Raw genomic sequence first — 57,671 nt, 5'->3', positions numbered from 1 at the left:
AAATCTGTTCGGGGCACTTTCGGATTTCACCACCGACATCAATGTTCGCAATCCCGATCTGGTCAATCTGTATTCCCAGCGTGTGGAATACGGAAGTGTCGAATTGCCGGTGGTGTCCGGCTTGCAAGGCAGCGACCTGTTCATTGTCGATGATACCAGCGTCGAGATGACGGTACGTGGTGACTCCGGCTCCGACCGTTTCTTTATCGGCAGCGTTCGCGAAACGGCCATGGTGGGTGGATTCGAAGTCGTCGAAGACATCACCAATGGCGTTTCCTATCCCGCATCCTTCTACGGAGGAAGCGGCAGCGACTATTTCGAAGTCAATCACAACGTCGCACCGATCAATCTGTATGGCGAAGACGGCGACGACACCTTCTTTCTTTACGCTCATCTTCAGCGTGTTGATGCGGATGAAAGCCAACCGGTGGCACTGGGACAGATCGTCGTCAACTCGGCCGAAGGCGAACGAGACATCCTGTCATACGTTGAAAACGCCCCGGTGAAGATCAACGGTGGTGCGGGGATCGACACGCTGGTCATCGTCGGAACACCGGCGGGCGACAAGTTCATCGTCTATGTCGAAATGGTGGAACAGGTCGTCGATGGGATTGCCCAAATGGTGCCCGTCCAGCGGATCTACGGCGCGGGCTTGATCCTGGAAGAGGTGGTGAATGTCGAACGGCTGATCCTGTTGACCGGCGCCGGTGATGATGAGATCTACGTCAATTCAACACTGCCGGAATTGGATCTGCAAATCAATCCGGGCAGCGGCGATGACGTGGTCCATGTCGGTGGTGACTCACAGACCCTGGATGTGGTCATTCCCGAATCGACACGTACCGAGGTCGAGACGATCGCCCAACCCGATATCGTCACAACCTCTCGCGTTCTGGTACGTCCGGCTTATAGCTACAGCAAGATCGTCGGCTACGCGATTCCCATCTTCAAGCTGTTCCCCATCTATCGCCGAATCCATGTACCGGCGAAGTACCGGACCATCACCACGCGGACACCGCAACCGCCCCTTCTGGTGCCTCGGGAAGTCGTCGTTCCACGCCGAGTCATCCAAGAAACGATGCCGGCCAGTTATCTGCTTTCGCCGATCCAAGGCACGCTTACGATCGACGGTCAAAGTGGTGCGGGACTGGGCACTACGTCACTGGTGATCAACAACAGCGGCGTGACCGAAACACTTCGTCAACAACAAGGGTCATTGGCTTACGGGGCGTTCGATTCGATCGAACTACGCGACCTGTCACTGCGGACCGATGTCGATTATCTGTTGCCCGTCATTCCCGACGCGGTGTCGACCACCATCTTTGCCAACGTGGTCAAGAACCAGATCCGTAATCGTGACCGTTTACGAGAACCCGGGTTGATCGACGACATGATGCGTCCGGACAACCGTGATGGCTTGACCGTTGTCACACTCACCCCGGGGACTCCGGTGCATGCGTTCGCATCGTACGCGGCTCTGCAGGCTTTCGCCGCAGAACAGAACTTTTCGGTCGAGTTGGATCCCGACGGGAATGCCCGAACCATCGGCGACCCACGTCTGGGCAGCGATTCGCTCGCATTCGAACTGGAAACCGAATTCAGCCTGACCGGCCAGATCAGCAACATCCGACTTGTGTTGACCGAATCCCGTAGCTTCTCCGTTCCCAATCGATTCGTCGAATCCATCCGCGTTCTGGACACGACCCAGTACAACACGCTGGTCAGATTCGGCTTGGATTTCCCGCTTCGATTTGCCGGTATCGACGACGTTCAATTCATTGCATCGGACGTTCGTGAGAATCTGCAGGTGTATGCCTCGCCCGAAAACCTGACATTGGAACTTGGTGCAGGTGCCGAGGAAATCAATGTCTATGAAGTCAAACGATCCTTGACGGTTCACGGTGGGGACGACGAAGCCGAAGTGCGTCTGTATCTGCAGGATGTCGATGCGGACATCACCGACGGACGGATATGGCGAACCGCCGGGCCCGGGCGTGATGCCTCCATCAGCTGGCGACAAGACGCGACCGGGGATACCGCCACCAGCGAGCATACCGTCACGCTGGATGACATCTTCTTTACCGTGTTCGCTTTGGGCGACGGTGACACCGACCTGACTCTTGGCAGCGATGTTCAGCACGATGCGCCGGCGATGCGGTTGATTGCCGGTACCGGCGATGGCGACGACACGCTTGTGATCGAATCTTGGGCCGGATGGGACGCCAGTTTTTCTAGCTTCAAAGGTGACGACCTTGCGACGCTGTTGGTGGGCGAATTCGGCGACATCCCGCCGGTCCATCCGCCACGTCTGACACTGGCACGTCTGGTGGTCGATGATTCCATGGCGCAGTCGCCGACCCAATGGATTGTCGATGCCGGGGGAACCTTAAGCGTCACCAAACCGCTGGCATCCGGCGACTTGGTCTCGGCGGAGATTGTCGAAACCCTGGATGTCGATCATGTCGAACTGCGAACGGGTTCGATGCACGACAGCCTGACCGTTGACACAGCGTCCGCAACATCTATCGACGGATCAAAGTTCTTTGTCGCAAGTGGCACCGGCGTTGTGACCGGGCCGGTGCAAACAAGGTCTCGCGGCTTTGCCCGGCACATGGGCTTTGATCAATTCACCATGGAATCACCACGTCACGTGGAAGATGGTTTTGAACTGATCAGCGAAAACGAAATGTTGCAACCGGCTGAACAGTCCAGCCGTGCGGTTTCGCTAAGCGGTGAAGTCACGCTGGCACCACTGGTCGATACCGGGTTCGCCCTGTTCAGCATTGACGTATTACGCGCGTCAACCGCCGGTGCGTTTCGCTTGATCGGAGACACGCTGAACGGCGAAATCGTCGAACAAGCTTTCTCGATCGTTGCCGGATCGGGGGTGCTTCGAATCGATTTGGACGATCGCTTTCGGACGCTTCGTCGCTTGACAATGGTGATCGATTCGCCGGCGCCCGTCATGCTGGACAATCTTTCGCTGTTGGCGTATCCGGCAAGTGCGGGCCAACCGCTGGGCCCGGAACTTCCACCGGAAGCCTCCGCCGGTCTCGTTGAAATCGACACGCAGACGCTGACCATCAATGGCGTCGCCAGCGGTGGCCAGTTCAACGGGACGACGTTCACGGCGGACTGGATCTCGGACGGAAGCATTGCGGAGTTCCGATTTGCCGGTGACCTTCACTTGCCCGATGAGTCTCGGGTCACCGTGGTCGGTGATCGTTCGCGGGGCGTTCGATTCTTCGTCGCCGCAGACGCCATCATTGGTGACGATGTCGTGTTCGATTTTGCCGCTGATGGTCAAACGCCCGGACCAGGCGGCGGTGCCGGGGGCCTCGGCGGACAGGGTGGTGATGGCGGCGATGGCGGTCTGGGTGGCCTTCGGGGAACCCGGGGTTCAGGCGGCACCGGCGGCCGAGTGCTTTCGTGTTCGTTCTTCGATTGTTCGACGTCAGCGCCGACACGCGGCGATAGTGGCGGACGTGGCCAGTCAGGCGGTTTCGGAACTGTTGGCCGGCCCGGAACCTCCGGCGGTGATGGTGGGGTGGGGATCAACAACGTGGCCACGGAAAACGGTGGCGACATCGGTTTGCCCGGAACGCTGGGACAAGGTGGCGTCGGCGGATACAACGCAACGGGCGGACATTCCGGTGATCCTTCGAACAACGCTTCGGGCGGAAACGGCGGCGCCGGCTATCGCGTCGGCCCCGGGCGGCCCGGCTTACCCGGCAGCAACGGCGGCGCCGGTTCGGTTGCCGATCCGGGCAGCTTTTCGCCGAGCAATCCGTTCGAAATTTCCGGAGGCCAAGGTGGCGGTGGTGGAGCCGGTGGGGCTGGCGGAAGCGGTGGCGGCGGCGGCGGTGGTGGTGCCGGGGGCAGCGGCGGAGGTGGCGGCGGTGCCTATGTGAGATTCCAGTCACCATTTGGACCACTCGTTTCGCTGTCCGGTGGCAACGGTGGCTATGGCGGTATCGGAGGCACCGGAGGCGATGGTGGTGACGGAGGTCGAGGCGGCGACGGAGGCAACGGCGGCGGTGGTGGCGGTGGATTTGAAATCACCAGCGTCGGTCGCATCCGATTCGCGGGTGATCGATCCGACGATAGCAACGACACCACAGCCATGGTGGACGTCTCCGGCGGTGATGCCGCCCCGGCCGACCCATCGCGTCTGGACGAAGGTCGAACCGATGGCGGTAACGTCAAATCGTATCCGTCACCCGGTCTGTCGGGATCATCCGGTCAAAAAGGCAGCGGTCGCACCGCGGGTCGGGGCGGCCAAGGAAGCGACGGAATGCCGGGTGCCGTGGGTGCGGACGGCGGCGAAGGAGGCTTGGGTGCCGCCGGCGCCGGTGGTGCCGCGGGCAGTGTCAAGTTTGTCGCAAACGTGATCTCCGGCACCAGTGGCCTGCAGGTCGACGCCCGCGGCGGAAGCGGCGTTGATCAGCAAAGCCAAGCCGGAGACAACGGTCGCCTGATCATCGGTGCTCATGCCGGACTGGAAGCAATCGCCGGCGGTGCAAGTCCGCTGGTCGAATCCAGCGGCGACGTGTTGACGATGCCGGAAAGTCGGTTGCCGGCTTCGCTGCTGAACCAGAACCCCTTTGTTGACGGTTCGCCCCACGTACCACGCCTGACCGACTTGATCGGTGGTGCCGACGCGTATGGCGTCTTGGACCAAGTGACGTCGGCTGACTTGCCCGACGTCGATACGTCCGGCAACCCCGACGCGGTGGTTGCCGTGATGCGCTTGGACTCGCTAGACACTGACAATGATGCGTCGACCAGTGAAGTCTATGCGGGTTACGACATGCTGGTATTCGCTAACCTGACGTCGTTGCCGATTGATGCACCGGAGATAGGAGTGATCGTTGACGATGAAGCTCCAACCTTTTCGCGTCAACTTTCAACGGGGGGCGTCGCCGTCAATCAACAGTTTGGCGGCACTCCGGGAACTGGAACCGGTGGCGGACATGCATTGACCGCCTTGGATGGCGGACAGGTTTGGGCAATGTTGATTCCCGAAACGCCCATTCGTGTGACCGCCAGTGTCGCCGGACAATACACCCGCATCGACGATCTGGAACTGCCCAGCGGCGGTGTCGCCTACCTGCGTGGCGCCGTGGATTCGCCAGACTCTGTCATTGCAGGGTTCGATGCGATCGCGGCCAGCACCGACGGTCAAAACATCTACGCGATCAATACGGCGGAAGGTCGCTTGACCGTTTTCAACGCCGATCAAACTGAACGCCAGCAAATGGTCAACGGTCAAGACGGCGTGACGGGAATCGCAGCGCCCAGTGATGTCCAGATCAGTAACGCGGGCGATGTCGTCATGGTCGGTGATTTCACCAATGGCACCGTGACGATTTTCGATCGCGACACATCAGGAAATCTGACTTGGGCACAAACCGTATCAGCCGACATAGGCCGCGGGCCGAACCGCATCCTGAACGTGAACGGGCGAAACTTCTGGGTGGCCGGCCCGACAAGCATCAACAAATTCGAACCGCTTCCCGATGGTCAGGTTCGTGCGATCGGAATCCCGGTGAATTTGGGCAACTACGATCAAATCGCTCAAGGGGATTGGGTCAGTGCGTTGTACTGGACAAGGTCCCAGGATGGTGCCCTGGAAAGCCTGACCGATGGCTTGGGCTATGACCGTATCGCCGACGTGAACGTATCGATCGATGTCCGGCAGAACAACATGGACGAACTGGACGTCTTCTTGTCCGCACCCGACGGAACAATGGTGCAGCTATACGCCGACGTCGGTGGGTCGATCGATTCAGCGCCGTTGACGTTGGACGATGAAGCCGTCACAAGCATTGCTAACTACAACGGGGCAGGTGTCTATCGACCAATCGAATCTTTGTCCAAATTCGATGCCACCGAGTTCGGCGGAACTTGGACGCTGACTTTGATCGATGACGAAAGTGTGTTCTTCATCAATGACACTTCGACATTCCGGTCGTGGACCTTGGAAATCGAAACCGAACGCGGCCGGCGGATCGAAGCCACCAATAGCGTGGCCGGGACCTTCGATCAAGGTTTCCCTATCACTCGTTCGGTAACGGTCACGGACTTTAACCGCCCCGCACCCATTTCGGGTCCAAAATCGATCGCCGTCAGCCCTGAACGAGCTTTCGTCTACGTCGTCGCAACGTACGAGAATCGTGTCGACGTTTATCGTCGCGACACCGAAAACGACTGGTTGGAATTCACCCAGTCCATCGACCTTTCATCCCAGGACTATCCGTCGCAGCTTCATCCCTCACAGATGCGGATCACGCGCGACGGACGACACGCTGTCTTCAGCAGCACTGACTACGGAACCATTTCGGTCTATCAGCGTGACCCGGCATCCGGTGACCTGACGTTCCTTCAATCGATCGAGCAGGACCTTTTCCAAGGCGCCGCTTTCGACTTTCCGCAGGACATTGAATTGCTGGGCGGCAATCAAATGGTGGCCGCGACTCGAAACGGACTGACATGGTGGGATCTGGAAACTGGCAATCCGCTGCCACAGCGTCGCGAGCTGATCGAATTCGACGGCGTGGAATCCGCCCGAGTCAACGTTGCTCCCGCTGATCTCCAAATCGACATGCTTCCCGATGCCCCCGCAGGCATGGGTTGGAACGCGATCGAACGGAGCGACCACGTCCTGCTTCAACTGGTCGACCTTGTTGACGTCATGAAAGTGTCGGTGGGTGAATCACCACAACGATCGATCGTTAGTGATCTGACCGTGCAATTCGACGGGGCCGTCGACATTGACGACGACGCCTTTTCCGTGATCCGACATGGTGACGATTCCAGATCAGTACAGACGACGTTCGTCAGTACCGTCGACGCCAACGGCGACACCGTGGTCACCCTCTCGTTCAGCGGTGACTTGGTCCGAGCCAGTGGATCGCTGATCGACGGCAACTATGAATTGCGAGTGGACCCGAGCAAAGTCCGTCGCGCGGGAACTTCCACCTGGCTGGACGGAGATGGAGACGGCGTTGACGGCGGCGAATTTGTCTTCGGCGCCCAGGCGGCCGACCTGCTCTTCTCCATGTTCGGCGACATCGATGGTGATCGTGATGTCGACAACCGCGATTTTGCCGCGTTCGCCAGAACCTATCGTCGCACTCAAACGATGGCCGGTTACGACGCCAACTTTGACGTCGATCAGAACGGCGCCGTTGACAATCGCGACTTTGTGCAGTTCGCACGACGCTATCGAACGATCCTCGACACTCCTTAACACCACCTCCTGCTTTGGATTTCGTATGACTCCGTTACGCTTCATTCAGGTTGGCCTGTCTTTGGCCGTCAGCCTGCTCTCCCTCGGCTCTGCCAATGCCGATTTCGTGCTAGGGCTTTCACTCGCCGGGCAGTCCACGCCAACCGAAACCGTTCGAGTACAGATCGGTCAACCAATCCCTGTCGAACTCATCCTGCGACAAACCGGTGCGGAAACACGCCTCGGGACTGATGGATTATTCTCGTTCGCTACTCGACTGAGACACAACAGCGACGTCATTTCTGTGTCAGCCATTACGAGCAACGCAGACTCATTCGGCGAAACATTCACAAGGACAATGCGAGAGTCTGCAAACAGTTTCATCCTCGCAGGCGACCGTTTAGCGTTTGCCGGCGGTGCCAAAGGCGATGCAGTCAAACTGGGTTCTTTCATTGTCACTCTAAATCGCCCCGGAACCGCCGCCCTGCAGCTTGAAGATTTTGATCCTTTCTTAGAGGACTTTGCGCTCGAAAACCTAGACTTTTCATTCTCATTGGATGACGCGATCTTTGAAGGCAACCCCATCGGTGGTCCAAACAGTCTCCCTCAGGTCACTCTGCAAGTGACCTCGGTCCCCGAACCCGGCTCCGCTCTGTTCTTGGCACTTGGAATCGTGGCCTCCATACGGCGAATTCGTCGCATCCAAAAACCGCCTCCTGTAACCTATGAGGGTGCCTCGACGAACTAAGACCTCCGTCCCCTTAACTTTGCCTGTGGGAAACCGACCAGGGCGTCAGGAGCCCAGAGAATTGAAACGTCGCGCCAAACAATACAAGCTCATGCAAAAACCCCCGTGATCCGAACCGAAACCGTTACGCCACGGCAGCTTAGGTCCTAAGTTCGTGCCATTCACCCCCGTCCCCTTTAGCTTTCCCCGGACGTGCCAACCGCAGGCGTTACCGAAACAAAGACGCCTGACCCCTTTGTCTTGTCGAAGCATCGTTGTTGCCAAGACGATTCGACGAACTTGGAAACCTTTGCGTTTTACTTCGTAACTCACGTGCCGAACCAGAATGAATGGGTCGCACTCGCGGTATTCTTGCTTTGACATCCAGACCGGACGGCGAGCAGGTTTTTGATAGGCAACAATTTGATCGTAGCTGCCTTGTTTGAAGCCGCGACGAAAGTCGATCTGCCGATTGTGGTGAGATCGCATCACGACGTCGTAGCCACCCTTGATCGCCTGGTAGATGTTTTCAAAAGTCGCGTAATAGCGATCAGCCAACAGGATATCTCCCGGAAAAAGCAGCTTATTGATTGCCTGAAACAGACTGTTCTCACCGGATTGTTTCCCCCGGTACGGCCCCATTGCAATGTCCAACGCAGCTCCAGTGGAAAGGCAGAACAGCATCACGCAACGCATGACAGGGAAGCCGCATCCCTTCTTCTGGCTCCGTTGCTGAGGGTACTCTTTTTGGTTCTCCAGCGTATCGGGCATCGTCAACGTAAAGCCGTCGGCAACCTTAACGTCGTGCCCCTTCCACCGCCATCGACCGGCCGCGTGTTGCTGACACCTTTGGCCGCTTCGTTTGGCAAGTTCTTGGACAACATCCTCTGGTAATCGCTGTCTTGCTTGACAGTATGCTGTGGTGTTGGTAACCGCCCTTTCCTTTCGACGACTGACCCGCCAAGCGTTCAGCCGATGGACCGCGTCACGACAAGAATGGTCCGGTGAAAGCGTCTGCCCGAGAAACATCCACAACGTGATGACGGGTGTGTAAATCCGATCGCGAAAACAGTGCCCGAATTCCGCGCACACTTCACGCACTTCGACCGCAGGCAGGAACCGTTCAAAGACGAGAGACTGCTCGGGATCAGACTCCAACTTGCTTGCCAAACGGGACAATGAACTGATAGCCTTGTGTGACACGGCGGGGCCTTTTGTTTTGTGTGATGGGTTTAGACGTTCATCACATTACAACAAGGCTCCGTCGTGTTTTGTGCCGCTGGCAGCGAATCCCTCGGCACAGTAAATGCAGATCACGTTCGCTAGCACTACCGGTCGTGCTAGCGAAACCCAAAATTAACTACCTGTCGTGCAATGCCCTTTAACGACGCGGCATTCACGCCTGACCCCTTTGTCGTGTTGACCCCTTTGTCGTGTTCGCAATCCCCGCCGCTCCCGCGGCACGATCCTGGGAGATGACGCGGAGCGTCGAACACTGCGTGACCACGCAGAGAGTGGTCACGAGGTGGGCGCGTGGGCATCGCTACGAAGTTCGCCCAATGTGACAACCCAAAATCGACAAAAATGGCGTTGCCATGGTATGACGGATCATTGGTAATCGTCCCCGACGTCATCATCACCACCTTGCTGACACTCACCAAAGCACGGTGTCGACTCGAATTCCCCGTCAGGATGCGAGAAGGTGGGGACCGTCGACGACTGACAGTAAGCAAGGCGAATCATGGGGTTATTTGGGTCTGTCTGGTTGGTTTCCTCGCAACCCGCTTTGCAAACACGAAACTTGACACACTGCACCGTCTCAACGGGCGCAATGCCGTTATATGTTCCGTCATCGTTATCAACCATGCAGTCGTAGGTTTCGTCGTCTTGGACGACACCCTCAATATGATCCCCAGGGCAATCATAGTTCAAAACATAAAATCCGTTCTGAACCTTCCTGTTCGCGCCCTCCATCACATGTTCATACAAACAAGGCGTCGCATTGCACGCGAACAGAAATTCAAGTCCGATCTGATCCTCGCACGTCGCACCGGCATCGATAAAGCAGTTTTGCCCAATGGCCCAAGGACCGCAGGCAGCCGCCCACACGCAGCATAGCATCTTCAAATTCAACTTCAACATAACAAATCTTTCCTTCAGTAGAGGAACAAAAAACAGCTACTTCGAATTGATACGGCCCATTACGTCGGCAACGTGATTGGCCAGGGTAAGATGATTGAATGGTTCGAAAGGCTCGGCAGGGTTGCACTGGGACCACTGCAAGGAAACGACGTGCGATCCAGACGTTCCTGAATAACGAAAATCTTTGGGCACCCATCGGCCATTGAATAGCTCTAGGTCACATTCGTATTTAGTAACCACCTGCGTCCCATTTTCTCGGAAACTTCCGTCTTTCTTTTTCACATAACGCGTTCGCTCGTAGAGCCCGGCGATCGGCCAGTAGTCTCGATTCGTATCGATTGCCAGCACGTATCCTCCTGCATTGAAAAACTCGACCGCATTGTTTTTCAGGGAATCAACTCCCCCGTTCAGTTTGGTCTTCTTCAACACATCGATCCCCGCTTCTGATGAAAGCGTTTTAATGGACGGATAAGTCAGGTACGGCAGGATGGCGAGATCCAGGTCATCTTTTCGCAGGAAGTTCCCATAGAACGAAAACCCCAAGCCGCGAACGGCGAATGGTACCGAGTATGAAAAGCCGCTGGGTTCCCCATTTCGAACGAGACGAACACGCGGCATCTCAGGGCTGCAAATCCAGAGGCCCTGGTCGGTTTTCACAACACCGCCGGGCTGCCAGCGACGCGATCCCTCCGATGCCGTTTCTTTGTTTCCCCTCAGTGCTTTCGCTTCCACCGGGCTTGGTTTTTCAATTCGTTGAAACAGGTGTGCGAAAGCGTCTGTCCTTTCGTCAACACTTAATTCGCCTGTTTGTCGCCAAGTGATCGAGTCTTCGCCAGCCTCTGTGTAGTTCATTTGGTACTTGAAGCTCACGGAGATCAACTTCCCCCGCTGCTCCATCGCATGAAACAGAATGTTTTCGAAGTCCCGGTTTGCCGAAACTTTGATCGGCCGATCTTGAGCCACAACGGTTCCCGAGGTAGTCAGCATCGACAAAGCCACGGCAACCGAAGAAGCTCGCCAAAAGAAACGGCACCACCTTCGTGCAACGCTTGTTTTCACAACTTTACTTGGTGTTTCTCGGCAGGAGGGCATTTGCTTTTTTAGGTTCATTGCCAGGATTGCTTGAGTGAGAGGACGAACGTGCATTAATTAGAGCTTGGGCACTTACGTGCGAGGGACAAGAATCAATCCTCGGCATACCGCGCGAGAGGAAACTCATATGTGGATTCTCTGTTTGCTCCCGTCGAGACCCGGAACAGGGCGTTGGCCAAAGCGTCGTTCAAACCACCCGGAAGCTCGGAACGATACAAACGGGAGTTCAGCCGCACTGCCTTTATCGCCTTTTTCCGCCCTGCCGACCTGTCAACGAAATCGATCTCTGTTTTCGGGGCGGCAGACTGAGGTTTCGAAAAGCGACTATAGATTTTAAGGACACCTCCTTGCCTTATTGCCGTGATATCAACCTCAACAGCTGCAACGGCGACCATCGGAACGCTCGCTATGGCTTTATCACGTTGCTTGTCCTTTAAATGGATCGAGAAATGTCGGGGTAATTGTATTGAGCGTTTGCCACCACTCGTCAGCGTAACAACCACTTCTCGAACAAAGGATTCACCTTCGCGTCTGACATCCTTTACAGTTAGGGCGATATCCGTTCGTGAGGTCGCCGCCACGATGGACGACAAGTCGTCACGTACATCGCTACGCAGCACGATCACCCTGGTCAAAGTTCCCCTGTCGGTCGCATCGACTTCCCATGCATCTCGCTCAAACTCGACAACGACGCGTGGCTTGGATAGGTAGGTAAGCAGGACGGTCGTTTCCTCGCTCGAAGTTTCGTCGGTGTCACGGTAGACGAACTGAATGCTCTCGCGGTGAGTCCCAGCTTTCGTTGATGGCGTGACCTTAAACTCAAGACGCGTGTTTCCGGGATCTAGCGACAACGCATCCTTCGTGACCGCAACACATCCGCACGAAACCAACACTTCTTTCAACGGACGAGCGATCGTTTCCGTGTTCGAAAGCGTGATGCCGAGGGAAACTGGCTCCGCAGGATCAAGTTTGCCTAAGTCGATTTGGTGAAAACGGGCCTGCGAGTCAACTTGGTGGACCTGAGTGGCGTTCAGGGCGGTGGGGCGTCGAGTCGCGCTGGGAGCGTCTTCCTGAGCCTGAGCTTTTAGGGGTGTTGCAGCGAGCACAATAATGGCTACGAGGATTGACAGCTTTGCATCGGTTGCTGCGGTGTTTTTTGTTTGCACGGTAACTTCCTTCCCTCGGAACTGGCTTGGAACGTCCAGAATTATGCACACACCTGCCGAATCACCTCGGGGTGCTTTCCGGGTGCTTCTTCGGCTTTTCGTTTTGTACCTTGTTTGGCTGTTCTTGAGGTTCGAGGATCCATCCGATGAAGTGAGGACTCTCGATCGTCTCGAATCGAATAAGCTTGACGATGCGACAACGATTCAACGACCGAACGGTTTCATAGAGTTGGTCGACGCGATCGACAAATCCTTCGTCGGGCAGTGGATTCTCAATTTGCTTCGACCATTGTTGCGATTGAAAAGCACGCAGCACACACTTTTGCGTTTCGGCTGGTTGCCTGTAACGTTTCACCAGGACGCCCGCGAAAGTCAAGCGATTTCCCTCATCGTCCCAGACTGGCTTTGCAAACGGGTGCATTGAAGAACCAGGCCTTGCGATCTCGCCAGTGAGCGTAACGAGCCCGCTGAGTATCCGTCGACCCTCGACGCTCAAAGCGAAGCAACTTGACTCGGAGAACGACATCGAACCATCGAAGGAAAAACGTCGCTGCGAAGCGTTGTCAGATACGATCTCCAACGCGTGTTCGATCCAGTTTGAAGAAACTAGTTTGCTCAACTGGTCAGATGAAAAGCCCTGCTCATGCAACTGATTCATCGGAAGTGAGTACTGCCACCGGTCCGCGTCGTCGTGGAGACAATGCGAGAAGACTTCAGCGATCCTTAAGAGCTTGGATTCATCCAGATCCAAGCTGCTTCCGTTCAACATTCTACTTCCTCTTTCGTTTGTGTGCGTCCGATACGGGATTGCCAACGACGATTTGACCAACCACCCCGGGTTTGCCCGGGCATGCGAGTCTCGACATCAGTCCACGCATTCGGCAAAACAGTTCATGTAGCGATGAAGCCGTTTGAAGTTGGCTCTACTTGGGAAGAGCACGATTTCGGCTCGCTACCCGCCAGAAAAATCGCCAAAAGGCATCAGAATCTCCGAAATCGCCCTGGGCGACTGATGCGATCCGCTACGAGTGGTTCGACGATGCATCGCACGGTCATCTGGATAAGACAAAGGGGTCAGGCGTCTTTGTTTCGGTAACGCCTGCGGTTGGCACGTCCGGAAGGACGTAATGGACATGGAAGACACCAAAGTCGATTGCTCAATGATTGACGATCGTGCTGGTGGAGACAGGACCTGATGTGCGGGACCAACGGGAGAGGGCGGAGCCTGCATGCTGTCGCATCCAGCTACCGGACGAAGCACCACCGATATTGCTCGCAATGCCAAATCCCAATGCAGGGCGGATCGCGGAGCGGAGCGAAGTGAAGAAGCTCCACCCACAACTGCCGAACCACAAACCCCGGCGGCCCCGCCGAAACTCTGCCGCGTTTGGTCTGGCCACAAAAATCTCCACGTGACGTGTGGCTGGTGTCTTCCCGAGAGTGAAGCGGGCATCCTGGCAGTCCACTAACAATGCCGCTTCGCAGCAACCTTATCAAGCTTCCTTTTTCTCGAACGCATCAGCGAGAACACTTATCAGCGTCGCCTGCCTTCATTGGTTTCGCGGCAGGAGCACTCATTAAGGACGCCTGCCCCTTTTGTTTCGCTCGATGCGAGAACGGCCGCCGCGGTGGCACACCATGCGACCCAAGGCTACGGAAGTGCCCGGGAACGGACCGGTAAATCTTGGTCGGCCCTCTCGTTCGTCACGACGTCCTCCAAGAGATTGGCGACATCACGGTTTTTTGACCTTGTCGGTCCACGCAGCGATCGAAATGGCACCGCCGCCAATCGTCAGCCCTAACCCGGACCAAATGAGTTCGTGGCGTCCGGACATGATTCCTCCGATCAGCACAATCGCCCCGATCAGGACCATGCCCAACGACAAGAATAACGGCGCCGGTTTGGGCCGATTCCAAGGACGCAGAATCGTGTTTTTGGGCTGTTCCCACGCTGTGCCCATGACATACGCGCCGCCGATCATTAGCCCCATGCCGGTCCATCCGAACGGACTGTCGAAACCGCCCGGACAAATGATCGCGCCGCCCCACAACATAGACGTACCGAACACCAACAGGCCCACATTTGGGGACCGAACGAAGCTCACGTCCTGGTCGCTCACGTCCTCGTCCGCCCCGGCGAACGCGATTCCCATGAACACAAAGCCGTTGATCGCAATTCCCGGCCCGATCCACATTGTAACGAATCCATTGATCAGCCCGTGCAACAGCAACCCCATGCCAATACAAACCAATACAACGCCCGTCAGCAAACGCCCACGATGAAAGTTAGACAACCCCTCCGGTGCAGTTCCATGCAACACATCGGACGAAGACGCATCCGGCGGACTTGGCGGTGGGATAATGCCAGACGCCCGTTCGTTGCCCGTCGACGAGGATTCGGACATACGGCTGACATCTTCGCTCATTTCGCCGACGCTTTGGTAGCGATCCTGCGGCGCGCGTTCGAGCGTTTTCAAAACGACGTCGTCCAACCCGATTGCGTTCAAACCCGATTCAGACGGCAACTTGAATCGTCCCAACGGCAGCTGCCCGGTCAGCAATTCGTAGAACACGACGCCTAGGGAATAGATGTCCGCGCGGTGATCGACCTCGCCGGGTCGTTCCCATTGCTCTGGCGCCATGTAGTGCATCGTACCGATGACTTGGTTCGTCCCGGTCAATGTTGCGTCTCGTTCGCCTTGCGAAGTCAGCTTAGCCAATCCGAAATCGACCAACCGCACTCGACCGCTACGTTCAAGCAGGATGTTTTCAGGTTTGATGTCGCGGTGCACGACGCCAGCGGCATGAGCGTACTGCAGGGCAGCGCTGATCTGAAGCACGACTTCGATCGCCGCATCGGGCGACATCGCTTCGGCACGCATGGCTTCGCGAAGGTTCACACCGTCGACGAATTCCATGATTAGATACAGCACGTCACCGCGTCGGCCGAAGTCATACACGGTGACGATGCCCGGGTGCGAAAGCTGGGCCAGCGCGCGAGCTTCACGCATGAACCGGTCGGCGAAACGAGCGTCGCCACTGAGTGCCGGTGATAGCACTTTCAGCGCGACGTCGCGTCCCAGCATCGACTGGCGTGCCCGGTACACCGCTCCCATGCCGCCGTGACCGATCAGCTCCACCACATCAACCGCGTCAAACAGCTGATCGATGGATTCTGCCGATTGCGGTGTCCAGGTGCCGCTGGCGGAAGTCTCGGCGATGGAATTCGAGAAAGCGTCGTCGTTGCCAAAGGATTGCGTTTGGCCACCAAGCCCGGCCGCCAACATGCAGCTCGGGCACTGCTGACCCAGCGGCGAGGAAGCGGGCAGTGATTTACCACACGACGGGCAACGGATTTCTTCAGTTGTCATATTCGGGTTCTCCTTGCCCATCGGTTCGCAGTTTCCGCAGCAAGGGTTACACCGAATCGGAAAAAGAATTCATCAGATCGCGGATTTCGTCTTCCACTTCGGCTTCGTCGGCAACGGTTTCGGCGACCAGTTCTCGCAAGACTGTGCGATACCGGGCCCTTATACGATGAGCGGCCACTTTGACAGCCCCGCTGGTCATGCCAAGACGCTGGGCCACGATCTCGTACGATTCGCCAGGCGCCGCGCCCGGATTCCACTGCGACTCCAGGGCCTCGAACAATTCGAGAGATTTCCGATGAGAATATTCCTGACGCAACTGATCGATCACTTTCGACAACAACGTCAGTGCCCATTGCTGTTGGAAGAACCGGTCGGGGGACATGCCCTTCGCGGTAGGCTCGCCGGCTAAACGCGCCCCTTCGTCGGCCGCTCCGAAATCCAACTGCAACGTCGCGTGATCGCCGCCGCGTTTTTGAGCGGACGCTTTGCGCCATTGCGACGCAGCGAATCGTTCGAACACCGTCAACAGGAACGTGCGGAATCGACCGCGATCGGCATCGGCCTTGGTCAGAAAATCGCTCTGCATTAGATGTGCAAAGAAGTCCTGTGTCAGGTCTTGCGCATCCGCGACGCTGTAGCCGCGGCGAATCGCAAAGGCATACAGGGGCGGCCAATACGTTTCGCACAATGATTCCAGGGCTGCGTTCGCTTCGTCGGTTGGACACTGGACGTCATACGCGGATCGGCCGAAGGACTGGTCTTCCGAAACAGGCTTGTCGCCGGCCGACCTAATGGAACTCGACGGCACGTCACCGGCGTCGCGGCGAGATCGCTGAGAAACGTTTCGCGATGCGGCCACAACCATCGACCATCGTGTCGTAGCAAACTTTGGCGACGTGTTGGCGGACATGATCGTGGCAAGGCCCAGAGATGAAGGACGGAAGGTCGACTCATAATTTAGTCCAACCAGCACCGGTCGACCGAGATGACGCTGCGACGAAAACCTCCAGCATCCCCATAGAGGACCTCCGCCACACCAGGACTGCGGTGGACAAGACGGACCAAATCGATTGCTTGAAACCGACGGCCGTGGGCTGCTAGCTTCCGTACGGCCAATTGAAGGAAGGTCGCATGATCCAATCCGGTCGCCGGCAAAGACCAACAGGGACAGGGTCCGATGGCACGAACCTAGTCCTGTTGGGCATGCTCCGAGTAGCAAGGACAACCTGATCGCGATAGGCAATATAGATTCCGTCACGCACGGCGCGACCTACTGGTCTATGCCGCCTTGATTATGTCGAAGGTGGCAAGCTTTGATGGCACCGTCGAAACGAAAGTCATCTCCGGTGCATTGTTTAGCGTTTTTAGCTTTCAGCGCGCGGCCGTGGACCAGTGCAATGGTTCTTTGCCGTCGCAAAGGACTGGCCGAACTCCGAAAAAGAACCCCGTCCCCTTTTAGGTGGTGGGAGACATCATTTGGTACAGGCTGAGGCCGACGATGGTCTTGGCGTCCAGGATTTTTCCGTCGCGGATCATCTGCATCGCTTGGTCGATCGGCACGATCCGGTTCTCGATTTGTTCGACGGCTTCACGCTGTGCGTCGCCCGCGGTCAGATCGGTCGCCAAGAACAAGAACATCTGTTCGTCGCAAATCCCGGGTGCGGAAAAGTACGTGTGCAAGTGCTGAAGTTTGCCCGCGGCGTATCCGGTTTCTTCCACCAATTCACGCTCGGCGGTGATTTCCGGCGGCTCCCCCGGTTCACGTGTGCCGGCAGGCAATTCCAACAACGTCTGGTCGATCGTCGGTCGATAGTTTTCAATCATGACCACGTCGCCGTTGTCCAGAATCGGCAACAGCAGGACCGCACCGGGGTGCCGGACGACTTCGCGGATGTAGGTCTTGCCGTCGCTGCCGACAAGCTCCATCGCATGGACATCAAAACGGTTTCCCGCCAACAATTGCTTTTCGTCGGATTTTTTTTGCATCGATTATGGAAGCGATGAAGTTCTTCGGTTTCCTGAACTGCCACAAACCCCCGGGAATGACCTCGCGTGACTTGGTCAACCTGGGAACGGGAGCAATACGCAAATCGTATCGCGAACGTTTGGCCGTTGTCGTTTCCGACACGGACGGTTCGCCCGAACAGTCTGACGCCCCGACGCCCCGCCGGAAACCTCCCAAGGTCGGACACGCCGGAACGCTCGATCCGTTGGCCGAAGGGGTGCTGGTCATGGGCGTCGGCCCGGCGGCGAAGCTGACCAGTTATTTGCAACTGGCGTCCAAACAGTATCAAGCCCGCTTCGTCTTGGGTCAGCGGAGCGAATCGGGCGATCTGGAACAACCAGTCCAGACCATCGACGACGCTCCTATCCCGACGCTGGACGAGCTTCAATCCGCTGCCCGCCAATTGACCGGCCGCATCCGGCAAGTTCCGCCCAGCCATTCGGCGATCAAAATCAACGGACGCCGTGCCTACAAGATGGCTCGCAAAGGCGTCGAAGTGCCGATGCCCGCCCGCGCCGTCGACATTCACGAATTGACCATCCAGCGATACGAATACCCCAACATTTGGCTGGACATTTGCTGTGGCAGCGGCACTTACATTCGGACGTTGGGCATGGACCTGGCACGGCGGTGCGGAACCGAATCAGTGATGCACCATTTGGTGCGGACTCGTGTGGGTCAGTTTGAATTGACCGACGCGATGTCCGTCCAACAGATTCGTGAGGGCCGGTGCATGTCACTGCTTCGGCCTGCCAACGAAGGTTTGGCCCATCTGACAACGCTGCACCTGGATGACGAACAGACCTGGCGAATCACCAATGGTCTGTCACTTCATGTTTCGCGAACTCGGACGACCGCGGCGGGCGACAAAGAGGTTCGCGATGCGGCAGCGATCGATCCCTCAGGCGATGTTTGCGCGATTGCACAGCGGCGCAGCGATCATTGGCGCCCCACGCGGGTGTTTCACAAGCGGCTTTTCACGCTCTAGCCACTTTCAATCGGCACGCCACCAATCCTGCCCTCGATCGTTCCGGTGACAAACTGTACCGGTTGTACGGATCATCCGAGGTGCATCGATTCTGGGTGTGCCAACAGTCGTAACGCCAGTAGCGGTCCGGCGTCCACAGTTCCGATCTATGACGACAAGGTCCAAAGTGTCGTCGCACAAGCCAAGCGACGACACATCACCGTGTGCCACGCGTCGGAGAATCGTCACCGAATCCGAACGCGCGATTGTCAAACGCCCAGGATTGAAAGTCGGATGTCCGAAGCCACCGTCGAGATCATCAAACCGACTGAAGAAACGCCCAAGCGCCAGCCCGACATGAAGCGGGATCTGTCGGCGATCGGGCTGATCGCTGCGACACTGATTTTGACCGTGTCGTTAATCACACGTGACCCGGCGGACCCTGTGGAATCTCCGGTCTGGCCGATCAACGCGATCTATCAGCCCGACAACCTGGCCTATCCCGGAAACGCGACAATCACCAACGCGTGCGGATACTGGGGCGCATTGCTTTCGGCCATGGTCATGGACGCGGTCGGCATCGGCGCCGCGTTGGTGGTGGCCTACGGCGGTGGTATCGCCACGGCACTGATGATCCGCGGGCGGATGAACGCGCCGGTGCTGCGTTCGCTTGGCGGATGCATCGTCTTGGTGGCCGTCACGGCGGCCGCGGCACTCAGCGGGGCTCAGATTTATGGCATGCCGGTGGTTGGCGCCGGTGGCTATTTGGGTGCGATGACTTCGGAATACCTGTTGGCTCATTTTGCCCCGGCGGGTGCTTGGATTTTGACACTGACCGTGCTGACCACCGGCGTTTTGATGACCACCGACTACGCCTTGTTGTACGCCGGTCAAAAAGTCGTCGGCGGCGCGGCGAGGATGAAGAACAAAACGCTGGCCGGTGCCGCACGCGTGTTGCCTGTACGGCCGCGTCGCGTTCATGAACCCTTCGCCGATCCGGAAACCGCCGTCCAATTGGCGGATGAAAACGTCGGCGAATCGGCCGATGAATCGGGCGTTCAAGTGATCGATGATCCCGATGCGCCTCGATCGCCCCGCATTAAGGTCCGCAAGAAACCGAAGAACTCTCCCGCAACCAACACCGACGAAGCCGAAGACGCATCGCAGAGCGACGTTCAAACAGTGGATGTTGCCGACGACGACTACACCGACCAATACGACGAGGGTGATTGGGACGAATCGGACGATGACGCCGACTCGGTCACTCGTGAATTAGATGTGGACGGCGAACAAGTCACGCTTCGTCAGGATGAACCTCACGAAGCCGTCAAAGCTCCGACGCCGGCCCCGAAGGTCAAGGTGCCAAATCGCGCGAAAGAAAAGCGTGATGATCGCGCGGAACTTTACGACGCGATGGAAGAAGACGCCCCGGCGGGCTCCGAAGACTATGTCCTGCCGCCACTGGAATTGCTGAACCCCAGCGAAGACGTTTGCTACGACGAACAACTGATCGAGGTCCGCCGAAAGGCCCAGTTGTTGGAAGAAGCGTTTCGCAATTTCAACCTGAACGTCCGCGTCGTGGAAATTGAAACGGGCCCCGTCATTGCCCAATACGAGATCGAATTGGAAGCAGGTTTACGGCTGAGCAAGATCACCGGTTTGGCGGATGACATCGCGATCGCGTTGCGTGTCCCCAGCGTTCGAATCGTCGCGCCCATTCCCGGCAAAAATACTGTCGGCATCGAAGTCCCCAACGAAACTCGCCAAGTCGTGCGTCTGCGCGATGTGATCGAAGAATCGGGGGACCAGGCCGCGAAGATGAACATCCCGGTGTTCTTGGGACAAGACGTCAGCGGGAACCCGATGGTCGTCGACTTGGCCAAAATGCCTCACCTGTTGATCGCGGGTCGTACCGGTACGGGTAAATCCGTTTGTTTGAACGCGATCATCAGCAGCGTGCTGATGTGTTGTCGCCCGGATGAAGTCCGCATGCTGATGATCGACCCAAAGATGGTCGAATTGAGCGGTTACGGACAACTGCCACACTTGATGCACCCGGTCATCACCGACATGAAAAAGGCCGAAGCGATTCTGGCTTGGGCCGTTGAAAAGATGGAAGAACGATACTCCTTGCTTGCCAAGGTGGGTGTGCGTCACATCAACAGCTTCAACGACCTGGGCCGCGAAGAAGTGCTGCGACGGTTGGAGGTGGAAGAAGAAGATGGTGGCGATAACGTTCCTGACCAATTGCCGTTCATCGTGATCGTCGCCGACGAGATGGCGGACTTGATGATGACGGCCGGCAAAGACGTCGAACAACACATCATTCGCCTGGCACAAAAGAGCCGTGCAGTCGGTATCCACTTGATCCTCGCGACGCAGAAACCGACCGTCGATGTCATCACCGGTTTGATCAAGAGCAACCTGCCGGCTCGCCTAAGCTTCCAGGTTGCCAGTAAGACCGACAGCCGGGTCGTGTTGGACGAAAACGGTGCGGACAAGCTGCTGGGCAATGGTGACATGCTGTTCCTGTGGCCCGGCACCAGCACACTGATCCGTGGTCAGGGCACCTATCTATCGGACAAAGAAATTGACGATGTTTGTGCCCACTGTAGTCGCGGCGAACAGAATTTCGTTGGCGAACTGATGAACCTGAAAGTCACCGAGGACGGGGAAGAAGGCGGCGATCTGGACGTCAACAACCTGCGGAAGAAAGACGAGTTGTACGAAAGCGCGATCGAAGTGGTGGTCCGTGAACAACGCGGCTCCATCTCGCTGATCCAGCGCTGCCTGGGAATCGGATACGGTCGCGCCGCACGGTTGATCGACTACATGGAAGAGGACGGGATCGTCAGCGCGTACAACGGCCAGAAGTCACGCGAAGTCATCATTTCCCCTGAACAATGGCAGCAGATGCAAGGGATCGAAGTCGAAGAGTCCGAGTCCGATGGCGATGACGAAACCCTTGAAGGAACCTACGAACACGCTGCCGACGGAGAGTACGTCGATTACGACGAGTAGGTGCTTTGCGGCAAGCGATCCCCACAGCCCGCAGTGGATGCAATCGACAGTAACCGTCGGCACGATGCGTGAATGACGATCAGGGCATCGTAACCCCGGCGGGTAGAAATGTGATCTGTCGATCGTTGTCGACGGGATTGCCCGGTGTGCTGCGTCCTTGGTGGACTTCGGTCGCCAACTGCTCCAAAAGTTCTTTGACCTTGTCGGGATTCTGGTCAATCAAGTTGTGCTGTTCGCCGCGATCCTGTTTCAGGTTGAATAGCTGCATTGGCGGCAAGTTCTGCTTCTTGGCCGCGGGTTCACGCGGATCACTCCAACCACCACTGCCTGCCGACAAGCAGAGTTTCCAATCGCCTTTGCGGATGGAAAACGATCCGCCGATGGAATGACTGATCAGCGTTTCTCGGCCGGTGGATGCGGCGCCGTTGAAAACCGGAACCAGGCTATAAGAATCTTCGCCGCCAAGATCTTCGGCGGGCTGCTGAGTCAATTCACGAAGCGTCGAATACAGATCGGTCAAACAGCAGGTCGCGTCGGTGGTTTGGCCCGGTCGAATCCCGTTGGGCCAACGAGCGATCATCGGCACCCGGTGCCCGCCTTCGTAGATATCGGCCTTGTGCCCCCGGTAACCAGCGCTCGGGTCATGGCCGTGTTCTTTCAAAACATCAAAGTTCGCTTGCGGTGAACAACCGTTGTCGCTGGTGAAAAACACGAGCGTGTTGTCATCAATGCCAGCCTTCTTGATCGCCGCAAGCAGGTCACCCATATGATGATCGACTTGCATCACAAAATCGCCATAAGGATTGATACCGCTGGCACCTTCGAACGGCGGCAAGGGAACGATCGGTGTGTGGGGAGCCGGTAACGGCAGATACAGAAAAAACGGATTGCCCGCTTTCGCATCCGCCGCACGCTCGTTGATATGGGTGACCGCTTTGTCGAACAAGTGCGGCAACACCTGGGGGACGTCAAAATCAGGGCTGATCGGTCCCTTTCGATACCAGCCATAAGCATCCTGCGATCGAGTCACGCCTTCTTCGCGAACGGGGATGGCGGTGCACTTGCCCGTATCGACCCAGACATAGGGTGGCATGTCCAGCGAGCCACAGTGGCCGTAATACCCATCAAAACCATTGATGTCCGGACCGTTCTTGACCGGCCGGCTAAAGTCGATCGCGCCCTTTTTGCCTTCAGAGGATTTTTGCCAGTCCCAGCCCAGGTGCCACTTGCCGATCATCTGGGTGTGATAACCCGCTTTGCGAAGCAGATGCGCCACGGTCGGACGATCCGCCGGAATCAGGTGCTCGCTGGTTCCACTCAACACGCCCTTTGCCAAGCGCGATCGCCAGTTGTAGCGACCGGTGATCACGCCATATCGCGTCGGCGTGCAAACGGCGCTGGACGAGTGCGCATCAAGGAACGTGATTCCCTGATCGGCCATGGTTTGCAGATTGGGAGTGTCGATCTTGCAATCCGGATTCGTCGGTGAAAGATCACCGATCCCCAAATCGTCCGCCATCACAAATACGACGTTGGGTGCGTCGCCGGCGCGAACCGCTTGCGTGGCAACCAGGCAAAGACCAAAAATCAAAAACAAGTTGTGTGGAAAGAGGAAACGTTGCACGATCAATTCAGTTTTGAAATCAGTTGTGAAAAATTGAAATACAGAAAGACCAACAGCAGATCTAAATGGGGAAAGCGTCAAAAGCGGGAAATAAATCGGACCAGCGCTAAAACAGCGTGGTTCTTACAGAGCAACTTTGCCTACGGATTCGTATTCCGTGGCGCGCGACGACGCATCTGCATGCCTGCTTCTTGCAACGATTTCACGTCGGGAACATCACCTCCACCGGTGACGCCGACGATCGCTTTCAAGATTCCCGGCCCGTCGGCCTGAAGCTGTGGATCCGTGATGGCAAAATTCGCCACCGTCTTGCCATCATCGCCGACCAAGACCGTGGTCTGGACCAACCGATTGAGACCGTAATTGCCCGGGCCATCCGCCCCGTCGACAGAAACTGCCAGCATCACGTCGTCGGCAAAATACCGACGCACCTGGCCCAACCAACGCTCCGCATCGGACCGATCATCGGCCAAAAAGACGATCATGGTGGTCAGCCCCCGATCTTTGCGAGTCACAGCATACTTCGACAGCGTTCGCAACATGCCAAAGGCGGGCCGAGTCTTCTTATGCAGAAAACTCAGCATCACGGGTCCACCATCGGCCAGCTTGATCGGGTCCACGGTTTCACCCTGGTGCGGTCCAGCGACCACCTTGACCTCAAACCCTGGCAAAGCTTCACCCGCCTGCGGCCCAGAAAAAACGGGATCCTCCGCAATCGCGGTGGAATTCAGGAAACTGATGATGGCAAGCCCACATGCGGCGACACAAAATCTACAACCCATCGCAATGCAATCCACTTGATCGTTGTCGTTTGTTGCCCCAGCGAAATTGTTTCAACGAAAGACATCGTATCCGCTGAACGATCACCGTGCCTAGGATTTCGTTGCGGTGTAGGCAAACCGATTGGCCACGTCGGGATTAAAAAGGCCAGCGGTGTTGAAGGGCATGGCTGACTTACGCAGTGATTTGGTGACTTCCGCGGTCATCCGTGGCCCACGCAAGTCGCGATTGCCACCACGCATCACGTCCCGCATCGCCGTGTTGTCAGCACTGTACAGGCACCGGCGGCAATCAAATCCGCTTCGCTGAATCTGTTCTTCACAGGCAATGGCGGCCAACATGAACCACTGACAGGCGGCGGAGAAACGCGAAAAATCGGGCATCGCTGAATAGGACGTACCGACAAAGTCGTCCAGCCACAGAAACTCGGTTTGAATCAACCGCCGGTATTGGTCGAGAGCCGATTCTTCGTCGCCATGGTTCAGCATCAAATCAGCCAATCGTGCCACCCCGGCCAAACCGACTGCGATGCCCGTACTGTGCAATGGATCCAGCGTGAACGCCGCCGTGGGTGTCATCAAACATCGCGTCCCCAGAACAGGATCAAACCGCCGTTGAAACGATTCTGCTTGATAGATGTCGGTACACCGGTTTGCACCGGAGAACAACTGGCGCAAGCTTGGATAGTCGTCGATGGTCGATTCCAGGGTGCCACACAATGTCTGCGTCGGCGAAGTCCATCCGACCGACGTGATCCCGTTGTCGAACCGCAGACACCAAATCCAACCCTGGTCCAAAACATGGTGGACCGCAGCGGCATCGGCATCAAACGGATCGTCGTCACACCCAATGTCATGACGGCACAGCCAATCGGACCAACCAGGCAGTCCCTTGACGTGCATCCACGTCGAACTGGTGCGTGTCCTGATCGGCTGGCCAATCGGCCGACGACCTAGCAATCGTGCAACAGCCGCCGCCGGACCGCTGGCATCGATCAACCAGTCCGCAGTGATCGACTGTTGATGATCATGCTGGACATGATGTAGCCCAATCCGATGCGGCGACGCGGTGTCTAGCCCCGAAAGCTGCCAACCGGTCAGGTCCGCCACGCCGGCCTTGATCGCTTGCTGATGGAAGTAGTGATCCACGTCGGGTCGGTACCAGTGCGTGTCGCCGGCTTGGTCACTTCGGCTGGCGGAAACTAACAGGGATGAATCATGATCATGACTGTCCCGGTAGGGTTGCCTTCGATGATGGCGGTAGTAAGCGAACCCGCGTTTCAAACCGCATGACACCGTGGGCATCGTGTCTTTCCACGATCCATAAGCCGATAGATTCACCCAATCCGGTCGACCATATTGTTCACCCAAGTGCCGCAGAATCGCGTCGGCCAGCGGCGTCGAAGACTCACCAACGGCGAAGCGTGGATGCCGTTGGCGATCAATCAACGCGACCCGGCGACCGCGTTCTGCCAGAATCGTTGCCAGCAAACTGCCGGAGAATCCCGAACCAACGATGGCAACGTCATAGGCAGCATTCATGTCTTCTGATTCATCGAGCGATCTTGGCGTTGATTCAATTCACCGATTTGTTCCAAGGCTTCGCGCTCGTCCCCAGGCTGATCGCTATCCATGTCCCACAAATCAACGGTTACCACGGTATGGTGACCGATTCTTCGGATCAGTTGTTGTTGCAGACCGGCCAAGACCATCGGATTTGCGTCGGGAATCGGCTGTTTGAATTCGCCCCATCCATTCCCACGTCGCGCCGGAACAATGCTGATGTGCCTTGCGCCCATTCGCGATGCATGAAGCGCCGACATGACCGTCCACTTTGACGCCTCCTGATGCGATATTCCGGGCACGCCCCATATCAAGAAGACGCGCAGGTCAACGTCGTTTGATCGTAAACGCATCGCATAATCATCGAAGGTGTCCCGCGTCATCCGCTTTTTCATGCGGCTCAACCATCGCGGCTGGACCGTTTCCAGTCCGACAGCGATCTCCAGTTGCCCGTCGATGTGTCGTGCAAATTTCTGCAGGCGTCCTTGGTCGAATCGCGGATGGTTTTCCACGATGACGCGATCGAACCCGCTGACCAAGCGACCGATCGATTCATAGTCATCCGGCGGGATGCTGGACGGATCGAAGAAACAGCCACTGTTGTACAGTTTGATCCAACGTGGACGATCCACCGAACCGCTGCGTGACGACTCCGGTGCATCGACACGCAACCGATCGATTGCATGCTGTATTTGATGTGGGACGGCACCCGGCGGTGTTTTCGTAACCAGTGTGTTCCGCCATAGATCACACATGGTGCATCGTATCGGGCAGGCCGAAACCGACAACATGATGGTCAACACATCGGCGGAGTTTCTGCAATCGGCCGCCTCGCATTCCCAGAATGCGTGATACGCTGAATCGGCCGACACGGGATTTCGCTGAATCAACGGACCGATCGTTTCCTGTCGGTGCATCGTTATCCCCTGGCCGCGGGTCAGTCTCGGGGGACTTCGATCCCACGGGTCATCGCCTGCAATTCTTCGTCGGTCGTTCGCCCCTCGATCTCGGCTTCCGCGGTCAACTGAACACGGTGACGAAGCGTGGGCAGAATAACCTCGGCGACATCATCGGGCACGGCAAAGTCACGGCCCGCCAACGCGGCCAAGGTACGAGCCGCCTGCATCAGCGAAAGTCCCGCACGCGGGGATGCACCAATATGGAAAGCGGGCCAAGAACGTGTGGCGCGGACCAATTCGTTGATGTAGTCGACCAGTTTGTCTTCCACACGCACTTGTCCGCACAGCTGGATCGTCTGTTGGACCTCGTCCGGGTTGGTGACCACCTCGATTTCCTGTTCCAAGCGTTGGTTCAGGTCAATTTGCCGACTGTGCATCCGCAAGATATCGGCTTCTTCGGCGGCGGACGGATAATTCACCCGCAGCTTGAACATGAAACGATCCAGCTGGGCCTCGGGCAGGTTATACGTCCCTTCGCTCTCCAGCGGGTTTTGCGTGGCCAAAACCAAGAACGGCCGGGGCACCACGTGGCTGGTTCCGTCCACCGTGACGCGGTATTCCTGCATGATTTCCAACAGCGCCGCGTGCGTCTTGGCGGGCGACCGGTTGATTTCGTCGGCCAGCAACAGCTGGGTGAAAATCGGTCCGGGGCGAAAGCGGAATTCGTTGTTCTGCATGTCGAACACTGGCGCGCCGGTGATGTCCGACGGCATCAGGTCGGCGGTGAACTGCACACGTCCAAACTCGCATCCCAAAATACGGCCCAGAGTTCGCACGAACAACGTTTTGCCCAAGCCGGGAACCGATTCGATCAAGACGTGGCCGCCGGAAAACAAAGCCGTCAACGTCCCCAGGACCAATTCATCTTGGCCCACGTACAGTTTGCTGACTTCGCGAGTGATCCGCTCGTACAGATCTTTGATTTGGATAAACCGTGGATCCGATTCAGACATGCTGTTTCTTATTGTTCTGGTTTGCTTGTTCGACCGGCCCCGCTTGTGCAAGTTTGCCTTCTTTCATGCTCGTTTCGCCCAAGCTGGTTTCGCCATGAACGGTACGCTGATATTCGGCCAATCGGTCCAAAGCATAACCGTCTTGCGGCGTCTTGGTCATCAGGGCACTGACCGCATCCAAATGGTCGCCGAAATCGGTCATCGGTTTTTGTGGCAATCGTCTCGGGCGTCCAAAGATCGGCAACAAAGCCAGACAAGCGATGACGCCCAACAGGGTCGCGTGGATCGTGATCAGACTTAGCGGCCACGTCGACAACAATTGCATCCCCGCGATCACCGGTGGCCCGTCGGATGATTCGCTGACAATGACGTCCGAGGTCTCGCTGACCAGCATCCCGACGCGTCCGGGTGCGTCCGCGCCATCGGGATCGATCGACGCCAACGCCTCGTCGACGATTTTGTACGCTAACTGGCGATTCCACTCCGAGGTCATTGCAAAGTTGGTCAGCAGTGAACCGCCGGCGACCACGATGATCTTCGAATCCGCCCAGGCTCGTTTTTGTACCAGGCCGACCAAAGGGACGCCGTCTTGATTCTGAAGCAGCGGTTCAAACGATGTGTCCGAATCGATTTCGCCGGGGTCGTATGCTGTCGTCCAATACTGGCTGGACGGTCCGGTTGCTCCGATGTCCGTGTCAACGTTCTTGCGGATCTTGTCGTGAACTTTGGCGTCAAAAGCATCCAAGCGAAACTCGACACCCAAGCTGGCCGCTTCCGAGGCATCGATTCGTGTTGAATCGGAATTGCTCGCGGATTGCTTTGCCAAATCCGCGGACCATGGCCCGGTCAATTCACGACAGGGCAGATGACTTTCCAGTGCGAACGCCTGGAACCAACCGTTGGATGGCAAATCCCGACGATTCAGACGCCATTCCAATCGTCGATTGGTCGCCTTGGCCAATTCGCGTCGATAGGTCAAACGGTCCGCCGGAGCGCACAACTGACGCGTCTGTTGCCAATATTCCACTTCGCTGCCGCTGTCGGGGATGACATACACCAGCGTGTGATTCCCTTTGCGCAGCCACCGATTGAACCAGGTCGTTGCATCGGAGGGGACCTGGGACATCGTTTGTGGAATCCACACCAGCACATCGTTTTCGCCGGTGCGTTGGCTTAAACGATAGACTTTTCGCGCCGAAGCGCCTTTGGATTCGATGGCACTGCGAAAGCCGCCGAAACCGTTGATGCTATTGCCGCCGGAATATCCTTTGACCGGTCCATACGTCGTGTCGAAATAGTCACAACCGGTCGACAGCAAAAACAGTGTGGCCATCGCCCATGACCAGCGCATCCGCAATCGACTCGATGCGAAACGATTTGCTTCCATCGTGCTCATGCCGCCGAAGCCCCGATCTGGTTCACCGACTGTTCCAACGTTTGATTGTCCGCCCAGAGCGTCTCGAACTCGTCTCGCCGAATCGAATGGCGGCCGAAGTAGGACCGTTCGAACGCTTCCACCGTCCGTCGCAATGAATCGGACACGTCGATGGAATGCGCCGCGGTTTCGCGCACATAACGTTTGTTCGTTTTGCCACGGCTAAGACGCAACAATCCGTGCCGGTCCAGAAACAACAATTGATGACCGTACAGCATGACGATCGCGCGATCGTACTGACCTGCCAAGCGGAAACGGTCCGCCGCGGTCAACGGATCGGATCCCGCATGCTGCAATTCGGCTGGCAATTCCTTGATTCGCTGCTGGACAAAATCATCGTGCAACATGGGTTGCTTCGATTGGTTGCCGACCGCCCACCGGGCTTCACTGTTTTTCAAAGCGTACAACACCGCAACGATCACAAGAATGAAAAACACCGTGATCAGCACCCAGCCGACCACCTGTGACGCTGTTCCGTTTCCGGTGGTGGTGGTCGGTGTGGTCGATGACGCTTGCTTGATTTTCTGTGCGTCGGGCAACCAACGACTGTTCCGATTGACCGTGTCTTGTTCATCGCTTTCAACGTCGACCGGACGCAACGTTTGTGTTTCCGCGTCGAACCAAGCGGTATCCCGCAGCAGTGGATCATCGGCCACGGCAACCGCGGGCACCCAGGCTGTCGCGGTTCCCTGTGCCGTTCCGATTCCCCAAAGCAGGGACAGGATCACAAGCCAAGGTTTCATCGCGTCGCCCCCGTTGCAATGACCGGTGCGTCGTCACCGAACTGTCGCAACCGTTCGGCGCGAACCGACAATTCGACTTCCCAGCCTTCCAATCGAATTCGCGTGTCCAAATAGTTCAGCAACCGGAAAAAGACGCTCCATCCGCCGACCAACCATAGCGAAAGCGGGAACAACACCATCAAGGCGAATTCGTCGTGTTGCCAGCGTCCAAAGAAAAGTCCACGGGCCGTGGTCAGCGAAAAATAGAACGCAACCGCCGCCACGCCGGCCCCCACCCCCACCGTTAACATGCGAGCGGTCAATTCCCCCGCCATGGGGCGATGCAACGCGGTCATCCGTCGTGAAAGGGTCACCACATTCGGATCCTTCGAACGTCGTGGGCATTGTTCCAACAACAGGATCTCCGGCAAAAAAGGGCGTGCCGAACGGAACGCCAACAGCACCAACCAAATCCCCAAATACAACAGCAGATCGACCGATGGGTCGGCGGCTTGTCCGATCCGAAACAGGCAAACGATCATGATCGGCAAGGGCAGACGGACGACACCCAATGACCAGAACCAGCGAAGAAAGTTTCGATTGATTTCACGCCGAACGTTTTGCCACGTCGGCTGTTCTTCAAAGACCGCTTGGCCCAGATAATAGGTTGTCCAAACCCCCGCCGCCGGAACCTCCGCGACGACCAACAGCGTCATCCAAGCAATATAGCGCCACATTTCGCTCGCGGCATCTTGATCGGCAAACGTGTATTGGGCTTCCCGCCACGGGATCCAGTACAGCAGCAAACCGTTGGCAATGATCCAGGGCAGGGCACCCAGCGAAAATCCGACCAACAGGGCCGACGGATACCGACGCAACATCACCAATGCCAAGTCGGCGATTTCCGTTTGCAATCGCTTGCGTATCACGACATGAGTTTGATCCAGTTCCATCGGCCGCTAATCCTGTTCACTTACCAGAGTCTGGTCCGCGACGGCGCGTGGGAATCCCAGTACCACGAAGTAAAAACTGATCAGCGCCGACGACGCGATCGCCCAGCCGGCCTTGAACAGATAGGGCAGGGGGCTGGGGGATATGAATCCTTCGGTGAAAGCCGCCAACACAAACAGGGTGACCGATGCGGTGATGATCGGTACCGAGCGGGTGGCCGATCGCTTGATCGAATCCAAACGCGTCAATCCGCCGGTGGAAAACCAGCCGACGCCGATCCGCAAACCGGCCGCGGCCGCCAATGCGATTGCCGTCAATTCAAAGGGACCGTGGGCGGTGACGAAGTGAAAAAAGTTGTCGCTGCCACCGACACCATCGCGTGCCATGTAGCCGAACGACGCACCCAGAATCACCGCGTTTTGTGCCAGCGTGAACAAACAGGGAATGATCAAGATTCCCCAAGCAAAACACCGCAATCCGATGCCGGTGTTATGCATGATGTAAAACCCCGACATGCTGATGTAGTGATCCAGCGACGATGTTTGGTTGTCGACCGAAAACAGCGGTTGGTCATACATCTGTTCCATGGCTTCCAGTTGCTGGTTGCCGACCACGGCATCGGCAAACCCGGGAAACCAGTCGTCGTTGGCGCCCAACACCATCGACAAGGTGAACAACCCGAAGAACAACAGCGTTGCGACACGCACACAAGGGTCGGCAAAGATCTGCTGGGGCGCTTGATAAAACAGAATGTCAAACCAAACCGACGGATCAAACCGATTGGACCGGTACAGCTGGCTATGGGCACGCGCCACCAAACGGTGCAGGTATGCCACCGTCCCCGGCGGTAGGTGATAACTGTCGGCCAGCGCCAGGTCGGCGCAAGCCGCACGGTACAGCGTGGCAAAACGCGATACGCCGGCCGCCCCCTGGTGCTGGGCTTTGCTGGTGCGTCCGGTGCGACCGCGCATTTCCATCGCGTCGCACAGTTGTTCCAGTTCTTGCCACTGGATCCGACGCTGTTCCAGAATCTTTGCAACGTTCATCCGGCGGGCTCCGATGCAGCATCCTGTGTGGTCGCAGCTGGCGAAAGAGCCGATACGGGTGTCACCGATTCTGACACCGCGGCCGCAATGGGTGGTTCTTCGGCCGATTGATCCTTTGCCAGAGGACTGAATCCGTTCAACGCCGACAGATCCGCCGAATCATCGCCTTCGTTCCAAAGAAAGTTCCGATGGTACAACGCCAGCATCAACAGATCAGGATCGATGTCAGGTCGAAAATCAAACTGGTCCATCAGTGGCGTCGTCAGTTTCCGAGCGATTTCGCGTCGCCGTGCGGGGGTCAAATATTGACGGCGTTCCACGTACACGGCCAGCGTCCGCGACATGCTGCGGCTGAACCGATAATCCGCCGGCAAGTAAGACGCCAGCGCCGCGACACGCGGGTCTTCGATCTTGCTGACCGGCAGTTCCCAGTTTCGTTCGTCCACGATCACCATCGTCCCGCATGCCAGGTCGCCCAACCGCTGCATTCGTCGGGTGCACAACATCGTGACCAGACCGACAACCCCGACGGGCAAGAAAAAGATGGGCGGGATTTCCTCGTTGACGTCGTTCAACACAACATACGGTGCCAAATCCGCAATGCGAATCAGATTGCGAAGCAACGCTTGGCGAAAGTCGATCGGCCCGCCGTCGGTTCCGACCACGCGGATGCCGCACGCCCATTTCCCGATGGTCTTGCCATTGAAGTAGCTCTCCATCAACGTTCCGTAGAAATTCGTAAACACGAAGTACAACAGAAACGTTGCCGCCAGCATGTACGCCTGCAACGCGGACATCCGGATCATCCCACCAACGATCCACATGCCCAGGATCACCGCCGCCATGATGATCCAGCGTGCGATCACATCGATCAGATAGGCCGGCAACCGTCGGAACGGCCCCGCCAACTGATATTCGAACGCGATGTTCTCCGGCGTGACGACCGCAATCGTGGTGTCTAGAGCCGCGGCAGCGGGCATCGGTAACTTCGCGTGGACGGGAACGGATGGACCAACGCCAGTATACGAACCGGCGTCGCAGCATGACACCGATGCATCGGTGCGACGTCAAGGATCGATAACCGCAGCGGCACGACAAAGCCCACCGTGATGGGGCGATCGCCTAGACTGTCTCGATTCCCACCGGCTGTTCATCACCGGGATGGCCACACCAACCTTTTCATCGACGCTCCGCGATCCGACCAACGGATCATTCGGCGTTCCGTTCCCGCCTGATTCGACAGGAAACCAGATGCCCCAGGACCCGTCCGATGCCCCCGTGGCGTCGCCGACCCATGCAACGGAATCCATCGACGCCGACGTCCGGCAACCGCCGCGATCGTTCGCCGGAGTGATGCGTTCAGCGGGCCCAGGATTGATCGTCGCCGGTTCCATCGTCGGCAGCGGCGAACTGATCGCGACGACGAAAACGGGGGCCGAAGCGGGATTCAGTTTCCTGTGGCTGATTCTGCTGGGGTGCGTGATCAAAGTCTTCACGCAAATCGAACTGGGCCGATACACGATGGTCCAGGGCAAAACGACGCTGCGGGCGCTCAGCGAAGTCCCGGGGCCACGAATTTCCGGACGCGGCAATTGGTTGGTCTGGTACTGGGTCGTCATGTGGGTGGCCAGCATCAGCCAACAAGGCGGCATTGTCGGCGGGGTCGGCCAAGCACTGTCGATCAGTTTTCCGCTGACCGAGCAAGGACGTTTGTACAACGAGGCCGCTGGTGCCGAACATGAATTGAAATTCGTGGAATTTGCCGAACGCAGCGATGAAATCCAAGTCACGTCTGAAAGCGAACTGACACCGCTGCGCACCGAGGCCCGACAGGCGAGAGAGGCCTATGAAAAACAGTTCGGCGCCCAATCACAGCCGATCGACGTGACCGCTTGGGGAGTGATGATCGCGATCGTGACCAGCGTTGTGCTGTTTTTTGGTCGCTATGGTCTGATCCAGACGTTTTGCACCGTTCTGGTGGGATCGTTCACTCTGTTGATCGTCGTGAATCTGTTCTTGCTGCAGGACCAACCCGACTATCGCGTGCGTTGGACGGAGTTTGTCAGTGGATTGAAATTCGGCTTTCCTGACACGTCTGATGGATCGTCATCACCCATCCACACGGCTTTGGCGACGTTTGGGATCATCGGAGTCGGGGCCGCCGAATTGGTGATGTACCCGTATTGGTGTTTGGAAAAGGGTTACGCCAAGTTCACCGGTCCGCGTGACGACAGCGACGCTTGGCTGGATCGTGCTCGGGGTTGGCTGGGCGTGATGAAAGCGGACGCCTGGGGCGCGATGATCGTCTACACCTTTGCGACCATCGCGTTTTATCTATTGGGCGCGGCGGTTCTGCATCGCGTGGGACTGAATCCCGAAAAATCCGACATGGTCCGTACGCTGGCCGTGATGTTCGTCCCGGTCTTTTCCGATTGGGCCGCCGCGTTGTTTCTGTTCGGTGCGATCGCGGTGTTGTATTCGACGTACTTTGTCGCCTGCGCCAGCCACGCACGCGTGTTTTCCGACGCGTTGCGTGTGATGGGGTTCATCGACCCGAGCGAAGAGAATCGAGCGGTTTGGATCCGCTGGCTCAGCGGCATTTTCCCGTTGGTCGCTTTGCTGATCTATGTCGCGTTTCCATCGCCGGCGCAATTGGTTCTGCTCAGCGGGATTGCCCAAGGCATCATGTTGCCGATGCTGGCCGGCGCGGCATTGTGGTTCCGATACCGCCGTTCGATCCCGGCACTGCAACCATCGCGGATTTGGGATGCCCTGTTGTGGACATCCGGGATCGCCATGTTGGTGACGGGATCGTGGACGGTGGTCGCCGCTTTAGAGACGTATTTTGGTTGACGTCGTAGGCCGAACGATGGGCCGCAGTTTCCTGACGGCCATGTAGCTGGATGCGCCAGCACTCAGGGGCACGCAGGAATCGTTCCAGGACACACCCGCGGACAGCGCCGTCGGCTCAAGGGGGGCACACCCGCGGTTAGCGCCGTCGGCTCAAGGGGGGCACACCCGCGGTTAGCGCCGTCGGCTCACGGGGGCACACACCCGCGGCTAGCGCCGTCGGCTCAGGTGGAGCGCGGCGACGCCGAAGCATGCTGTGTGAAGGGTTCTGCCGCCTACAGATCACGGTCTTCGGCAAAGGACCAAGCGCGATATTCTTCTTGGTCGCTGACTTCACCACCGACGCGCAATTGCCCGTCGCCGTCGAAGTACAGCACCTGGCTGGGACGAACCATTTCGTCGTCGTCGACGATCGACAGTTTCTCGCCACCATCGATTCCGATCACGGTCGTCTGCGTGCTGATCGTTGCTTCCGGCAACTTCATCACGTCCCCGGTGATCGGGTCGACGATTTCGCCGGTTTCCTGCTTCAGTGCAACCACGGTGCCTTCGCTAACGTCTTGCCAAACGGGGATGAAGCCGTTGTAGCGTGGATCGATACCGCGAATCACCATCTTGGTCTTTGCCGCGTCACGCGCGACGCTGACCGTACGGCCACCGAGCTGGAATTTCTGCATCCGTTTTTCCGGAACCGGTCCCGCATAGATGCTGTTCAGATCCGCGAGCATCGCCGGATTGCTGGGTTCGCTCCAATCGGTCCAGATCTTGGAAACACGTTCGCCGGACTGTTCGGCCTTGTCCAGCAACACCGAAACACGCGCGAAGACGTCGGGCGAAAGCGTTTTCAATTCGGGTTGCAACGAAGCACGGATCGGGAAGTTCGGATCCTGCAGCCCGACGCGAACACGGTAAACGTATTTGCGACCCGGCTTGGGTGACTTTTCATTGCGGCCGTTTTCGAAATCGAAGAAGCGAACCAGCTTGAATTCCGCAGGATCTTCTTCGACGACACCAAAGCTGCCGTAGGAGCTGCTGGAATAGCCGTCTTCCATCGACATTTCGTCATACCCGGCGGCTGCTCCCGCCCCGCCGATCTTCAGCTTCAACTGGGCTTCTTGCTCTTCGGCGATCTGTTCCTCGATCGATTTTTCATTCTCGCTGTCGTCGACGACCAGGGGAATTTGAGGGTGCATTCCGAACTTGGAATAGTCATCCAGCAAGACCGGTGGCATCCACGTGGTGAACGCGATGTCACGGTATTCCTCAGGAACGATTTCCGGTGCGAATCCCGACCAGACCGTTCCGTACGTCATCGTCGACTGTTCACGGTTGGTCACCAAAACCCAGTCTTCGTCGGTCAATTGATCGACGGGCTTCTCGGTCACGTCGGCCCGCTGGACTTCAAAATCGATGTATTGGGGCACGTCGCGACGAGGCTCGTAACCGGTCGCGTCCTTCAGTGCCGCTTCGAACGCTCGATAGACCGCTTCGTGTGGCATGGCAGCGGTGCCACAGATGTAACGCGTCGTTTGCGGGACGGGATACTGGGTCAACTCGTTTCGGATACTGGTCGTATTCTGCGGCTTCATTCCAAAGTCTGCCGCGGTCGGGAATTTACGATTGGCCGACGATGAACTGGCCATCATGGATTCATCCATCATGCCCATGTCCTCGCCATAGCCGTCACCGCCGCCATAGCCATCACCGCCGCCGTATCCATCGCCACCGCCCATCATCATTTGGTTGCGGCGTCCGCGCGGACGACGTTTCGGTTTCTCTTCGACCTTTTCCAATTCGTCGGCCGGTTCCAATTCTAGCATCGCGTATTCTTCTTCGAAGCTGCGGCGAGCCAGGATGGACGTCATGCCCTGGGCGATCAAGTTTTCAGGCGCCAGCAGTTTCGGATCTTGGCGACGAATCGAACTGTCTTCTTCCGTTCGGATCCAAGTGTTGACCAACTTGTAGGGCAGGTCGTTGACCGGCGATTGTGCCTTTTCCGTCCGGCTGACGATGTCGAACGTCGGTTGGCGTTCATCCAGAATCGCGGCGGTGTGATCGTCATCGATCTGGGTGCGAACCTGTTGCGCTTCGGTCTGCAGTTGCTCAGGCGTCTTTGCGTCGTAGGGTTCCTGGGCAATTCCCAGATAAATCAGCACCGCGGAAAAAGCGGCAACCACACCCAACACGACCTTTTCGCCGTGCTTGACGAAAAACTGTTTGATTGCGTCTGTATCCATGATTGGTTACCCGTACAGAAGTCAGTTGGAAAGGATCGCCGTCGGCGGTGCTGCCGGCGGTGCGGTATTGTCGTCGGCCGCTGGCGCGGCGGGGGCATCGCCGTCCGGCGTACTGGAATCGGGTGTGTCGCCACCGGCCGCGTCTTCATCCGGGTCGGTACCGGCGGGCGTTTGGGCCGCCGGCTGATCCGGTGTCCCGGGTTGTTCCGGCGTGTCGGCCGGCGGTGTGACCGGCGTCTCGGTTTCTTGATCGGATCCGTCGATCACGACTTCTTCGTCGGTGACTTTGTTCAAGCCCAAGGCGTCTTTGTTCGGCGGGTTGTAGATGTGGATGATGCCATAGATCTCGACGGTGACGTCGAAAGGCGTTTCATCGACTTCGACTTCTGGAATGTTCGCCAGTGACGGTCCGGACGATCCATAGCCGCCGTCTTCGCCGTATCCATAGCCTTCATCGCTACTTTCGCCGTAACCCTCGTCCATTTCTTCGCCGCTGTCGCTGCCGTAGCCGCCACCGGCCGATGCCGCCGCGGCGCCGGCGTCTTCGGGCAAGACGCGAACTTGCTTGACTTCGACCATCAAAGGAATGCTGCCGCACATGGCCAACAGATTCGGGATGTAACGCTGGTCCATGACGACCGACATTTGAACCGGCACCCGTTTGGCAACGGCCAAGCCGGCGTCGGCGGGGTCTTCACTGACCAATGCGGATCGCAGACGCGACGCGGGCAGCGGTTGGTTTTGAAGATCGACATAGCGGTTTTCCGCCGGGTCGGGCGCGACCTCGGTTGTCGAGGTCGACGAACCGTAGGACGACGAACCATAGCTGTCGCCGTAGTCGCCCCCGCCGTAGCCTTCTTCCATGTCGTCATAGCCATAGTCACCGGCCATGCCCATGGCGGTCGAATCGTCACCCGGATCGGAAATGTCCCCGGCTTCGAAATCGACCGATTCACCGATCGCGATCTTTGCGATGCTGCGGATCTTGGCCTGGAAGGCTTGCTTGGCGTCACCGTTCATGTCGCCGACCAACTGGCAAAGCTGTTTCAGGATCCACAAGTTTTCTTGTGAATAGTGAACTTGCAGCGTGGTCGGTCGTGTGCCCCGCCAGGGGAACAGGTCGCTCAGTGTCTGTTCCTGGCTGGACGAGGGCCATTCGACGATCGGTTCTTCGACCGTTCCGGTGATGCTGTCGATGACGCTGCTGCCGTAGCTGCCGCCACCGCCACCGCCTTCGCCATAACCATCGCCCGAGGACACGGCATCAAAGTCGGCGGTCCATTTCGCACCGGCCAAAGCTGCCACGCTGGGCAGAATCTCTTTGATGTAGTTTCGGTACCGTTGGCGAAGGTCCGTGGTGACCTGCTGTTCGACCGGGATCGGATATTCGATGTAACGTTCGACCGGAATCTTGTTTTCAAACTCCATCAAGAAGTCGTCTTCCAAGTTCTGGGGCCACGTCAAAATGTTTTGTTGACGTTCGTAGACGCTTTGCCACGCCTGCAGCACTTCGGCCGTCCGGGCATCAATCAGTGTTTGCATCTGTTCATGCGAATCGTCGTTGGGGTGCACCGACAATTGATTGCGAACATTGCTAACGCTGCTGACTTCGCTGTCCAGTTTGGCGACGCGGTCGGCGTGTTCGCTGGACAGACGCATCCACGACATCACCCAAACGGCGATTGCGCCGATAAAGATGACCGCGGCACTGACCCAGAACCCGTTCTTGATCAGCGGCTGCAGCTTGGCTTTCAAGGCATCCATGGTGGTTGGCTTTGGAAGGATAAGAAAAGTGAAGTTCGTCGCATGGGGCGCGTCGAGCACCGGGTCGGGTGCGTCACGCAAACATCGTCTCAAACGCTTACGGCGTCATCGCGGTCTGATCACCCACCGGGACTTCCGGTTCGGTCAAACCCGCCTCCGCGGCCGCCGCTTCTGCGGCCTCCGCCTCGGCTTGCAATTTGGCTTCCACCCGATCGGTGATCAGGTTCGGTTTCCAAACCACTTGGAACGTAAAGTCCAATCGCTGAACCGTCAGTTCCGGCGGTTCTTCTTCCATGTATTCAGGGTCCGCCATGGCTTTGCTGCGGTCAAAGTCCGGGTTGGGAATCGTTTCCTCCTTCATCCGGGCTTCGTCCAGCAGCAACGGATAGCTCAGGCCCATTTCCGCGGGCGTGAATTTCATCGTCTGGCCATCACCGGCGGGCAATTCGTATTCGCCTTCCAAGAAGTACGTCGTCAGATACTTTCGGACGTGGGCGTTGCCGGCATAGCGTTTGGATTTGTCGCTGTTGAAGTAGTGGTATCCGTTGATCTGGATCACCCAGCCCGATTCGGTCGGCCCGGTTTCAAATTCTTCCAGATACGGCACATCGGTACGGTCCATCAGACGCGTCCAGTTCCGCATTTCTTCCTCGAAACGTCGGGCGCGGTCCTCGTCGTACCATTCTTCCAGGTCTTCGTAAAACTTCGTTTCGACCTTCGTGACGTGGATATCCTTGCGCTGGTCCAGCGGCAATTCTTTGCGCGTCTTCTTGGCGTCTTCCTCGGTTTCCCGCGGGATGCCGGCGTTGATGACACGCATGATTTCCAGCCAAGTCAGCCGACGTTCCACGTTGCCCGACAATTCCTTGCCGACCGCGTTCAAAAAGTTCAGCTTGTTGTTGAGCTCTTCGTCTTTGCCGAAGTGATCACTGCTGTAGCTGTCCATCAACGCGACTTCGCTGCTGGCTTGTCCCCACAAGTTTTCGTGGGTGGACGCCCAAGTCTGTTCGGTGAACCAATAGTGGGCACCCAGGCCCAGCATCAGCACCGCCAATCCCGCCAGCGTCCAAGGCTTCTTGGCCCGAATCATGCGTTCCCGCAAGATTTCATGCGGCACCAGGCTGGCGTGAATCTGGCCCAGCCCCAAGCCTTGCAAACACAGCCCGTAACAAACCGAGAACGTCGACGCGTTGTCACGGAATTGCGGGATCGACATCACGTCGTCGCCGGTCAGCCGTTCGAAGCGATCCAGGACGTGGACTTCCATCCCCAGGTTCTTGCCAAGGTAGGCCGCCAAGCCGGGCATTTTGACCGTGTTACCGGTGATCAACAGTTCGTCGATCTCCGCCTTGCGATCGATGCTGCGGAAGAACCCGATGGATCGCTGGACTTCGGTGACCAAGTCGTTGAAGACCGGACGCATCGTCTGAAAGACCATCTTCGGGTCGGCCGCGTCCTTGGCGTTCCGCTTCAGATGTTCCGCCTTGGCAAAGGTCAGCTTCAGGTCTTTGGTCAGCTGGCGGGTGAAATGGTTACCGCCGATCGGCATGCTACGTTGCCAGATGCGGAAACCGTTGGTCACGATCAGGTCGCTGGAATCCGTCCCGATCGACAACACCACGGTCGACTTGGGCGGATCATCCGGATCGAAGACGCCGCCATCGACACGCTCGTGCATCCGGTCATAGGCGATCGTGTTGTACAGCGAAATCGGAGCCAATTGGACGACGTCGACTTCCAGATTGGCATTGTCGAACGGCTTCAGTTGGCGATAGGCCTGTTCACGCTTCATCGCGAACAGCCCGACTTCACTGTCCAGGGCGAAGCCTTCTTCGATCATACTGCCGGGCATCATCTGGTGATCCCAGACGACGTCGGCCAGATCGAACGGGATTTGTTGCCGCGCCTCGTAGCGGACAATGTCGGCGATCTTTTTGACCTCGACCGGTGGCGGTTTGAAAAACTTCGCCAAACCGCTTTGCCCAGGCACGCTGATGCAGATTTCTGACCCCTGGATGTCGTTGCGTTCGAGCAACTGTTCCAGCGCATCGGCGACCAACGCGTCGGCGTCCGCGTCAGGCTGGCTCAGGATTTTGGGGTACTCGATATAGTCGAATGCTTCCGCAACGATTCCGTCACTGGTCTTGGAGCAACGCAGCGCCTTGAGCGCTGATTGCCCGATTTCGATTCCCCAAACGCTGCCGCTTCCGGCCATGTCAATCTTTCGCTTTGGAATACGGGAATGGTCTTTGTCGCCTTAGACTACTCAGTCCCCGGGCGATTCGCCCGTCGGCATCGCAAAGAACGGGGCGATCGTCGCGTACCGCTTCGCACACGTCGTGCTGATGCGACGGTTGTAACGATCTTATGTACGTCGGTGGGACAGATCGGGTGCGTTCTGGACAACAAAGCCACGACCCACGGTCCCAGTGGTGAAAAGGTTTGAAAAGAATGGAAGAGTCCGAAGGGCCGGCTTGTCACCTCGAACCGCCTGCCAGTGTAATGATTTCCGCCGCCAATCGTCAAATTTCTCCCTGATTTCTGCAACCGGCATGCCCTTTTTTGATGAGTCCTGCGTTCTGGTCCCCGTTTCCACCCTGGAAGACTTTCCCAAGGGGGGTAGCGACGCGAATGCTCGCAACCTGCTGGCGGCTTGGTCCGTGCTATGGCACCCCGCCGTCGTGGTTGCCTGCAACGGTGCCCCGCTGTGGTACCGTGCCGATTCGATCCCCGGCAGCGATGGCCGCCGGCTGATCGCCGTCCCCGACGATTCGCGGGAGATGATGCCCGAAGACCAGCGGCTAGGGCTGATCGATCTGGCTGGTCTTTCCTGCCCCCCCATTGATTGGCAGTCAGACGTCGCGGCATCGGGCGAATCCGCGCCCGCCGTCGGCCAGGCTTATGGCGTGACCGGTGCGGACCGCAACGCGATGCTGACCTTGCTGGGTTTGAATCGACAGACCGATTCGACGACGCCGTCGCCGATCCAGTGGCCCGACTTTCCCGAATCGGTCCGCGCGGGCCATCGCACGGTGGTGCCGGACGATTTCTTTGCGCTGGCCTATGCCAATCTGCAAATCCAGGTGATGACCCGGCGGCTGCGGTATTCCAGCAACCTGGACGAAATGCAGCTGCGTCGTCACGCCACCGCGGCGGCCGAAGCGTTCGTGGCCCGCGACGGGGAAACCTGTGTTGCCGCGATGCACGATGCTTTCGATTCAATTGCCGAAGAACGTGACCACTACTTTGCGTCCGATCCGTCGCTGATCGATTTGGTCCTGCTGACCCCGGCGACCCTGTGCCAAGACGCCATGGAATCGTGGGTCGAGGATTCCCACGAATCGAACGCCGTCAACGCGGCGCCAACTTCACCGCCAAGCGGTGCGGACATCCCCGCCGAACACGAGGTCATGCCCGACAACCGCTTGCAGTCGGAAATTGAATCCGAAACCGGAACGTCACCGGAAACCATTCACGCGGCGCCACGGAACGTCTTGCTGGACCGTGACGTTTGCCAGGCGATTCACGACGATTCATCCGGACGTTTCGCCACATTGGTGTCTGCCATCCGAGACGGCAAGATCGGCTGGGCCGGCGGAAGCCCCGGCGACGTCGAGTTTGATTTGATGTCCTTCGACGACGGTCGTCGCGCGCTGATCGACGGACATTCGCTGGCGGTCCAGACGATCGGTGAACCGCCCAAGGTCTATGGCCGGTTTTGCGGCGGCACCCCGTCGGACTTCACTCCCACCCTGGGGCGTCTGGGATACGTGGGCGTGATCCCGATCGATTTTCGTCGCGGGACCGGACATGGCGAAGAGGCCAAAGTGGTGCTGCAATCCGGCGGCACGGAATTGGAAGCTCTGACGGCCAAGCCGATCGATGCCACCAGCGACGCGTCGTTCTTGGACTTGGCGGCAAAGCTGGGCGAATCAATCGACAGTGGTGAAATCGCCACCGCGCTGTTGGTCCACTGGCCGGGCAAGACCTGCGACAGTTTTCAAGACCTGCGACGTGCGGCGTCATGGTCGTTGGCGTTGGGAAAGTTCTGGCGTTTACAGGACTACTTCGTCGACGGCGAACACCCTTACCATCACGGAACACCCACGCACGTCAGCAACAGCGCATCGCAAAGCCTCAGCCAAGCAGTCAACGAAGACGCCGCCGCCGATCCGATTTCCACGGTGGCCACCGACACCCGTGATGCGGTGATCCGTCAAGCAACGCTGCGTTTGCACGCCATGGCCGATCTGGCCAGCGGCAAGGCTCGGCTGGAATCGTCCGACGTGTCGGCCAGTCAACACGGCGGCCCCCAAGAGCAACCGGCCGCGAGCGCCGTCGATGGGCTGGCGGAATCGGCCGAACGGCTGGCCGCCGCGATGGGATACAACGTTGTCACGTCAAGTTCATCCAGTGATTCACCGGCCGATGCGGCAATCGTCTTGAACCCATCGTCATCGGGTGGCCGTCGAGAGGTCCGGTTCAGCCAGCCGGTTTCGCGGAAGATCAAGCACGTTTATGGCGTCAGCCGCGAAAGTGGCAGCGAACATGACACAGACTGGGATCTCACACCAATCACAGGCAGTTTTTGGTCCGCCACCACCGACGCACCGGGTCACGGTTTTTCGGTTCTTCGCGGCAATCCAAAGGTTGCATCGGAGGGCGGCCCGTTCAGCCGTCACGGATGGCTGGGACGCAAGTGGTTCGGCGACGGACGCATCGCTCGCGGCGATTTCCTGGGCAACCAGTTCTTGGAAGCTCAGATCTCGATGTCCTCCGGCGGAATCTCTTCGGTTTTCAGCGGTCCGATTCGCGGCAACCGCTTTTCCATGCGATTGATCCGTGTGGCCGAAGGAAAACCGGGAACCAAGTGCCAGATGATTGCGGACAAAGTCGTCACGGTTCGCAACGGCAACGACCTGGGGACGATTCAAGCGACCGGACGTTTGGTCGACGACGATCAGACGATGCTGGCCGAGTTTGATTTCCGATACTCGTTGCTTCGAGGCAGCCGAAACCTGCGTGTCACCGGATCGCTCCGACCGGCGATCGCCTGCAATGGCGAACCTTGGAAGAACTACTTTGCCCTGCGGATCGCCACCGCTACCGAATCGGCCATCGATCGGGTCATCGTCCGCGACAAATTGCACCGTGCCCCCAGCCGCCGAATGGTCGCGCCGCTGGGCGTCGTGCTGGATGAGGCCGAACGGCAAACACTCGTCGCCTCGCACGGGTTGGCCTATCACCGGCGCGTCGGTGAGCGATTTGTCGACACGCTGCTGTGTTGCCAAGGTGAAACGTCGACCGAATTTCAAATAGACTATGGGTTTGACATCCCCGCGCCCGTGTCGATGGCAAAATCCGTGATCGCACCGCCTGTCGCATTGCCAATTTCACCGTCCGACCAGGCCGTTGCATCGGAGCCGCAGGGATGGCTGATTCACCGTCGCCCGTCGACCATCGAATTGTCGGACGTCACCATTTTTCGTCGCGACGACGGCCATCTGGCGGGGATCATCCGTGTGATGCAGACATCCGGCCAATCGGTCAAAGCCAAGCTGCGATTCTGTCGCACGGTTGCTGTGGCTTGTCGCTTCGACGGCGACCAGGCAACCATCGATGCACCGCTGGACGCGCTGCGACAAAAGCTGGACGTCGATGGCGATGCGATCAAGTTTTCGATCGCGGGGCATGCGGTGCTTGATTTGTTGGTCGTGTTTCAACGCTCTGATCAAACGCAGGCGGATGCACCGGAGCAGGCTTGATGAAAAAGGAACCGCCAGCCGCAACGTCGCCGACCACTGATGCACGTCGAATCGCCGACCAGTTGAAATCGGTGATCGAACAGTCCAAGGAACGACCGCTGCCCAAGCCGGCGTCGACCGAGGCGGGCGAATCAATTGATGAAAAGCTGACGCTCTTTCACACCGCGGCACTGCACAGCGAACTGATCAGCGAACAAGTGTTCGCACGCGCGGTGGACATTGCCAAGCGTCGGTTGAAGGCTGGTGGATCCGATGGCCCGGTCGACGCCGAAGCGGTGGCCGCGGCACTGATCCAAAGCGGCGTGATCACGTCGTACCAAGCCCAACAGCTTCGCAGCGGTCGCAGCAAGCTGACGCTCGGGCCGTACTTGATCACCGACTGGATCGGCCAAGGTGGCATGGGCCAAGTCTTCAAAGCGGTCCACCGTGTGATGGGGCGCGAGTGCGCGGTAAAAGTGTTGCCGCTGGAAAAATCGACCGAAGAATCACGCGCCAGCTTCATGCGTGAAATCCGGTTGCAGGCCGGTTTGGACCACCCGCAATTGGTCCGCGCATTTGATGCCGGCCGTGACGGGAACGTGCACTACCTGGTGACCGAATATGTCCCGGGAACGGATCTGCGAAAATACGTTCGCCGTCATGGTCCGTTGCCCGTTCATCAAGCCGCATCGATCATTTCACAGGCCGCTCGCGGGTTGCAGTACGCGCACGAACTGGGACTGATTCACCGTGACGTCAAACCGGGCAATATCCTGGTCACACCCGATGGCGTTGCCAAAGTATCCGACGTGGGCTTGGCGGCTTGGAGCATGGGGATTCACGAAGATCCGCGAGCCGGAAAGATCGTGGGAACGGCGGATTACCTTTCGCCGGAACAAATCCGCAGCCCGCTGATGATCGGCCCGGCCAGCGATATCTATTCGCTGGGCTGCACGACCTATTACGTCGTTACCGGCAAAGTCCCGTTCCCTGGCGGCGATTCGCGCAGCAAGTGTCGACGCCACTGTGAACAGACGCCATGGCATCCACGAAAGTTTGCACCGGAGTTGCCCGAAGAATTTGTCGACGCCATCGCCGACATGATGGAAAAGGATCCCGAACGCCGGGTCGCCTCCGCCGCCGACGTCGCGGATCGTTTGGAACCGTTCGCCCGAATCAGTGATGCAGCGATCGACCCGCCGATCCGACGACAAGCCTGGACCGCCCCGCCACCACCGATGGAAAACGGCGTCGATGAAGACCACGTCGGGTTGGACGGAAGATCCGGGCCCAATGTCGAAGAAGACTCGGTGGCCGGTTCCGCGTCGGCCGAAAGCCAAGGATCCACCGACACACCACCACCGGTTCCCGGCGGCGATGCGGCGATCGACGCGGATGATCCGATGGTCGGAAATTCGTTGAGTTCACTGCAAACGGCTCCGCGTCCCAGTCACACTCTGGCCATTGCCATCACGCTTGCCTTGGCCGTTCCGGTCAGCCTTTTGATCGGTGCCGTGCTGGGATTCTTGGCTCATGAATACTGGCAATTTTGAACCTTCGCCCGGCCGTTTGCCAGATCGAACCGTTGTGACCTTATGCCCATTCCCAAACGCACGCACCTGAACACCAACGAGGCGGATCTACAGATTCAAATCACCGATGACGGCAGCCGCACCTTGGTCCGCACCGATCTCGGCGATGCCTATCACAGCGGCTGTGGTGCGATTTCCGAAAGCCGTCATGTCTATTTGAACAACAGCGGTGTTGCGGACCGCTTGCAACAGGGCTTGGCCACACGCGTGTTCGAAGTCGGCTTGGGCACCGCCATGGCCGCACTGGCAACGATCGACTTGGCACAGAGGTTTCAAACACCATTGGATTATCACGCGGTTGATCTGCGGATTCCCGATGCGGAAACGCTGCGTCAATTGAATCCAGAATCTTGGATCGACGACGCAACATTGGCCGAGCGTTTTTTACAGTGGAGATCCAACACGCGCTCGGCAACTGCGCCGGGCCGCGTCGATTGGACGGTCAGTGATACCGTGCGGTTGACCGTGGATTTGATCAGCCTGCTGGACTGGCCGCCCGCAGGAACCGCGAATGACCTGAAACCGTTTGACGCGATCTATTTCGATCCATTCGCACCGGCGACGGACCCGCAACTGTGGACCGAATCCGTATTCGCCAAGATGCGACGTCACATTGCACCGGAGGGACGTTTGGTGACGTATTGTGTCAACCGGCAAGTCCGCGATTGCATGGCCGCCGCCGGCTGGTCGGTCGATCGCGTCCGCGGTCCCGTCGGAGGCAAACGCGAAGTCTTGATCGCTTCGCCAGGGTCCGGGGGCTGACCCGACCACGAAGGTGGCCCCGGCGGTTAAACTGTGGCGTTTCCCAGGCGGTCCGCCGGAATTGCCCACCCCGACAAGCTTCTCCCCACCCCTGTTTCGAGACTTTCGCATGATGCGATCCCCAAAAATTCTGTTTGCCGTCTTTCTGGTCGCCATGGCCTTTGGCTGCCTGCCGGCGTTGATCGCACAGGAAGCCGCATCGACGCCCGGCGTCACCGATACCGCCGCGGCGAGCGACTGGAACGCGACGCCGATGATTTTGGTGGGCGTCGGGATCGTGGCCGTCCTGGGCATGATCATCGGTTTGAAATTGAACGCCTTTCTGGCGCTGATCATCTCGGCGATCATCGTCAGCCTGCTGGTCGGCTTTCAATACGATCAAGACATGGGCGCGCGGATGGCAAAGGTCGTCTCGGCGTTCGGTGACAGCGCCGGCGGTGTCGGTATCGTCATCGCCATGGCGGCGATCATTGGCAAGTGCATGCTGGACAGCGGGGCCGCTGATCGCATCGTCCGCGCCGCGATTCGCATCACCGGTGAAAGGAAGGCTTCGATCGGTTTGATGATTAGCGGCTTTATCCTGGCCGTACCCGTCTTCTTTGACACCGTCTTTTATTTGTTGGTGCCGTTGGCTCGCAGCCTTTACCGCCGCACGAACAAGAATTATCTACGCTACCTGATGGCCATCGCCACCGGTGGATGCATCACTCACACACTGGTGCCGCCGACGCCGGGTCCTCTATTGGTCGCCGCGACACTGGGCGTGGACATCGGAATGATGATGATCGTCGGCGTCATCGTGGCAATACCGTCCGCCGTCATCGGCCTGGCCTTTTCCGCGTTCGTTGACACTCGCATGCCGATCGCGATGCGGCCGCTTGCCGCCGGGGAAAACAAACATCAAGCGTTGATGCCGGATCAGCTGCCTTCGCTTTGGCTGTCGTTCTTGCCGGTGGCAATTCCCGTCCTATTGATCGGTGCCGGAACTTTGGCGACGACCATGGCGGACAAAGAAGACCGCGCGCGGTTGGCTGTCGAAGACGTTCGTGACTACTCCGAATTTGTCTCGTTGATCCAAGACGCCCGGCCCGGCACGCCGGCCGCGCGAGTCGTCGGAAGCCAACGTCTGGACGATGACGACCGTGCGTTGCTTTCCACCGTGCCGTCGCACGACGACGCCAAGCAAGCCTATGTCGATGCCTTGAACGATGTCTTGCTGGACCCCGATCTGTACGACGAACAAGCGTTCTTGGGCGTGCCGCTGTCGGACGTTGTCAAGAACGGATTGTCAGCCAACCAGACTCGGATGAAGCCGGTCGATCGTCGGCGGATGAACCGCGTGCTGCTGCAAGATGCCTTTCCCGATCAGTTCCGCACGCTGGACTGGGATTCGCCGTCGCGAAAGATGGCCAACCGGCTGTCGCTGTGGAGCAATGCGAACTTCGCCCTTCTGTTGGCCGCCATCGTTGCGATGCTGACGTTGAAGGCCGTCCGCAGTCTTTCCTGGCGTGCCCTGGGGACCGACGTCGAAGAAGCCTTGATGTCCGGCGGTGTCATTATCCTGATCACCGCCGCCGGTGGCGCGTTCGGTGCGATGCTGACTGACACCAAAGTCAGCGAATCGATTCGGCAATTGTTCGCCGGTTCCGACGCCAGCGGTGTCACACTGTTGCTGTTGGGCTGGGCCATTGCAGCGGTGCTGAAGGTCGCCCAAGGCAGCAGCACCGTGGCCATGATCATCGGATCGGCCATGATGTCGGCGATCATCGGTGACACCAAACCGGAATACCACATGGTCTACGTCGCCACCGCGGTCGGTTCGGGATCTCTGATGGGCAGCTGGATGAACGACAGCGGATTCTGGATCTTCGCCAAGATGGGTGGTCTGACCGAAGCCGAATCGCTACGCAGCTGGACGCCGTTGCTGGCCGTCCTTTCACTCGGTGGGCTGACGATGACACTTTTGATGAGCCAGGTGTTGCCCCTGGTCGGCCAATGACCACCGAACGTCGACCACAACCCAATAACGCACCTGGACCGGCCACTTCGGCCGCAATCGGCCAGCGGGCACGCTCCTTGGCGACCGAACCGGAACCTGCGGAGGTTTCGATTGGTCACAGCGGTGCGCTGGCGACCGGATGTCTGTTCACGATCGCGTCGTCATTGGTCACCTGTTTGCTGTTGTTCGTCAACGGTTCGCTGGTGATGGCAATTTTGGTCATGATGATGCGGTTTGCGCCCGCGTGGATGCAGCAACAAGCATTGATGCAGTTCTTGTTGTTCGCCCTGCCGGTGGCCCTGGTGTTTTTACAGTGGATGATGATCGATTACGTGCGTACACGTTTGTTCGACCCGGCAAGGCGTCGACAGAATCCGTCGACGTCTTTCGACCCATCGATGCAATGAAGCTGTACCTGATCCGTCACGCCGAAAGCCAAAACAACGCCCGGCCGACACACCAGCGGGTTTGTGATCCGCCGCTGACGGCGCGCGGCCGCCTGCAGGCACAGCACCTGGCCCAGTGGATGACGACCTTTCGTCATGACGTGCTGATCACCAGCCCTTTCCGACGCACGTTGGAAACCACGCGGATCTATCTGGATCAATCGCCACGACCGGTTTGCGTTTGGCACAACGTGTTTGAACGTGGCGGCTGCTTCAACGGGTACAACGACGCGACCTACAGCGGCGCGCCGGGATTATCGCGAAGGCAAATCATCAAACTGGCTCATTCCGACCGCGAACAATGCGTCATCGACGACACCATCGGCGACCAAGGTTGGTGGGATCGACCGGACCGCGAAGCGGAAGACGAAACGGTTCGACGTGCTGCCAGTGTTGTTGGGCGCTTCATTGATGAATTTGGTGATTCCGACATGACGGTTGTCGCCGTCATCCACGCCGATTTCATTCGCGCGTTGCTGGCCCAAATGATCGGTGACGTCGTGGACATGCAACGTCTGGGACCGATCGTCAATGTCGGCATCAGTCGTCTGCGCTGGGCGAATGAGGCTTGGCATTTGGATTGGCTGAACTCGGTCAGCCACATGCCCGCTCGCCTGGTCACCGGACGCGAGCACTGAATTCACCACAAGTGCATCGTCGATGAAATCGAGGCGTTTGAGTTCAGGCGGCCATAAAACGTTGTGTCTTGCGAAGCAGAGTTCGCTGTAGCGAAGCAGCACACCGGTCGCTCCATGGTGCGCATCGACGCACACGTGGGATTCATGTGACAATTCACTTGAAGGAGAACTTCCTACATGGGATCAATGTGACCTCACACGGATCTGCAGGAATCTGAAGCAGACCGGGGCTCTCATTGACGAGAAAACAGATGAACGCAAGATCAGCCGACAGCCCTACCTACGTCGTGGGAATCGGAGCATCCGCCGGAGGCCTTGAAGCTCTGGAGCGGTTTTTCGGCTTGATGAAGCCGGACACCGGGATGGCGTTCGTCGTCGTCCAACACCTATCGCCCGACTTCAAGAGTTTGATGGACGAATTGCTGGCACGATGGACCAGCATGTCGATCAATCGAGTGGAAGATCGAATGGAGGTACGCCCCAATTCGATTTATCTGATTCCGCCCAAAAAGGAAATGATCATTTCCGATGGCAAACTGCTGCTAACCGACAAGGATCCATCCCAGTCACTGACGCTTCCGATCGATCACTTCATGCGTTCGTTGGCTCACGAAATGGGGCACCGGGCGGTCGCGGTGATCTTAAGCGGCACGGGCAGCGATGGATCACGCGGTATCGAAGAAATTCACAACTGCGGGGGTATGGTGATCTGCCAATCGGAAGATTCGGCCAAGTTTGATGGTATGCCACGCAGCGCGCTGGACACGGGACTGGTCGACCTCGTGTTGCCACCCGATGAAATTCCACAGGCGTTGCAACACTACATCGAGAATCCTGATCCGGCCGAAGTCGCCAGAAGCATGCTGAAGGAAACAGCCGTGCAAGATGACGACATTGGCGGTCTGTTCAAACTATTGCGTGACGCTTATGGCATCGACTTTTCATACTACAAAGTTTCCACGGTCACCCGACGGATCGAACGCCGCCTGGCATTAAAGAGCGTCAACAGTTTGTCGGACTACGTCAAATGGTTGATGGAAGATCCCGGGGAGCTGAACGCCCTTTACAAAGACCTGCTGATCGGTGTCACCCAGTTTTTCCGTGACGGTGAAGCGTTCGAAAGGCTATCGGATCAAATCACACCGCTTCTAGAAAACCTCAATCCGGGTGAAGAATTTCGTGTTTGGGTGTCCGGATGTGGCACGGGCGAAGAAGCCTACTCACTTGCGATCTTGATCCATCAGCAACTCAAAGCGATCGACCGCAACCTGAACGTCAAAATTTTTGCAACCGATGTTCACCAGGATTCACTACACCATGCCAGCCAGGGGATCTACCACGAATCGGCTTTGGCCGACATGTTTGCCGAACATCGGGATGAATATTTCGTCAAGACTCGTGACGGATACCAGATCATTCCCGAAATTCGCCAGTGGGTCGTCTTTGCGCCGCACAATCTGATTAAAGACGCCCCGTTTACCAAAATCGATTTGGTCACTTGCCGCAATCTGCTGATCTATTTTCAGAATCCGGCGCAGAAAAAAGCCATCTCGATGTTTCACTTCGCCTTGAAAACGGGCGGAGTCCTATTCTTGGGGCCCAGCGAATCGATCGGCGAACTGGCCGATGAATTTGACACATTGGAATCCTATTGGAAGCTGTACCGAAAACGGCGTGACGTACGCTTGCCGACCGAAGGTGCACTACCGCTGGGGTCGACCGAAGGCTTTCGCAATCCGAATGCCGGCGTATCGGCCACACCCCGAATGCGCGGCACCGATGAAAGCCTGATCGGCATCTATGACAACTTGCTGAACCACTACATTCCTCACGGAATTCTGGTGGATGAGTCTCGTCGGTTGCTGCACGTTTTTGGAAACGGCGGCGACTTCATGCGGTATCGCCCGGGGCGGCCTTCACGGGACGTGCTGGATTCGCTGCCGCCAGAATTACGTACCGCGGTGTCGGCAGCATTCCACCGCGCTACCCGCGAGAACAACCCGATCACGTTCCGCGGAGTCCCCGTCACCTTGCCTGATGGTGAAGATCGTTTAGCCACCGTCGTCATTCGTCCCATCGAAACAGCACAGAAACGCCCACCTGCCTACCTGATTTCCGTCGAGGTTTCCGAAAACCAGCCTGCGGTGATTGTCGAACCCGACAGTAACTTGGACATGGCCAGCGCGTCGTCCGAACAGGTGGCACGCTTGGAAACGGAACTGCGATACGCTCGCGAGAATCTGCAAGCAACCATCGAAGAACTGGAAACCAGCAACGAGGAATTGCAGGCGACCAACGAAGAATTGGTGGCGTCGAACGAAGAATTGCAGAGCACCAACGAGGAGCTTCACAGCGTCAACGAAGAGCTTTACACCGTCAACGCTGAACACCAAACCAAGATCAGCGAGTTGACCGAGATCACTCGCGATATGGACAACCTGCTGCTCAGCACGGATCTTCACACGATCTTCCTGGACCGGAATCTATGCATTCGGAAATTCACTCCGAAAATCGGCGAGACCTTTAGTTTTCTAAAGCAAGACATTGGTCGTCGAATCGATAGCTTTACCTACAAACTTCAGCATGAAAACTTAGTGGAACATGCCGAGCAAGTTCTAAAAACTCAGCAACCGCTTAGCTTCGAAACCCAAGACCTGAACGGGACTTGGTTCATGCTGCGGATTTTGCCCTACCGCAGTGGTGCTGATATCGACGGCGTTGTCTTGACGTTGACCGACATTTGTTCGCTGAAGGATGCCAATTCGGCGCTGAAAGAATCGGTTCGGCGACGCGATGAGTTTTTGGCCATGCTGTCGCATGAGCTTCGAAATCCGTTGGCGGCCATCCTGAACGCCACTTACCTGATGGATCAGTCCGATACGACGACGATGGACCAATCCAATGCCTATCAAGTCGTTCAAAGACAAACCAAGCAAATGGCGACGTTGATGAACGACTTACTGGACGTGGCACGCGTCACGCAGGGTAAGATTGAACTGCAGAACGACTTGGTTGATCTGCGTGATACGATCCCACCAACCCTGGAAACCATCGATGGCTATATCAAGCAGCATCAACAAACGTTGGTTTGCAACGTTGCGGACGAGCCCATCCTGATTTGGGGCAGCCAAGCACGGATTCAACAGATTCAAGTCAATCTGTTGACCAATGCCTCCAAATACACGCACGACGGCGGCGAAATTCGGTTGTCGGTTGGCAAGGAAGACGACAACGCGATCATCCGGGTGTCGGACAACGGTGTCGGAATCCCGCCGGAACTGCTGGAAAGCATCTTTGAATTGTTCGTGCAATCCGAAGCCACGCTTGATCGCGCCCAAGGCGGCATGGGTGTTGGTTTGACGTTGGTGAAGTCTTTGGTCGATCTTCACGATGGAAAGGTCAGCGTCCACAGCGATGGAACCGGTCAAGGCAGTGAGTTTGTCGTCCGACTGCCGCTTGCCAAGAATCAACTACAGAAACCTCTGCAACCTGCCCCACAGCCGGGGCCACGTCCGGTGGGCAATCGTGTCGTCTTGATCGAAGACAATCCGGATGCCGCTGAGATGCTGGCTTCGTTGCTGGAACTGGAGGGGTTGGAGGTCGTGACCGCCGACAACGGTTGCGCGGGATTGGAACAAATTCGACAGTATCAGCCTGACGTCGCGTTGGTCGACATCGGACTGCCCGAACTTGATGGCTATGAAATCGCGCGGGTGACAAGATCCGACCAGCAGTTGGGCGGAACGCGCATGATTGCACTGACCGGATACGGGCAATCGGAGGACCGGAAGAAGGCGCTTGAATCGGGATTCGATGATCACTTGGTCAAACCGATCGAACCCGATCGGCTGTTCGATGTCTTGCGACCTTTCGTCCGGCTACGCGACTGATCCAAAAGTGACGATGGCACCGCACTTAATCCATGCGCTCGCGCGCACTTTGAAGGGCCATGGCAGATGCGCAACGTCAGAGCGTCCGAGCATTCCTGCGAACACGTCAGTGCATCCTCGAACACCGCTCAAATTGCTAAACGGGCGCGATTGCGGAAAGTCGCAACAAAGATTTGTTGAAAAGTTGTTGACCGACAGTGCTCAAACTGATACACCTTTGTGCGTCGGTAAGTCGCCATGGAATGGTGTCGATACCCCCGATCTGGTTCGGTTTTGGCAGGACGTCATCTGGTAGCCTTTGGATGGCTATCAAAGGGCTTTAGGCATGATCAATCCAAGTATGGAATGGAGACCGCCATGCTCGTTTTGTCCCGTCGTGAGAACGAGAACGTACTCTTCCCTTCGCTAGGCATCACCGTCAAGGTTTTGCGGGTACGCGGGAAGGTGGTCAGCGTCGGTTTGGATGCTCCGGCCAATGTGCCGATCGTGCGATCGGAATTGGCAGATGACCAAGATTATGTGGCGGCAATCGAAGCTCGTTCGCAGACCTTGGATGCCGAGCATCGACACGCGATCAAGAATCTTCTGAATGGCGCAACGATCGGTTTAAGCTTGCTTCGCCGCCAGATTCAGCTCGAGCGATACGATGAGATCGAAGAAACTCTCGGTCGTCTGATGAATAGCTTCACCAACCTGGAAAGTGTTCTCCGACCAGAAGAACCGGCCGAGCGTGAAGAAGCGATCCTCTTAATCGAAGACGACGCGAATGAGCGCGAGTTGTTGGCGGGGCTTCTGCGGCATTACGGTTTTGCCGTGACGACCGCGAACGACGGTGATCAGGCACTTCATGCCATTGAAGACGGCTTGAAACCGGATTTCGTTTTGTTGGACATGAACCTGCCGCACTGCGACGGACCGACGTTCCTTCAGCGGATCAAAGCACAAGGCAAAACACTTCCGGTGTTCGCGGTCAGCGGTTCCAGCCCATCGGAAATGGGCCTGGAAGATGGCGGAGAGACGGGCATCCGCGAATGGTTCAGCAAGCCCTTGAATCCGGACCGACTGGTGCGTGAGCTACAGTCGGCTGCTGCGGGAGGAACCGCAGCCTGATCCGGGCCACATCTTTGCGCTAACTGTGATCATCGGCTCAAGGATAGAGACAGTTCACGGGTTGTCGCGCAATTGGCCGCCGAGCCTCAGGACGAAGTTCGGCAGCCGCTTTGAACGCAGGCTTTCTCCGGTCGACCGGTCACGAACCGCAACCGCCGCCACATCCGGCACCGCACCCGGAGCTGCATCCCGAATCGGATCCGCACGACGAGTCGCCGCCGAAAAAGAATCCGCCGCCGCCGTCAGACGCACACCCCGATGATCCGCCGGACTTTCCACCGCGGCCGCCACGACGTCGCTTCTTGCCGCCGAACACAACAAGACCAATTGTCTTCAGCGCGAAAACGACCAGGACGAACCCGACAAACAGGATCCAGCCGTCGGTTGCCAGGCTGAACGAATCGTTCTTTTCGACGAAGGGATTTTCGTCGGCCAGCATCAACCACAGGCCACCACCTGCGACGGCGGGCAGTGCAACACCGGCTCCGGTGCGAAGGCCTGTCATGAACGTCGGCTTTGGCAACACCCAATTTCGATTCGTGTTGATCCGGCGGCACTGAGTGTCCGGTCCGAATCGAACGTCGGGCGCCGGCCATAAATCCGACGGTGGGTCTTCGCCAAAGTGTTCGCGATAGCTGTCCTTGGTGCGGCGGTACCACTGGTCAAATTTTTCGCCTTCGCTGCGTCCACCCTTGGTCGGACCGTGGTGAATCTCTTTGCCCAATGTGTCACGGCACCAATCGTGCCAGTACGAACGGGTGTAGGTCAGGTGCAGATGCCAAACCTGATCGACTTCATCGGACGGGGTCACGCTGTGCCCCGAACAAACGGCCAAGTAGATGAACCGTTTGTATTCTTGGATGGCACGGTTGGCAAAGACTTGGCTCCATCCGTTCTCTCTGGCCAGACGCGCCGCAAAGGTCAGTTGTTCGTCGCCGTGATCGAACGAAAACTCGCGGATCCGCCCCCACAACGGTGATGATTCGCTGGCGGGTCCGGTCGTGACTGGTCGCTGCATCTGAATTCCCTTCATTCAATGGGCCGCCGGATCGGTCGTGCCGCCGGATCATCCGGGCGGAACATGATCGTGAACCGCCATCGGCTGATGTCGGCGCGGCGGCTGGATGGAAAAGTCGCGTCGGATACGATGGATGTCCTGTTGGGCGAACCCGAAACGCGGCAAAAATTTACCAGTTTTCGGATGTTCCCGGGGCATTTGCCGCACCCGAGTCTTCCCCAGCCATGGCACTGAATTCGCCCATGCGGGGCGCTCAAAAAAAGCAACGAAAACAAGAATTTTCATGTCCAGTCCGGATCCGATTGCCGCCGACGCCGTTACGACGCTGCGACGCCAAGCCCGAGCGACGCTGGATACGCTGCGCGATCAATTGATGCAAGATCGGGGCATGCAGTCGCATTGGACCGGAACCTTGTCGCCGTCGGCTTTGGGAACGGCGACCGCGGTCAGCGCGATGTCCGCATTGTTGATGGATCGCCAGAACCAATCACTGGACGCCACAGGACCGCTGTTCGGCTTACAGCACGTTGCACCGGAGATGACGGCGGCCAACGTGACCGAGTCGATCGAGCGGGGCATCGCCTATTTGGCAACGCAGCAGAACAGCGACGGAGGATTCGGCGACACCGACCGCAGCCTGTCCAACATCGCGACCAGCTATCTGGTTCTAGCGGCATCGGAATTGGCAGCCCAAGCTCTCGGGCCGGGAAACGGTCTATCCAGTGGTGTTTTGAAAGGACTGCAGGGCTACATCGATCGCACCGGTGGATTGGATGCACTTCGGCGACGTTACGGAAAGGACAAGACGTTCGTCGTCCCGATCATGACGAATCTGGCCATCGCTGGCTTGCTGGATTGGGGGCACATTCCGGCGTTACCGTTCGAAGCGGCGGTGTTCCCACAGTCGATGTATCGTTTCTTACAAGTGCCGGTGGTCAGCTATGCGGTCCCGGCGTTGGTGGCGATGGGACAGGCGCGTTTTCTGCTGGGGCCCAAGCCGTTGCCTCCGGTGCGTTGGATTCGTTCGGCCAGCGTGGACCGTACGATGGAAGTTTTGCGAGACATGCAGCCCGAAAGCGGTGGCTATTTAGAAGCAACACCCTTGACCGCATTCGTGGTGATGAGTCTGGCGGCGACCGGACGCAGCAATGTGACGGTCGCGCGACAGGGGCTGTTGTTTCTGTTGCGTTCGATGACCGACGAAGGCAGTTGGCCGATCGATACGAATCTGGCCACATGGGTCACGTCGCTATCAGTGTTGGCTTTGTCGACCGATGATTCGGACGACCAACGTTGGTGCGACGAGGCTTGGGTCGATTGGCATCTGGCATGCCAACACCGCAAGCGTCATCCGTTCACAGGTGCCGAGCCCGGCGGCTGGGGATGGACGGATCTGTCGGGTGCAGTGCCCGACAGCGATGACACCCCGGCGGCGATTCTGGCGTTGTGCCGTGCCCGTGAATCGGTCGCTCTGGCGAAGCAGCAAGACATCGACCGCGCGGTGATGGACGGTGTCCTTTGGCTGATCCGTCTGCAGAACCGCAACGGTGGCTGGCCGACGTTTTGCCGAGGCTGGGGCAAACTGCCGTTCGACCGCAGCAGCACCGACTTGACCGCCCATGCGATTCGCGCGTTGCAGGCGGCGGTGGCCACCGGATCGATCAGGGACGAAAACTTGATCCGCGCCATCGACGCGGCCGTGGCTTTTGGGTTTCGCTTCTTGCGACGCCAACACCGCGACGACGGATCTTGGACGCCCCTGTGGTTCGGTAACCAAGACCGCGACGACGAAGAAAATCCGGTTTACGGGACCGCTCGCGTATTGGTCTGCATCGCGGACCAGTGGAAACGCCAATCGGAACAAGCG

At 57.7% G+C, this 57,671-nt stretch carries 36 protein-coding genes (2 of these 36 only partly in view); 14 read left to right on the top strand and 22 right to left on the bottom strand.

What is annotated here, in order from left to right; genetic code table 11:
• A protein-coding gene (locus HFP54_RS16460; RefSeq protein WP_168565946.1) for a beta-propeller fold lactonase family protein crosses the window boundary here: on the top strand, nucleotides 1–7,252 show its end. Its footprint begins 11,846 nt before the window's first position; only the last 7,252 of its 19,098 coding nucleotides appear in the window; its start codon lies off the left edge, out of view; it ends in the stop codon at nucleotides 7,250–7,252.
• Between the two features lie 25 nt (nucleotides 7,253–7,277).
• Complete coding sequence (locus HFP54_RS16455; RefSeq protein ID WP_168565945.1) at nucleotides 7,278–7,979, top strand: hypothetical protein; 702 nt, start codon at nucleotides 7,278–7,280, stop codon at nucleotides 7,977–7,979.
• Between the two features lie 45 nt (nucleotides 7,980–8,024).
• Here HFP54_RS16455 and HFP54_RS16450 read toward each other — a convergent pair whose 3' ends face one another.
• The 8 genes from HFP54_RS16450 to HFP54_RS16415 all read right to left on the bottom strand — a co-directional run bounded on the left by HFP54_RS16450 (nucleotide 8,025) and on the right by HFP54_RS16415 (nucleotide 17,715).
• Complete coding sequence (locus HFP54_RS16450; protein WP_168565944.1) at nucleotides 8,025–9,161, bottom strand: IS4 family transposase; 1,137 nt, start codon at nucleotides 9,159–9,161, stop codon at nucleotides 8,025–8,027.
• Between the two features lie 405 nt (nucleotides 9,162–9,566).
• Nucleotides 9,567–10,100, bottom strand: coding sequence for a hypothetical protein (locus HFP54_RS16445; protein ID WP_145298347.1), 534 nt, complete (start codon nucleotides 10,098–10,100; stop codon nucleotides 9,567–9,569).
• A gap of 36 nt (nucleotides 10,101–10,136) precedes the next feature.
• Nucleotides 10,137–11,210: a hypothetical protein gene (locus HFP54_RS16440; RefSeq protein ID WP_168565943.1), complete on the bottom strand. Its 1,074-nt coding sequence runs from the start codon at nucleotides 11,208–11,210 to the stop codon at nucleotides 10,137–10,139.
• A 74-nt stretch (nucleotides 11,211–11,284) separates the two neighbouring features.
• The gene (locus HFP54_RS16435) at nucleotides 11,285–12,358 is read right to left on the bottom strand and encodes an Ig-like domain-containing protein (RefSeq protein WP_168565942.1); all 1,074 of its coding nucleotides are present in this window, start codon (nucleotides 12,356–12,358) and stop codon (nucleotides 11,285–11,287) included.
• Between the two features lie 61 nt (nucleotides 12,359–12,419).
• Nucleotides 12,420–13,127 (bottom strand): hypothetical protein, encoded by a 708-nt coding sequence (locus HFP54_RS16430; RefSeq protein ID WP_168565941.1) that lies wholly within the window; start codon nucleotides 13,125–13,127, stop codon nucleotides 12,420–12,422.
• Between the two features lie 964 nt (nucleotides 13,128–14,091).
• Nucleotides 14,092–15,729: a serine/threonine-protein kinase gene (locus HFP54_RS16425; RefSeq protein ID WP_168565940.1), complete on the bottom strand. Its 1,638-nt coding sequence runs from the start codon at nucleotides 15,727–15,729 to the stop codon at nucleotides 14,092–14,094.
• Between the two features lie 46 nt (nucleotides 15,730–15,775).
• On the bottom strand, nucleotides 15,776–16,639 hold the full coding sequence (locus tag HFP54_RS16420; RefSeq protein WP_168565939.1) for an RNA polymerase sigma factor: 864 nt from the start codon (nucleotides 16,637–16,639) through the stop codon (nucleotides 15,776–15,778).
• A gap of 545 nt (nucleotides 16,640–17,184) precedes the next feature.
• Nucleotides 17,185–17,715, bottom strand: coding sequence for an NUDIX hydrolase (locus tag HFP54_RS16415; RefSeq protein WP_168565938.1), 531 nt, complete (start codon nucleotides 17,713–17,715; stop codon nucleotides 17,185–17,187).
• A gap of 14 nt (nucleotides 17,716–17,729) precedes the next feature.
• Here HFP54_RS16415 and truB point away from each other — a divergent pair, with 14 nt between their 5' ends.
• Together truB and HFP54_RS16405 are read left to right on the top strand one after the other, a co-directional pair.
• Nucleotides 17,730–18,722 carry a tRNA pseudouridine(55) synthase TruB gene (gene truB / locus HFP54_RS16410; protein WP_168565937.1) on the top strand — a complete coding sequence of 331 codons (993 nt, stop codon included), beginning with the start codon at nucleotides 17,730–17,732 and terminating at the stop codon, nucleotides 18,720–18,722.
• 273 nt (nucleotides 18,723–18,995) lie between these two features.
• A complete protein-coding gene (locus HFP54_RS16405; protein WP_168565936.1) occupies nucleotides 18,996–21,722 on the top strand; it encodes an FtsK/SpoIIIE family DNA translocase in 2,727 nt (908 codons plus the stop codon).
• Between the two features lie 79 nt (nucleotides 21,723–21,801).
• Here HFP54_RS16405 and HFP54_RS16400 read toward each other — a convergent pair whose 3' ends face one another.
• The 10 genes from HFP54_RS16400 to HFP54_RS16355 all read right to left on the bottom strand — a co-directional run bounded on the left by HFP54_RS16400 (nucleotide 21,802) and on the right by HFP54_RS16355 (nucleotide 32,734).
• Nucleotides 21,802–23,346 carry a sulfatase family protein gene (locus HFP54_RS16400; protein WP_315853913.1) on the bottom strand — a complete coding sequence of 515 codons (1,545 nt, stop codon included), beginning with the start codon at nucleotides 23,344–23,346 and terminating at the stop codon, nucleotides 21,802–21,804.
• 140 nt (nucleotides 23,347–23,486) lie between these two features.
• On the bottom strand, nucleotides 23,487–24,128 hold the full coding sequence (locus HFP54_RS16395) for a hypothetical protein (RefSeq protein ID WP_146413409.1): 642 nt from the start codon (nucleotides 24,126–24,128) through the stop codon (nucleotides 23,487–23,489).
• A gap of 90 nt (nucleotides 24,129–24,218) precedes the next feature.
• Nucleotides 24,219–25,667: an NAD(P)/FAD-dependent oxidoreductase gene (locus tag HFP54_RS16390; protein ID WP_168565935.1), complete on the bottom strand. Its 1,449-nt coding sequence runs from the start codon at nucleotides 25,665–25,667 to the stop codon at nucleotides 24,219–24,221.
• Complete coding sequence (locus tag HFP54_RS16385; protein ID WP_168565934.1) at nucleotides 25,664–26,605, bottom strand: Fe-S oxidoreductase; 942 nt, start codon at nucleotides 26,603–26,605, stop codon at nucleotides 25,664–25,666. The genes HFP54_RS16390 and HFP54_RS16385 overlap by 4 nt, the downstream gene beginning before the upstream one ends.
• A 20-nt stretch (nucleotides 26,606–26,625) precedes the next feature.
• Nucleotides 26,626–27,600, bottom strand: a complete 975-nt coding sequence (locus HFP54_RS16380; RefSeq protein WP_146413406.1) for an AAA family ATPase — start codon at nucleotides 27,598–27,600, stop codon at nucleotides 26,626–26,628.
• On the bottom strand, nucleotides 27,593–28,933 hold the full coding sequence (locus HFP54_RS16375) for a hypothetical protein (RefSeq protein WP_168565933.1): 1,341 nt from the start codon (nucleotides 28,931–28,933) through the stop codon (nucleotides 27,593–27,595). The genes HFP54_RS16380 and HFP54_RS16375 overlap by 8 nt, the downstream gene beginning before the upstream one ends.
• A 59-nt stretch (nucleotides 28,934–28,992) precedes the next feature.
• Nucleotides 28,993–29,778: a DUF4129 domain-containing protein gene (locus HFP54_RS16370; RefSeq protein WP_168565932.1), complete on the bottom strand. Its 786-nt coding sequence runs from the start codon at nucleotides 29,776–29,778 to the stop codon at nucleotides 28,993–28,995.
• Entirely contained in the window at nucleotides 29,775–30,710 is a 936-nt protein-coding gene (locus HFP54_RS16365; protein ID WP_168565931.1) for a hypothetical protein, read from the bottom strand. The genes HFP54_RS16370 and HFP54_RS16365 overlap by 4 nt, the downstream gene beginning before the upstream one ends.
• 6 nt (nucleotides 30,711–30,716) lie before the next feature.
• Entirely contained in the window at nucleotides 30,717–31,754 is a 1,038-nt protein-coding gene (locus HFP54_RS16360; protein WP_146413402.1) for a stage II sporulation protein M, read from the bottom strand.
• Nucleotides 31,751–32,734 carry an RDD family protein gene (locus HFP54_RS16355; protein WP_168565930.1) on the bottom strand — a complete coding sequence of 328 codons (984 nt, stop codon included), beginning with the start codon at nucleotides 32,732–32,734 and terminating at the stop codon, nucleotides 31,751–31,753. Before HFP54_RS16355 ends, HFP54_RS16360 begins: the two co-directional genes overlap by 4 nt.
• Nucleotides 32,735–33,005: 271 nt before the next feature.
• Between HFP54_RS16355 and HFP54_RS16350 the strand changes: the two genes are divergently transcribed.
• Nucleotides 33,006–34,607, top strand: coding sequence for an Nramp family divalent metal transporter (locus HFP54_RS16350; RefSeq protein ID WP_168565929.1), 1,602 nt, complete (start codon nucleotides 33,006–33,008; stop codon nucleotides 34,605–34,607).
• A gap of 272 nt (nucleotides 34,608–34,879) precedes the next feature.
• Here HFP54_RS16350 and HFP54_RS16345 read toward each other — a convergent pair whose 3' ends face one another.
• The 3 genes from HFP54_RS16345 to pilM form a co-directional block, all read right to left on the bottom strand.
• Nucleotides 34,880–36,841 carry a hypothetical protein gene (locus tag HFP54_RS16345; protein WP_146413399.1) on the bottom strand — a complete coding sequence of 654 codons (1,962 nt, stop codon included), beginning with the start codon at nucleotides 36,839–36,841 and terminating at the stop codon, nucleotides 34,880–34,882.
• A gap of 21 nt (nucleotides 36,842–36,862) precedes the next feature.
• Nucleotides 36,863–38,605 carry a hypothetical protein gene (locus HFP54_RS16340; protein ID WP_168565928.1) on the bottom strand — a complete coding sequence of 581 codons (1,743 nt, stop codon included), beginning with the start codon at nucleotides 38,603–38,605 and terminating at the stop codon, nucleotides 36,863–36,865.
• 97 nt (nucleotides 38,606–38,702) lie between these two features.
• On the bottom strand, nucleotides 38,703–40,820 hold the full coding sequence (gene pilM / locus HFP54_RS16335; protein ID WP_146413397.1) for a type IV pilus assembly protein PilM: 2,118 nt from the start codon (nucleotides 40,818–40,820) through the stop codon (nucleotides 38,703–38,705).
• Nucleotides 40,821–41,157: 337 nt separating this feature from the next.
• Between pilM and HFP54_RS16330 the strand changes: the two genes are divergently transcribed.
• The 8 genes from HFP54_RS16330 (at nucleotide 41,158) to HFP54_RS16295 (ending at nucleotide 54,786) form a co-directional block, all read left to right on the top strand.
• Entirely contained in the window at nucleotides 41,158–44,370 is a 3,213-nt protein-coding gene (locus HFP54_RS16330; RefSeq protein ID WP_168565927.1) for a hypothetical protein, read from the top strand.
• Entirely contained in the window at nucleotides 44,370–45,902 is a 1,533-nt protein-coding gene (locus tag HFP54_RS16325; RefSeq protein ID WP_168565926.1) for a serine/threonine protein kinase, read from the top strand. The genes HFP54_RS16330 and HFP54_RS16325 overlap by 1 nt, the downstream gene beginning before the upstream one ends.
• A 42-nt stretch (nucleotides 45,903–45,944) precedes the next feature.
• Nucleotides 45,945–46,703 carry a tRNA (5-methylaminomethyl-2-thiouridine)(34)-methyltransferase MnmC2 gene (mnmC2, locus tag HFP54_RS16320; RefSeq protein WP_168565925.1) on the top strand — a complete coding sequence of 253 codons (759 nt, stop codon included), beginning with the start codon at nucleotides 45,945–45,947 and terminating at the stop codon, nucleotides 46,701–46,703.
• A gap of 154 nt (nucleotides 46,704–46,857) precedes the next feature.
• A complete protein-coding gene (locus HFP54_RS16315) occupies nucleotides 46,858–48,702 on the top strand; it encodes a GntP family permease (protein WP_168565996.1) in 1,845 nt (614 codons plus the stop codon).
• Nucleotides 48,699–49,109, top strand: coding sequence for a hypothetical protein (locus HFP54_RS16310; RefSeq protein WP_168565924.1), 411 nt, complete (start codon nucleotides 48,699–48,701; stop codon nucleotides 49,107–49,109). Before HFP54_RS16315 ends, HFP54_RS16310 begins: the two co-directional genes overlap by 4 nt.
• The gene (locus HFP54_RS16305) at nucleotides 49,106–49,786 is read left to right on the top strand and encodes a histidine phosphatase family protein (protein WP_145298738.1); all 681 of its coding nucleotides are present in this window, start codon (nucleotides 49,106–49,108) and stop codon (nucleotides 49,784–49,786) included. Before HFP54_RS16310 ends, HFP54_RS16305 begins: the two co-directional genes overlap by 4 nt.
• A 251-nt stretch (nucleotides 49,787–50,037) precedes the next feature.
• On the top strand, nucleotides 50,038–53,676 hold the full coding sequence (locus tag HFP54_RS16300) for a chemotaxis protein CheB (protein ID WP_168565923.1): 3,639 nt from the start codon (nucleotides 50,038–50,040) through the stop codon (nucleotides 53,674–53,676).
• A gap of 357 nt (nucleotides 53,677–54,033) precedes the next feature.
• Nucleotides 54,034–54,786: a response regulator gene (locus tag HFP54_RS16295; RefSeq protein ID WP_168565922.1), complete on the top strand. Its 753-nt coding sequence runs from the start codon at nucleotides 54,034–54,036 to the stop codon at nucleotides 54,784–54,786.
• 139 nt (nucleotides 54,787–54,925) lie between these two features.
• On the opposite strand, the gene HFP54_RS16290 is transcribed toward HFP54_RS16295, so the two are convergent.
• Nucleotides 54,926–55,804: a glycine-rich domain-containing protein gene (locus tag HFP54_RS16290; protein WP_168565921.1), complete on the bottom strand. Its 879-nt coding sequence runs from the start codon at nucleotides 55,802–55,804 to the stop codon at nucleotides 54,926–54,928.
• Between the two features lie 283 nt (nucleotides 55,805–56,087).
• On the opposite strand from HFP54_RS16290, the gene HFP54_RS16280 reads away from it, so the two are divergent.
• A protein-coding gene (locus HFP54_RS16280; protein ID WP_168565919.1) for a prenyltransferase/squalene oxidase repeat-containing protein crosses the window boundary here: on the top strand, nucleotides 56,088–57,671 show its 5' portion. It continues 549 nt past the right edge of the window; the window shows 1,584 of its 2,133 coding nt (coding positions 1–1,584); the start codon lies at nucleotides 56,088–56,090; its stop codon lies off the right edge, out of view.

It is taken from the genome of Crateriforma spongiae (assembly GCF_012290005.1).
GTDB lineage: Bacteria > Planctomycetota > Planctomycetia > Pirellulales > Pirellulaceae > Crateriforma > Crateriforma spongiae.
The sequence above is the reverse complement of the archived record's forward strand: the minus strand, read 5'-3'. Positions and strand labels throughout refer to the sequence as shown.

Bases quoted from the DNA above. Each gene is read 5' to 3' on its own strand.
- HFP54_RS16455 (WP_168565945.1), top strand. From the start codon at position 7,278: ATGACTCCGTTACGCTTCATTCAGGTTGGCCTGTCTTTGGCCGTCAGC.
- HFP54_RS16445 (WP_145298347.1), bottom strand. From the start codon at position 10,100: ATGTTGAAGTTGAATTTGAAGATGCTATGCTGCGTGTGGGCGGCTGCC.
- HFP54_RS16440 (WP_168565943.1), bottom strand. From the start codon at position 11,210: ATGAACCTAAAAAAGCAAATGCCCTCCTGCCGAGAAACACCAAGTAAA.
- HFP54_RS16430 (WP_168565941.1), bottom strand. From the start codon at position 13,127: ATGTTGAACGGAAGCAGCTTGGATCTGGATGAATCCAAGCTCTTAAGG.
- HFP54_RS16425 (WP_168565940.1), bottom strand. From the start codon at position 15,729: ATGACAACTGAAGAAATCCGTTGCCCGTCGTGTGGTAAATCACTGCCC.
- HFP54_RS16420 (WP_168565939.1), bottom strand. From the start codon at position 16,639: ATGTCCGCCAACACGTCGCCAAAGTTTGCTACGACACGATGGTCGATG.
- HFP54_RS16415 (WP_168565938.1), bottom strand. From the start codon at position 17,715: ATGCAAAAAAAATCCGACGAAAAGCAATTGTTGGCGGGAAACCGTTTT.
- truB (WP_168565937.1), top strand. From the start codon at position 17,730: ATGAAGTTCTTCGGTTTCCTGAACTGCCACAAACCCCCGGGAATGACC.
- HFP54_RS16405 (WP_168565936.1), top strand. From the start codon at position 18,996: ATGTCCGAAGCCACCGTCGAGATCATCAAACCGACTGAAGAAACGCCC.
- HFP54_RS16395 (WP_146413409.1), bottom strand. From the start codon at position 24,128: ATGGGTTGTAGATTTTGTGTCGCCGCATGTGGGCTTGCCATCATCAGT.
- HFP54_RS16390 (WP_168565935.1), bottom strand. From the start codon at position 25,667: ATGAATGCTGCCTATGACGTTGCCATCGTTGGTTCGGGATTCTCCGGC.
- HFP54_RS16385 (WP_168565934.1), bottom strand. From the start codon at position 26,605: ATGCACCGACAGGAAACGATCGGTCCGTTGATTCAGCGAAATCCCGTG.
- HFP54_RS16380 (WP_146413406.1), bottom strand. From the start codon at position 27,600: ATGTCTGAATCGGATCCACGGTTTATCCAAATCAAAGATCTGTACGAG.
- HFP54_RS16375 (WP_168565933.1), bottom strand. From the start codon at position 28,933: ATGGCCACACTGTTTTTGCTGTCGACCGGTTGTGACTATTTCGACACG.
- HFP54_RS16370 (WP_168565932.1), bottom strand. From the start codon at position 29,778: ATGAAACCTTGGCTTGTGATCCTGTCCCTGCTTTGGGGAATCGGAACG.
- HFP54_RS16365 (WP_168565931.1), bottom strand. From the start codon at position 30,710: ATGGAACTGGATCAAACTCATGTCGTGATACGCAAGCGATTGCAAACG.
- HFP54_RS16360 (WP_146413402.1), bottom strand. From the start codon at position 31,754: ATGAACGTTGCAAAGATTCTGGAACAGCGTCGGATCCAGTGGCAAGAA.
- HFP54_RS16355 (WP_168565930.1), bottom strand. From the start codon at position 32,734: ATGCCCGCTGCCGCGGCTCTAGACACCACGATTGCGGTCGTCACGCCG.
- HFP54_RS16350 (WP_168565929.1), top strand. From the start codon at position 33,006: ATGCCCCAGGACCCGTCCGATGCCCCCGTGGCGTCGCCGACCCATGCA.
- HFP54_RS16345 (WP_146413399.1), bottom strand. From the start codon at position 36,841: ATGGATACAGACGCAATCAAACAGTTTTTCGTCAAGCACGGCGAAAAG.
- HFP54_RS16340 (WP_168565928.1), bottom strand. From the start codon at position 38,605: ATGGATGCCTTGAAAGCCAAGCTGCAGCCGCTGATCAAGAACGGGTTC.
- pilM (WP_146413397.1), bottom strand. From the start codon at position 40,820: ATGGCCGGAAGCGGCAGCGTTTGGGGAATCGAAATCGGGCAATCAGCG.
- HFP54_RS16330 (WP_168565927.1), top strand. From the start codon at position 41,158: ATGCCCTTTTTTGATGAGTCCTGCGTTCTGGTCCCCGTTTCCACCCTG.
- HFP54_RS16325 (WP_168565926.1), top strand. From the start codon at position 44,370: ATGAAAAAGGAACCGCCAGCCGCAACGTCGCCGACCACTGATGCACGT.
- mnmC2 (WP_168565925.1), top strand. From the start codon at position 45,945: ATGCCCATTCCCAAACGCACGCACCTGAACACCAACGAGGCGGATCTA.
- HFP54_RS16315 (WP_168565996.1), top strand. From the start codon at position 46,858: ATGGCCTTTGGCTGCCTGCCGGCGTTGATCGCACAGGAAGCCGCATCG.
- HFP54_RS16310 (WP_168565924.1), top strand. From the start codon at position 48,699: ATGACCACCGAACGTCGACCACAACCCAATAACGCACCTGGACCGGCC.
- HFP54_RS16305 (WP_145298738.1), top strand. From the start codon at position 49,106: ATGAAGCTGTACCTGATCCGTCACGCCGAAAGCCAAAACAACGCCCGG.
- HFP54_RS16300 (WP_168565923.1), top strand. From the start codon at position 50,038: ATGAACGCAAGATCAGCCGACAGCCCTACCTACGTCGTGGGAATCGGA.
- HFP54_RS16295 (WP_168565922.1), top strand. From the start codon at position 54,034: ATGCTCGTTTTGTCCCGTCGTGAGAACGAGAACGTACTCTTCCCTTCG.
- HFP54_RS16290 (WP_168565921.1), bottom strand. From the start codon at position 55,804: ATGCAGCGACCAGTCACGACCGGACCCGCCAGCGAATCATCACCGTTG.